General features: G+C 68.1%; 49 protein-coding genes (2 of these 49 cut by a window edge). 31 read left to right on the forward strand and 18 right to left on the reverse strand.

The features are described 5' to 3' along the window. From ACWF4Z_RS27865 to ACWF4Z_RS27895, 7 genes are all read left to right on the forward strand, one after another. On the forward strand, positions 1-144 hold the end of the coding sequence (locus ACWF4Z_RS27865; RefSeq protein ID WP_452246102.1) for a hypothetical protein. 300 nt of this gene lie to the left of the window's left edge; the window shows 144 of its 444 coding nt (coding positions 301-444); its start codon lies off the left edge, out of view; the stop codon is at positions 142-144. Next, positions 141-1,565, forward strand: coding sequence for a M4 family metallopeptidase (locus ACWF4Z_RS27870; RefSeq protein ID WP_452246103.1), 1,425 nt, complete (start codon positions 141-143; stop codon positions 1,563-1,565). Before ACWF4Z_RS27865 ends, ACWF4Z_RS27870 begins: the two co-directional genes overlap by 4 nt. Before the next feature lie 158 nt (positions 1,566-1,723). After that, on the forward strand, positions 1,724-2,590 hold the full coding sequence (locus ACWF4Z_RS27875) for a S41 family peptidase (protein WP_452246104.1): 867 nt from the start codon (positions 1,724-1,726) through the stop codon (positions 2,588-2,590). A gap of 90 nt (positions 2,591-2,680) precedes the next feature. Then, the gene (locus tag ACWF4Z_RS27880; protein ID WP_452246105.1) at positions 2,681-4,129 is read left to right on the forward strand and encodes an amidohydrolase family protein; all 1,449 of its coding nucleotides are present in this window, start codon (positions 2,681-2,683) and stop codon (positions 4,127-4,129) included. An 18-nt stretch (positions 4,130-4,147) separates the two neighbouring features. Then, positions 4,148-5,917, forward strand: coding sequence for a trypsin-like serine peptidase (locus tag ACWF4Z_RS27885; protein ID WP_452246106.1), 1,770 nt, complete (start codon positions 4,148-4,150; stop codon positions 5,915-5,917). Then, positions 5,914-9,003, forward strand: coding sequence for an AAA family ATPase (locus ACWF4Z_RS27890; protein WP_452246107.1), 3,090 nt, complete (start codon positions 5,914-5,916; stop codon positions 9,001-9,003). Before ACWF4Z_RS27885 ends, ACWF4Z_RS27890 begins: the two co-directional genes overlap by 4 nt. A 12-nt stretch (positions 9,004-9,015) precedes the next feature. Next, positions 9,016-11,001, forward strand: coding sequence for a DNA/RNA non-specific endonuclease (locus ACWF4Z_RS27895; protein WP_452246108.1), 1,986 nt, complete (start codon positions 9,016-9,018; stop codon positions 10,999-11,001). Between the two features lie 37 nt (positions 11,002-11,038). Here ACWF4Z_RS27895 and ACWF4Z_RS27900 read toward each other — a convergent pair whose 3' ends face one another. After that, positions 11,039-11,971: a hypothetical protein gene (locus ACWF4Z_RS27900; RefSeq protein WP_452246109.1), complete on the reverse strand. Its 933-nt coding sequence runs from the start codon at positions 11,969-11,971 to the stop codon at positions 11,039-11,041. A gap of 237 nt (positions 11,972-12,208) precedes the next feature. Between ACWF4Z_RS27900 and ACWF4Z_RS27905 the strand changes: the two genes are divergently transcribed. Next, positions 12,209-13,600, forward strand: coding sequence for a M1 family metallopeptidase (locus ACWF4Z_RS27905; RefSeq protein ID WP_452246110.1), 1,392 nt, complete (start codon positions 12,209-12,211; stop codon positions 13,598-13,600). A gap of 52 nt (positions 13,601-13,652) precedes the next feature. Beyond that, on the forward strand, positions 13,653-14,129 hold the full coding sequence (locus tag ACWF4Z_RS27910; protein ID WP_452246111.1) for a ribonuclease H family protein: 477 nt from the start codon (positions 13,653-13,655) through the stop codon (positions 14,127-14,129). Between the two features lie 23 nt (positions 14,130-14,152). On the opposite strand, the gene ACWF4Z_RS27915 is transcribed toward ACWF4Z_RS27910, so the two are convergent. The 6 genes from ACWF4Z_RS27915 to ACWF4Z_RS27940 form a co-directional block, all read right to left on the reverse strand. Further along, positions 14,153-15,082, reverse strand: a complete 930-nt coding sequence (locus ACWF4Z_RS27915) for an alpha/beta hydrolase family esterase (protein ID WP_452246112.1) — start codon at positions 15,080-15,082, stop codon at positions 14,153-14,155. A gap of 10 nt (positions 15,083-15,092) precedes the next feature. Next, the gene (locus ACWF4Z_RS27920) at positions 15,093-16,436 is read right to left on the reverse strand and encodes an MFS transporter (protein WP_452246113.1); all 1,344 of its coding nucleotides are present in this window, start codon (positions 16,434-16,436) and stop codon (positions 15,093-15,095) included. Next, positions 16,433-17,554, reverse strand: a complete 1,122-nt coding sequence (locus tag ACWF4Z_RS27925) for an acyltransferase (RefSeq protein ID WP_452246114.1) — start codon at positions 17,552-17,554, stop codon at positions 16,433-16,435. The genes ACWF4Z_RS27920 and ACWF4Z_RS27925 overlap by 4 nt, the downstream gene beginning before the upstream one ends. Next, positions 17,551-18,990 (reverse strand): AMP-binding protein, encoded by a 1,440-nt coding sequence (locus ACWF4Z_RS27930; RefSeq protein ID WP_452246115.1) that lies wholly within the window; start codon positions 18,988-18,990, stop codon positions 17,551-17,553. Before ACWF4Z_RS27930 ends, ACWF4Z_RS27925 begins: the two co-directional genes overlap by 4 nt. A 198-nt stretch (positions 18,991-19,188) precedes the next feature. Next, positions 19,189-20,031: an alpha/beta fold hydrolase gene (locus ACWF4Z_RS27935; protein WP_452246116.1), complete on the reverse strand. Its 843-nt coding sequence runs from the start codon at positions 20,029-20,031 to the stop codon at positions 19,189-19,191. A gap of 27 nt (positions 20,032-20,058) precedes the next feature. Beyond that, positions 20,059-20,808 (reverse strand): SDR family NAD(P)-dependent oxidoreductase, encoded by a 750-nt coding sequence (locus ACWF4Z_RS27940; protein WP_452246117.1) that lies wholly within the window; start codon positions 20,806-20,808, stop codon positions 20,059-20,061. Positions 20,809-20,930: 122 nt separating this feature from the next. On the opposite strand from ACWF4Z_RS27940, the gene ACWF4Z_RS27945 reads away from it, so the two are divergent. Beyond that, entirely contained in the window at positions 20,931-21,827 is an 897-nt protein-coding gene (locus tag ACWF4Z_RS27945) for a LysR family transcriptional regulator (protein ID WP_452246118.1), read from the forward strand. On the opposite strand, the gene ACWF4Z_RS27950 is transcribed toward ACWF4Z_RS27945, so the two are convergent. Then, positions 21,816-22,289: a MarR family winged helix-turn-helix transcriptional regulator gene (locus ACWF4Z_RS27950; RefSeq protein WP_452246119.1), complete on the reverse strand. Its 474-nt coding sequence runs from the start codon at positions 22,287-22,289 to the stop codon at positions 21,816-21,818. The genes ACWF4Z_RS27945 and ACWF4Z_RS27950 overlap by 12 nt on opposite strands. Before the next feature lie 82 nt (positions 22,290-22,371). On the opposite strand from ACWF4Z_RS27950, the gene ACWF4Z_RS27955 reads away from it, so the two are divergent. Next, positions 22,372-23,043, forward strand: coding sequence for a hypothetical protein (locus ACWF4Z_RS27955; RefSeq protein WP_452246120.1), 672 nt, complete (start codon positions 22,372-22,374; stop codon positions 23,041-23,043). A 30-nt stretch (positions 23,044-23,073) separates the two neighbouring features. Here the strand turns inward: ACWF4Z_RS27955 and ACWF4Z_RS27960 are convergent, their stop codons facing one another. Together ACWF4Z_RS27960 and ACWF4Z_RS27965 are read right to left on the reverse strand one after the other, a co-directional pair. Further along, on the reverse strand, positions 23,074-23,613 hold the full coding sequence (locus ACWF4Z_RS27960; protein ID WP_452246121.1) for a hypothetical protein: 540 nt from the start codon (positions 23,611-23,613) through the stop codon (positions 23,074-23,076). Beyond that, the gene (locus ACWF4Z_RS27965; RefSeq protein ID WP_452246122.1) at positions 23,610-24,833 is read right to left on the reverse strand and encodes an Acg family FMN-binding oxidoreductase; all 1,224 of its coding nucleotides are present in this window, start codon (positions 24,831-24,833) and stop codon (positions 23,610-23,612) included. The genes ACWF4Z_RS27960 and ACWF4Z_RS27965 overlap by 4 nt, the downstream gene beginning before the upstream one ends. 118 nt (positions 24,834-24,951) lie before the next feature. Between ACWF4Z_RS27965 and ACWF4Z_RS27970 the strand changes: the two genes are divergently transcribed. Further along, entirely contained in the window at positions 24,952-25,185 is a 234-nt protein-coding gene (locus tag ACWF4Z_RS27970) for a hypothetical protein (protein WP_452246123.1), read from the forward strand. A 21-nt stretch (positions 25,186-25,206) separates the two neighbouring features. On the opposite strand, the gene ACWF4Z_RS27975 is transcribed toward ACWF4Z_RS27970, so the two are convergent. Then, positions 25,207-27,444 carry a LuxR C-terminal-related transcriptional regulator gene (locus tag ACWF4Z_RS27975; protein WP_452246124.1) on the reverse strand — a complete coding sequence of 746 codons (2,238 nt, stop codon included), beginning with the start codon at positions 27,442-27,444 and terminating at the stop codon, positions 25,207-25,209. Between the two features lie 104 nt (positions 27,445-27,548). Between ACWF4Z_RS27975 and ACWF4Z_RS27980 the strand changes: the two genes are divergently transcribed. Both ACWF4Z_RS27980 and ACWF4Z_RS27985 read left to right on the forward strand, forming a co-directional pair. Further along, positions 27,549-28,328 carry a CPBP family intramembrane glutamic endopeptidase gene (locus ACWF4Z_RS27980; protein WP_452246125.1) on the forward strand — a complete coding sequence of 260 codons (780 nt, stop codon included), beginning with the start codon at positions 27,549-27,551 and terminating at the stop codon, positions 28,326-28,328. Then, positions 28,325-28,942 (forward strand): HXXEE domain-containing protein, encoded by a 618-nt coding sequence (locus tag ACWF4Z_RS27985; RefSeq protein ID WP_452246126.1) that lies wholly within the window; start codon positions 28,325-28,327, stop codon positions 28,940-28,942. Before ACWF4Z_RS27980 ends, ACWF4Z_RS27985 begins: the two co-directional genes overlap by 4 nt. A 3-nt stretch (positions 28,943-28,945) precedes the next feature. On the opposite strand, the gene ACWF4Z_RS27990 is transcribed toward ACWF4Z_RS27985, so the two are convergent. Continuing rightward, a complete protein-coding gene (locus ACWF4Z_RS27990; RefSeq protein ID WP_452246127.1) occupies positions 28,946-29,860 on the reverse strand; it encodes a PrsW family intramembrane metalloprotease in 915 nt (304 codons plus the stop codon). Positions 29,861-30,137: 277 nt separating this feature from the next. Here ACWF4Z_RS27990 and ACWF4Z_RS27995 point away from each other — a divergent pair, with 277 nt between their 5' ends. The 14 genes from ACWF4Z_RS27995 (at position 30,138) to ACWF4Z_RS28060 (ending at position 47,990) form a co-directional block, all read left to right on the forward strand. Beyond that, a complete protein-coding gene (locus ACWF4Z_RS27995; RefSeq protein ID WP_452246128.1) occupies positions 30,138-30,803 on the forward strand; it encodes a response regulator in 666 nt (221 codons plus the stop codon). Beyond that, positions 30,800-32,197 (forward strand): RAD55 family ATPase, encoded by a 1,398-nt coding sequence (locus tag ACWF4Z_RS28000; RefSeq protein WP_452246129.1) that lies wholly within the window; start codon positions 30,800-30,802, stop codon positions 32,195-32,197. Before ACWF4Z_RS27995 ends, ACWF4Z_RS28000 begins: the two co-directional genes overlap by 4 nt. 141 nt (positions 32,198-32,338) lie before the next feature. Next, positions 32,339-33,595, forward strand: coding sequence for a LuxR C-terminal-related transcriptional regulator (locus ACWF4Z_RS28005; protein ID WP_452246130.1), 1,257 nt, complete (start codon positions 32,339-32,341; stop codon positions 33,593-33,595). Between the two features lie 55 nt (positions 33,596-33,650). Further along, positions 33,651-36,425: an ATP-binding protein gene (locus ACWF4Z_RS28010; protein ID WP_452246131.1), complete on the forward strand. Its 2,775-nt coding sequence runs from the start codon at positions 33,651-33,653 to the stop codon at positions 36,423-36,425. Positions 36,426-36,523: 98 nt separating this feature from the next. After that, positions 36,524-38,401 carry a molecular chaperone DnaK gene (dnaK, locus tag ACWF4Z_RS28015; RefSeq protein ID WP_452246132.1) on the forward strand — a complete coding sequence of 626 codons (1,878 nt, stop codon included), beginning with the start codon at positions 36,524-36,526 and terminating at the stop codon, positions 38,399-38,401. 5 nt (positions 38,402-38,406) lie between these two features. Further along, a complete protein-coding gene (locus tag ACWF4Z_RS28020; RefSeq protein ID WP_452246133.1) occupies positions 38,407-38,928 on the forward strand; it encodes a nucleotide exchange factor GrpE in 522 nt (173 codons plus the stop codon). Beyond that, a complete protein-coding gene (locus tag ACWF4Z_RS28025; protein ID WP_452246134.1) occupies positions 38,928-39,884 on the forward strand; it encodes a DnaJ C-terminal domain-containing protein in 957 nt (318 codons plus the stop codon). Before ACWF4Z_RS28020 ends, ACWF4Z_RS28025 begins: the two co-directional genes overlap by 1 nt. Then, a complete protein-coding gene (locus tag ACWF4Z_RS28030; RefSeq protein WP_452246135.1) occupies positions 39,881-40,189 on the forward strand; it encodes a chaperone modulator CbpM in 309 nt (102 codons plus the stop codon). The genes ACWF4Z_RS28025 and ACWF4Z_RS28030 overlap by 4 nt, the downstream gene beginning before the upstream one ends. Continuing rightward, complete coding sequence (gene clpB / locus ACWF4Z_RS28035; protein WP_452246136.1) at positions 40,180-42,807, forward strand: ATP-dependent chaperone ClpB; 2,628 nt, start codon at positions 40,180-40,182, stop codon at positions 42,805-42,807. Before ACWF4Z_RS28030 ends, clpB begins: the two co-directional genes overlap by 10 nt. Then, entirely contained in the window at positions 42,804-43,238 is a 435-nt protein-coding gene (gene trxA, locus ACWF4Z_RS28040; RefSeq protein WP_452246137.1) for a thioredoxin, read from the forward strand. Before clpB ends, trxA begins: the two co-directional genes overlap by 4 nt. Before the next feature lie 13 nt (positions 43,239-43,251). Continuing rightward, positions 43,252-44,928, forward strand: a complete 1,677-nt coding sequence (locus ACWF4Z_RS28045) for an FAD-dependent oxidoreductase (RefSeq protein ID WP_452246138.1) — start codon at positions 43,252-43,254, stop codon at positions 44,926-44,928. After that, positions 44,913-45,203, forward strand: a complete 291-nt coding sequence (locus tag ACWF4Z_RS28050; protein ID WP_452246139.1) for a UBP-type zinc finger domain-containing protein — start codon at positions 44,913-44,915, stop codon at positions 45,201-45,203. Before ACWF4Z_RS28045 ends, ACWF4Z_RS28050 begins: the two co-directional genes overlap by 16 nt. 29 nt (positions 45,204-45,232) lie before the next feature. Further along, positions 45,233-46,174 carry a magnesium/cobalt transporter CorA gene (gene corA / locus ACWF4Z_RS28055; protein WP_452246140.1) on the forward strand — a complete coding sequence of 314 codons (942 nt, stop codon included), beginning with the start codon at positions 45,233-45,235 and terminating at the stop codon, positions 46,172-46,174. Between the two features lie 88 nt (positions 46,175-46,262). Continuing rightward, positions 46,263-47,990 (forward strand): S8 family peptidase, encoded by a 1,728-nt coding sequence (locus tag ACWF4Z_RS28060; RefSeq protein WP_452246141.1) that lies wholly within the window; start codon positions 46,263-46,265, stop codon positions 47,988-47,990. 63 nt (positions 47,991-48,053) lie between these two features. Here the strand turns inward: ACWF4Z_RS28060 and ACWF4Z_RS28065 are convergent, their stop codons facing one another. Both ACWF4Z_RS28065 and ACWF4Z_RS28070 read right to left on the reverse strand, forming a co-directional pair. Next, positions 48,054-49,214: a Dyp-type peroxidase gene (locus ACWF4Z_RS28065; protein WP_452246142.1), complete on the reverse strand. Its 1,161-nt coding sequence runs from the start codon at positions 49,212-49,214 to the stop codon at positions 48,054-48,056. Then, entirely contained in the window at positions 49,207-50,361 is a 1,155-nt protein-coding gene (locus ACWF4Z_RS28070) for an imelysin family protein (protein WP_452246143.1), read from the reverse strand. Before ACWF4Z_RS28070 ends, ACWF4Z_RS28065 begins: the two co-directional genes overlap by 8 nt. A 203-nt stretch (positions 50,362-50,564) precedes the next feature. On the opposite strand from ACWF4Z_RS28070, the gene ACWF4Z_RS28075 reads away from it, so the two are divergent. Beyond that, complete coding sequence (locus ACWF4Z_RS28075) at positions 50,565-52,727, forward strand: alkaline phosphatase family protein (protein ID WP_452246144.1); 2,163 nt, start codon at positions 50,565-50,567, stop codon at positions 52,725-52,727. Positions 52,728-52,785: 58 nt separating this feature from the next. Here ACWF4Z_RS28075 and ACWF4Z_RS28080 read toward each other — a convergent pair whose 3' ends face one another. Next, the gene (locus ACWF4Z_RS28080; RefSeq protein WP_452246145.1) at positions 52,786-53,301 is read right to left on the reverse strand and encodes a hypothetical protein; all 516 of its coding nucleotides are present in this window, start codon (positions 53,299-53,301) and stop codon (positions 52,786-52,788) included. Between the two features lie 468 nt (positions 53,302-53,769). Here ACWF4Z_RS28080 and ACWF4Z_RS28085 point away from each other — a divergent pair, with 468 nt between their 5' ends. Together ACWF4Z_RS28085 and ACWF4Z_RS28090 are read left to right on the forward strand one after the other, a co-directional pair. Next, entirely contained in the window at positions 53,770-54,669 is a 900-nt protein-coding gene (locus tag ACWF4Z_RS28085; protein ID WP_452246146.1) for a LysR family transcriptional regulator, read from the forward strand. Between the two features lie 131 nt (positions 54,670-54,800). After that, positions 54,801-56,033 (forward strand): MFS transporter, encoded by a 1,233-nt coding sequence (locus tag ACWF4Z_RS28090; RefSeq protein WP_452246147.1) that lies wholly within the window; start codon positions 54,801-54,803, stop codon positions 56,031-56,033. Here ACWF4Z_RS28090 and ACWF4Z_RS28095 read toward each other — a convergent pair. From ACWF4Z_RS28095 to ACWF4Z_RS28105, 3 genes are all read right to left on the reverse strand, one after another. After that, entirely contained in the window at positions 56,023-56,661 is a 639-nt protein-coding gene (locus tag ACWF4Z_RS28095; RefSeq protein ID WP_452246148.1) for a TetR/AcrR family transcriptional regulator, read from the reverse strand. The two genes, ACWF4Z_RS28090 and ACWF4Z_RS28095, sit on opposite strands and share 11 nt — an antisense overlap. A 109-nt stretch (positions 56,662-56,770) precedes the next feature. Beyond that, complete coding sequence (locus tag ACWF4Z_RS28100) at positions 56,771-56,956, reverse strand: alpha/beta fold hydrolase (RefSeq protein ID WP_452246149.1); 186 nt, start codon at positions 56,954-56,956, stop codon at positions 56,771-56,773. After that, positions 56,868-57,429, reverse strand: the 3' portion of a protein-coding gene (locus tag ACWF4Z_RS28105) for an alpha/beta fold hydrolase (protein WP_452246150.1). 185 nt of this gene lie beyond the right edge of the window; the window shows 562 of its 747 coding nt (coding positions 186-747); its start codon lies off the right edge, out of view — the gene reads right to left on this strand; it ends in the stop codon at positions 56,868-56,870. The genes ACWF4Z_RS28100 and ACWF4Z_RS28105 overlap by 89 nt, the downstream gene beginning before the upstream one ends.

The following is a 57,429-nucleotide window of genomic DNA, read 5'->3' on the forward strand; positions in this document are numbered from 1 at the left end:
CTCGCCACCCCGGCGGGACCGGACGGCTCCGCGGTCGACAGCGCGCTGGAAGACATGCCCGAACTCGCGACGGCCGGTGCGAGCGCCACCGCACGCAACGGCAAGCGATCGAACAACCGGGCCAAGAAGGGGGCAGACAGATGACCACTCCACGCCGGTCCTGCTCGGCCTGCACGGTGGTGCCTCCGCACATCCTGCGGAACATCGCGCTCAACGCCCCTGATGAGCAACGACAGCTGGCACTGCGGACATTGGCTACCGACACGTCGATTCGCGCGGCCCGGCTCACCGAGATGTTCCTGCGGTCCACAGCGAACGGCACTGTGTCGCAGGGCGCAGCCGCGGCCACACCACGCAAGCAGCGGATCATCTACGACACCGCGCACAGCAGCGTTCTTCCCGGCACGGTGGTCCGCAGCGAGGGTCAGCCGGCCATCGGCGACCCGGCGGCCGACGAGGCGTACGACGGGCTCGGCGCGACGTTCGACCTGTACTGGAACGTGTTCGGACGCAACTCGATCGACAACGCGGGTATGGATCTGCCCGGGACGGTGCACTACCGGCAGGGTTACGACAACGCCTTCTGGAACGGCACGCAGATGGCCTTCGGTGACGGCGACGGCCTGTACTTCAACCGTTTCACCATCGCCGTCGACATCATGGGCCACGAACTCACCCACGGCGTCACCGGCCACCAGGCGAACCTGATCTACGAGAACCAGTCGGGTGCGCTGAACGAGTCGATCTCAGACGTCTTCGGCTCGATGGTGAAGCAGTTCTTCGCATCGCCGCAGCAGACGGCGGCGGCCGCCGACTGGCTGATCGGCGCGGGTCTGTTCACGTCGGCGGTGAACGGTGTCGCCCTGAGGTCGATGAAGGCTCCGGGAACGGCGTACGACGACAAGGTGCTGGGCAAGGACCCGCAGCCGGCCGACATGGCGCACTACGTCACGACGACCAGCGACAGTGGCGGCGTGCACATCAACTCGGGCATCCCGAACCGTGCCTTCTACCTGGCCGCTGTCGCCCTCGGCGGCTACGCGTGGGAGAAGGCCGGCCGGATCTGGTACATGACGCTGTGCGATCCGCGGCTGACGCCGACGGCTCAGTTCCTGGACTTTGCCAGCCTGACGACGGACAACGCCGGGCTGCTGTACGGTCCGCTCGAACAGCAGGCCGTCGCCGACGCCTGGCGGCAGGTAGGCATTCTCGTCGGCCGCCCGGCGATCTCCGGTACGTGGATCCTGCACTACAGCTGGGGTTCGACGACCAACTACGGCCAGACGGCGATCACGTTCAACGGTGACGGTACTTTCACCGGATCCAGCGCCGGTCAGTGGCGGATGCACGACGGCACTCTGCTGCTGAGCTTCAACACCGGCCCTGCCAAGTACGCCGGAACCGTGGACGGCCATGTCGGCAACGGCGAGATGTCAACCTTCACCGGCCTGGACGGCTCCTGGTACGTGACCCGCCAAGGCATCGTCGGAGTCCTCGAAGACGTCTCCGGCGGCGCACTGTCACGCCAGCAACCACTCGACGCAGCCGGGGCCGCCCACCGGTAGAGACTCCAGAACCCGGCCATGGCGAGCGACCAAGTCGGCCGCTCGCCGTAGTCGGGCGCGTGCTAGAACCTGATTCGCTGCGGATCAGGTCTGTCGGTCTGCTGCGGGCATAACGGGTTTGAGTGCTGGACGCGGACCCGCTGATCTACTGTTCGATCATGTCCGACGACCTGGTGGTGCGTGACCTCGTCGGGCGGCTTACGGGTTGGCTGCAGAGGCTGATGCCGGCCGGTGCCCGTCGCGACGCGCTGATCGCCGTACTCGCCGAGAACTTTGCAGCGGCGGATACCCCGGTCACCGCCGCCGACTGCGTGGCGATTGAGCGGGTTGCGTGGACGGTCTCGCATCATCTCGCGCTCACCTTCGAGCCCGGCGGCACCCAACAACCGGACAGCGTGTCGCCGGGCTGGCCGGATCCGGATCCGGACGTGGTCCGGGCTCGGGCCGCCAGCATCTCGCAGGTACGGCGCCTGCCGGACAATACCTGCCTGATCAGCATCGACGACCTTGACGACCTCAGCCTCGCCCAGCCGTATCTCGACGCGGCGTTCGCCCTCGCGCAGGGCTCGGCGCGAATCCTGCTCGACCTGCGCGCCAACGGGGGCGGCGACCCGGCAACGGCGGCACACATCGCCGGCCGGCTCCTCGGCGATACGCCGACCCAGCTGTCCGAAGTCGTCTACCCGGACCGCCGGCGCCAGTGGTGGACCCCCGCCCTATCGACCGGCACAAGCCTGCGCCAACCGGTCGCCGTCCTCGTCGGCCAAGGCACGTTCTCGTCCGGCGAAGCGCTCGCCTATCACCTACAGACACGAGGCCGAGTCACAGTCGTCGGCGAGACCACACCCGGCGCCGCCGATCACATCACCCCGGTCCGCCTGGCCCCGACAGTTCTGGCCTACCTACCTGAGGCGTACGTCGTCGACACGATCACCGGCACCAACTGGGAAGGCGAGGGCGTAGTGCCCGATGTCATAAGCCCTCCGGACAGGATCATCGAGACCGCGGTGGCAGCGTTGCGCTGACGTCCGCCGGCGGCCCAGCCGCTCGGGGATGCCGTCAGGTTGTATCAAAGGGTGGGTCAGATCGCTCCGCTTGATGGGGGAGGGATCGCGATGCCTGTGGTGGATGTGCATTGTCACAACTTCAACGCGGACGACTTGCCGGTTCGGGGGTTCGTCCGGCATGTGGGGCTGCACGACTCGTTGGTCAGTCCCGCGGTTGCGGCGCTGCTCGACACGATTGTTCAGAAGGGGGCGCCGGGGTTCGCCGAGGAGAAGCCTCGGCTTGACGCGTTACTCGGAGGGAGTACCTTCGGGGACGGCCTCGAGGGCCTGGAGCCGGCCGAGCGGGTCGTCGATCCACGCGATCAGCTCCGGCTCGAGGTCGACGCGGAGTTGACGGAGCTCATGCAGCGCACCCCGGATCTGGTGCGCAGAGCCGCCGACGACCTGGCCGACACCGAGGCCGGACTCGACGAGGGCCTGTTCGACATCACCAAGGCGGTACGCCGGGCAGTGACGTGGGCGAAGCTGTTCACGAAGTCACGGCTGGACCTGACCGGGGTGCTGACGTCGACCTATCCGGACGTCGACCTCTTCTGCCCGATGCTTGTCGACCTGGGCACGGCGCTCGGCGACACGGCGAAGACCACGATCCGCGAACAGGTCATCCTGCAGGAGCAGATCAGCCGCCTCAGCATGCTGGGCCGGCTGCCGTGGCCGACGACTGCCCGGATCCACCCGTTCGTCGGCTTCGATCCGCGCCATGAAGTACGGGCGCGACAGGCCGGCGACATCGACACCCCGCTGGCCATCGTCCAGGATGCCGTGACGCGGTTCGGCTTCGTCGGCGTGAAGCTCTACCCGCCGATGGGTTTCCGTCCGCTGAACAACGTTGCCGTCGGCGACGTGACCGCCGACGAAGCCAAGGCACTCAACGAAGTCCTCGACGAGTTCTACACCTGGTGCGAGGCCGAGCAGGTACCGATCACGGCGCACTGCAACAACTCGCAGTACGCCAGCAGGGCTTACGAGACCGCGGGGCTGGCCGGACCGGGCGGCTGGATCGATGTCCTCGGCAGGTACTCCGGTCTGCACGTGAACCTCGGCCACTTCGGTGGCGCCCGCGCCGTCGAGGACCCGGACGGATGGATCTGGCAGATCGCGAACGCGGCCGCGCGGTTCGACTTCCTGTACGCCGATGTCGGCGACCACAAGATCCACGACAGCGCGTTGTCCGGGCCGTACCTGGACCGCCTGCACGAGATGTTCGGCCGTCCGGCCACGACGGTAATGCGGCAACGCCTGATGTACGGAACCGACTGGTTCATGCTCGCCGTCTACCCGGCGTGGGAAAGCTTCCTCACCACGTACCGAGACCTGTACCGGGAGAAGCTCGGAGCGGGTCCGGCCGACGACTTCATGGGCGCCAACGCCCTGCGTTTCCTGGGATTCGGCGATCCCGGGAACAAGAACAACCGCAGACTCTGGGACCGGTACGAGCGGTACGCGCCCGGTCGCACCCCGGACTGGCTGGCCCGGCCTGCGGACGTACCGCAATGATGACAGGGAGGCCCGGCGGTGTGGGACGACGCTGAGCTCATCGAAATCGTTGAGACCTACCCGGCCATCGCCGACGAAGCACTGGCCGCCATCCAGCACGACGTCGACAACCCGCTGAACCTTGCCTCCATCGCGGCAGCGGCAGCCTTCCTCGGCACCGATGCCGCCAAGCAGTGCATCATCCAGTTGCAGGGTCTCGGTCTCCTCGACGCGTTCGGCGAGGCGCTCCGGGCCAGGGGAGTGGAGATCGACGGTACGGCGGCAGGCGCCGGCCGGATCAACATCGAGGGCATGCAGCACTTCCTCGAACGGGCCAAGACGTTCCGGTGCCGGATCGAGGTGGACAACCGGTTCGCGGGTTCCGGCTGCCTGGTCGGTCCTGGGCTGGTACTCACGGCGTGGCACGTGGTCCGCAGCCAGGGGCCGGGAGTCGTGGAGAATCCACCGCCGCGGTTGACCGTGATGTTGGCCGACGGCACCACCCACGAGGCCGCCGTACCGCCGTCGTACGAATCCCCGTGTGGCGCCGACGAGTGGCACAGCATCGCTCCGAGTCAGGATGCCGACGTACTGAACTCCCACGACGTTGCCCTGCTCGCACTGCGCAGACCGGCCGCGCGGCACCTCGGATTCGTCCGGATGCCGTCCACCGCGCCGTCGGCGAAGTCGCGGATGAAGCTGTATCTGCTCGATTTTCCGGCCGGGGTGGACAAGGGGCTGGGCGACGGTACGACCTGGAAGATCCGGGGTGTCAATGTCCGCCTCCGGCACGACGTCGACACCGAGGGCGGCTCCTCCGGCGGCGCGTGTTTCAACGAGCGGTTCGAGTTCTTCGGGCTGCACCAGGGTAGATCGGGCAACGGCAAGTATGGACGGTTCGTGCCGGCGTACCTGTTCCTCGACGCCGTGGCCGGACTGATCCGGAACGACATCTCGCCGACCGAGCTCTGGCATCTGGACGGGCAGAGCGATCGGCTGGTGATCGGCCGGGATCTCTTCGTCCGCAGCGTTGCCGAGGCAAGCAAGGACGCCACGCGGGTCCGCGGGATTCGCGTGAAGCGGAGCAATCTGGTCGACCGAGATGAGACGGGTCTCGGCTTCTCGTACCGGATTCTGGACGAACTGCTGCTTCGGCAGGGCGGAGCACAGTTCGCGATCCGGATTCCTGTCGGCGACTCGGTACCTGACCTGATGGTGGATGTCGCGCAGCGCGTCGAGGCGTCGGGACTCCTGGTCGCCGAGCCGCCGTCGCCCGGTGGGGTCGATCCGGTCCAGGCAGCTCCGGAAGCGGTGGCTCGGGATCGGGCGAGGCGGCTGGCGTTCGCCGTGAACGAGGCGGCCGCGAAGCTCGGGCGGACGGTGTGGTTCTTCTTCGACGGCCCGTCCGCGCGGATGTCCGAGCTGACCAGGCTGCAGCTCGAAGGTTTCGTCGTCGCCTGCCTGGCGCTGCCGCAGGTCCGCCTGGTCGTTGCCGGTCTCGAGACCGTCCAGCTGGGCGGGCTCGAGTTCGCCGCGCCCGACGTCGCCGGCGGCGACGGGCAGGCGGGGCTGGTCGTCGACTACATCGGCGAGTTCACCCGCGCGGATGTGCAGGACTGTCTGACCCGCGCCGCAACCGAGCTCACCGAGACCGTCGATCCGATCGTGATCGACAGCCAGGCCGACCTCGCACTGCAAGGTCTTGAGCAGTTCAACCAGCGCTATGCCACCAAGGATCTCGGCAGGGTCGTCGACAGCTTGCAGCCGTACCTGGCACTCCTGCGTCAGCAGGGAGGCCGCACGCCATGACCGAGTACCAGAATGTGCTGTCGACGCAGCCGGCCGGCGCGCAGTCGCCAATCGTTGCTCAAGGCATCGAGCAGGCGCGGGTGTACGCCGCCCTGTCCGGTCCGTTCGACCCGGTCCAGGCCTTGCGAAGCATCGACGTGGTCGCGACAACCGATCCGATCGAACTGACCGCGATCGCGGCCGGCCTGTCACAGGCCTGCGACACCGTCCTGTCCGCGGTGACCGGCCAGTGGTTGATGCGCGGTGCCGAACGCCGGCGGATCCTCACTGGACTCGCGGCCGACGATCAAATGCACGACGCCGTCGCCTGGCGCAGGGACAAGGAGCCGGATCCACCGACGGTGGACCTGCTGAACGCGATCGAGGCGGACGGCATCTTCGCGGCCGATGCGATCGCGGTGGCGGTGGACCAGGATTCGGACCGGGAGGTGCTGGAGCGGCTCGCGATCGGGCTCGGCCGGGCCGGACCGCTGGCGCCGCAGTACCAGCAGGCACCAAGGGTCAAGGCGGCACTCACCCATCTCGATCTCGTCGCGTCCACCGATCAGGATCGTGGCTTCTTCGGGCGTGATCGGGAGATCGCGCAGATCATTGGCTGGCTCGACGATGCGGTCGCCGGCCGGCCGGCCGAGGCGCTCTACATCGACGGGTTGCCGGGCATCGGGAAGTCGGCGCTGCTCGAGGAGGTCGCCGCGACGCTGCTCGGCCGCGACGATGACTGGGTTGTAGTCCGCCTGGACTTCGACCGAGCCGGCCTCGACGTCCTGGATTCGGTCGGGTTGACGCTGGAGTTCGCCCGGCAGGTGTCGGCTCAGCTTCCTGGTGCGGAGCAGCCGATTCAGCAGGCCCGGGAACGTGCCGCCAGCATGCCCGTGCTGAAAGGCGACGGTCCGGAACAGGTACCAGAGGAATTAGCTCCCGTGCTGGCCAACGCACTCGGCAATCCGCCGCGACGGATCTTCCTGACGCTGGACACGCTGGAGGTACTGCGGGCTCGTGGCGAAACGCATCCTGGCCGGCTCTTCACCTGGCTGAACCAACTCGCGAACGTCCTGAACGTGCCCATCGCTGTCGTCGGCGCCGGACGCGGCGGCGCCTTGGACGGGACGAGCGCCCGCGTCGAAGAGCGGATCTCGCTGCGTGGCCTGGACGAGGACAGTGCCGACCGCCGGCTGGAGCGTCTCGAGGTCCATCCGCAGTCGTGGGGGGAGCTCAGGACGTTCGCGGACGGGAACCCGCTGGCTCTTCGGCTGTCGGCCAAGTTCGCGAACGAGCACGGGACGCGAGACCTGCCGAAGGCCCGCGGGCGAGGCGAGCTGGCGGTGCCGTACCTGTATCGCTTCATCCTGTCCCGGCTGGACAACGATGCGCTGAACAGGCTCGCGGTTCCGGGGCTCGTCGTGCGGCTGATCAACGCTGAGGTGATCCGCGAGGTCGTCGGGCCGCAGGTCGGACTCAAGGGTCTGACTCCGGCGCGGGCGCAGGAACTGTTCGAAGCCTTGGCCAGTCAGCACTGGCTGGTCGAACCCGCCGCAGACGGCTTCGTGCGCCATCGGACGGACATGAGGGCCGTGCTGTTGCCGATGCTGTACGACGCGGAGCCGGCGAAGTCGGCGCGGATCGACCGGGCGGCAGCCAAGTGGTTCCGTGCGCGGCCCGAGCCATGGGCGAAGGCCGAGTCGGCCTATCACCAACTCCAGCTGATGCGCCGCCGGCCGGCAGTGCCACCGATCGATCCCGCGGTGCTCGCACAGTTGGATGCACCAACGATCGCGGAACTGCCCGAGGTCGCACAGGACGTCGTACTGCAGAGCCAGGGGGAGCGGTCGACGAGCTTCCGCGGCGACCGGCCCGTGCCCGGGCGGCAGTTGGATGTGAATGCGGTGGCCGAGCTGCGGGCGATGAACGAGCGCTCGGACTGGCTCGAGGGCAACTACGTCTACGACCGCGCGTACGCCGGTGCCGCCTTCGATCCAACCAGCCCAGAAGCGATCCCAGCCATCACGTTCCTCTGGCGATCCGGCCGCTGGCGCGAGGCCCGCGAGCTCCTCGGCCAGCAGGGCGGCTGGGATCGGGCCGGCTTGCTGCTCACACAAGAGGAGAACGCTTCGTTCCTCGACAGGATCTGCCGGCTGGAGATGGGCGCCGAGTTCAGCTTCGACGCCCTCGTACAAGCCCTCACCGGGGGCAGCAGAGGTGCGATCATGGGGGCGACCGAAACCGGGTTGTCGACTCGGCCATCGGTCTCCAGTGCGGCGCTGCGCTTCGCCTTCTACCGCGCGCGCACGTCGTTCCCGGCGCGCAGTCAGCTCTTCGATGTGGCTGAGGAAGCCGCGACACAGTGGGACCGCAGTGAGCCGACCAGCGTGGTGGACTACTCGCCTGGTTGGGAGCGGATCACTGGGCGGACTGGTCCGCTGGACGGCGGCGAGGTCGATGCGTCCGTGGTGGCGGCGCGGTCGTTTGCGGTGCTTTCGCCGTTCGCCGAACTGGTGGGGACCATGAGCCGGTTCGAGGATCATCAGTACCTCGGTGATTGGGTGACGGCGGTCGCCCGCGGGCTCGACGCGCTGGGTTTCCTGGCACCGCAGGGATTCCAGCCGTGGCACAACTACGGGACCGAGCAGTCGCTGCAGGTGTTGACCGATCTCGGCCTGCTCGCGGAGACGGTCGGCGCGGCTGCCTACCTTCACCAGGACGCCGATCTTCGGCTCGTCGCGCAGGCGGCTGAGCGTTGGCGTCGTACCACCGCCGGCTCGTGGTCCTACGGGTCGACGGCCAAACCCACGACATGGGCGCGTCCCGTCGACGTCTCGATCGCCGATCGGCTGACCGCGCTCCAGGCCGGGCCTGACGACCTGGCCGAAGCGCAGCTCGCAGCGTGGTGCCCGGAGATGACAGTCGGCGACGTACTCGGACTGCTGCGCCAACGAGCGCCGAGGACCTACGACGATGCGAGTCACGCCGCGCGGACGGACATCACGGCCGCGGCGGCGCTGTTGCTTCGACGGAACGTGCCGAGTGCCTTCGTTCCGCCGCTGGCCGTGCTGCTCGGGAGACGCCGCGCAAGGAGATTCAAGCTCTAGGGGGAAATGACCATGACGGATGGAATGCAGGACGAGGCTGTGCGGCGGGCGCGGGTCGAGGAGAGGTTGCAGAACGACGCGTTGCGCAACGTCATCACGGAGGCAATTGCGGCCGGCCTGGTGCCGCCGGTGCTGGTGTCGGAGCGGGACGCGGAACGGCTCGACAAAGGAGACGATCTGGAGAGCGTGCTCCCCGTCGACGAGTTGGAGGCGATAGTACGGCGGTTCGGCCGGCCACCGCTTCTCGTCGAGAACGACGCCGTGGTGATGGAAGCGTTGCCCGAGTTCGCCGCGGGCACGGACGCGTTGATCAAGGGCGTCGAGTCTTACGTGAAGTCCGTCGGGCGCGTGGAGTTCATCAATCACGAGATGGACTGGGGCGGTACCGGCTGGGTGATCGACGAGCCGACCGCAACGAGCCGCGTGGTCGCCACCAACCGGCATGTCGCGAAATTGATCGCCGCGCGGGTGGCCGATGGCAGCGGAGTCTTCCTCCGCTCGCCGGCCGGAATCCTGTACAAGGCTCAACTCGACTTCAAGGAGGAGGTCCACTCCGATCCCGGCGCTGCGACGCCGGTCCAGGTCACCAGCATCAGGTACCTGGCCGACGACGCCTCGCCCGATGTCGCGCTGCTCCGGATCGAGGGCGAACCCGGGCTGCCGTCCGCGCTGCCGCTGGCCGACGAGGAGGCGGAGGCCGAGCAACGCGTCGCGCTGATCGGGTACCCGGCGTACGACTCGCGCAACGACAAGAACGACCAGGCACGCTACTTCCAGGGCCTGTTCGGGGTGAAGCGCTTCGCGCCGGGACTCGTCATGCAGGCACTCGGCGGCGGGCAGGCGCTGAGCCACGACTGCACCAGCCTGGGCGGGAACTCCGGATCGCCGCTGGTCAGCCTGGAGAACCGAAAGGTCGTCGGACTGCATTTCTCCGGGCAGTACGGCGTACAGAACAATGCCGTCGGCGTCGGAACCCTGAAGCGTCTGCTGGCCGGTGAGCGGCCGGTGGTCGGCAGAAACCGAGGCCCGATCGAGAAGCCATCGGACGAGGCGAAGGACGGGACGCACGCGCCCACATTCTTCTCCGGCCGCGAGGGGTACGACCCGAGCTTCCTCGGCAAGAAGCTGGCGGCGCCCTGGCCGGGGCTCGATGTCGACACCGAAGCCGAGTTGGCGCAGCCCAGCGACGGAACTGCCGGAGCGCCGTTCGAACTGCGTTACACACATTTCGGCGTCAAGTACCACCGGGCTCGCCGGCAGCCGTTGATGACCGCGGTAAATATCGACGGCGAACACTCCGTGCGGATCAAGCGCACCCAGGACAAGTGGTTCGCGGACAAGCGGATCCCCGCCGACATCCAGCTCACTCAGGCCGACTACAACGATCCCCAGATCGATCGCGGGCACATGGTACGGCGGGAGGACCCGAACTGGGACGTGGCTGCGACGGGCATCGACGACGCCACGCAGCTGGCTAAGGACGCGAACGCGGACACATTCCACTACACCAATGCGGCCCTCCAGCACTCGCAGCTCAACCAGGGCAAGCAGCTCTGGCAGGGTCTGGAGAACTACATCCTCGACAACGCTCGGACCAAGGGCTTCAAGGCATGCGTGTTCACCGGCCCGGTCCTGCGCGCCGACGATCCCGAGCTCGTCGAGGGCCTGGCCGTTCCGCGCGAGTTCTGGAAGCTGGTGGTGATGCCGGCGAGCGCAGGCAAGAAGCTGCACGCCACGGCGTACCTGCTCAGCCAAGGGGATCTGATCCGCGACCTCCTGGAGAAGCGGTCGCGGGTGGAGGCGGTCGAAGGTTTCGTCCTCGGCCCGTACCGGACCTTCCAGATCGCGATCGCCGATCTCGCCGACGCGACCGGGTACGACCTGACCACCTACATCCCGGCCGACCCGTTCGGCCGGCCGCGGATCGGCGACGAATCAGTCAGCACTCGCGAGCCGGTGTACGCCCCACTGGACTCCTTCGAGCAGATCATCACCTGATCGGGCGATTCAGTGGTGTGCGGGGTTGCGATGCGAGTCAGGTGGGGTCCTCCTGGGCGAGGCGTTCGCGGCGGTCCTGCTCGCGCTTGGAGTAGGCGGCGGCGCGGATCGCCTCGTCCGATTCCAGGCCGGAGCCGAGGCCGCCGCCGACGGTTGCGGCGGATGCGACGAACCAGGCCAGGACGAACAGGTCCCCGTGGCTGATCGGGTTCTTCAGATAGCCGCCCATCACATCGGGATCGACGATGAAGTACGCCCACGCCAGGTTCACCAGGTACAGAGCGGTGTAACAGATGAGGACGCCGACCGTCAGGGTCAGCAGTGTCGAGCCGTTGTAGAGACGCGATCTCTCCCGGGCCTGGCGGGAGTCGTCGTCGGGACGGTCCCACAACTCGCCGTCGATCACGAGCCAGCCCACGACGAGTGCGATCGAGGCGACCGACGCGACGACCAGGCGCCACCACGACATCGAGCTGGCCAGCAACCAGATCGTGGAGTTGACCGTGGCCACGGCTCCGGTTGCCAGCGCGGCCACCAGCGCAGACTTCAGGCCCGGCACCAAGAGCCACGGCCGGTTGGCGAGCACCATGCCCATGAGCAGACGCCAGCGGCCGCGCAGGCGCGGGAGGATCACATGGTCCTCGTCCATCGGGTGTGGGTCTGTCATACCGCTGATCAGGGAGCGCACCGCCCGACGTGTGCGGGCATGCACCCGAAGGCCGCCGAGCGCAGGGAGTGACAGCACCGCGGTCCGTTGCTCTGCGTCGGTCTCGACCAGCAAGTGCCGGCCCTCGTGATCGTGGAGTGGAAGTTCGGTCAGACCGACGACGACGTCCCAGCCCTGCTCGCGAGCTCGATCCTGTAGCCGACCCACCGCGGCGCTGACCTCCTCGGAGCCGGTGGTGAAAGGCTCACTCACGACGGTGATGTCCCAGTCGCCGCTGTCGTCGAGTGGCTGCAGATCGGTCATACTCCGGGCAATCTCAGTCGGTGCGGCTGGATCGGCCACTAGTCCGACGCGGATGGGGTCCATACCTGTCCCGTACCCCAATCGGCGCAGAGCTGACGATCGCAGGCAGTCGGGACGGTAGGGTTGGCCAGATTCACCTGGGGGTCGGTGCAGATCACACCCCCGATGAATCGCCTGATCGGGCAAGTCGTCGAGGGTTGCAAGGGAGCAATTGTGGGACGTCGCCGGGTTTCCCTGATGATCATTGTCGCGGTGGCCCTTGGGCTGGTGGCCGCGACGGACCTGCCGGCGAACGCCGTACCGGGAGGAGCGTCTCGGTTCTCACCCGGCGCACCGGGGGCCGGGGATCCGTACTTCCCCGACATGGGGAACGGCGGCTACGACGTCAGTCACTACGACATCAGGCTGGCGTTCGACCCCACGACCAAGGCGATCAGCGCGACCACGACGATCCTGGCCAGGGCGACGCAGAATCTGTCCCGGTTCGACCTGGACTTCAAGGGGCCGCTGGCGATCAGCAAGCTCTCGGTCAACGGGCGTGCCGCGTCGTTCGTCCGCAGCGGGGCGCAGGAGTTGGTAATCACTCCGCGCCACGGCCTGTGGAAGGGGAGCACGTTCCGGGTCTCGGTGACCTACGCGGGCATCCCGGAGAAGATCGACGACCCGGCGCTCGGCCTGTCCGGCTGGGTCGCCACCAAGGACGGCGCGGTCGCGCTCAACCAGCCCATCGGCGCGGCGACCTACTATCCGGTGAACGACACCACCGACGACAAGGCGACGTACACCCAGACGATCACCGTGCCGACCGGCCTCACCGTGCTGGCCAACGGTGAACCCGGAGCGACCAGCAGCCACGGCGGCCGGACCACCTTCCGTTGGCAGATGAACCAGCCGATGGCCAGCGAGCTGGCCATGCTGGCGATCGGGAAGTACAACGTCACCCGCAGCCTGACGGCCGACGGCCGGCCGAACATCACCGCGATCGGCCAGTCGATCGACACGAAGGCCGGGCAGGGCAAGGTGCTGAACGACACCACGGCGCAGATCGTCCAGTGGGAGTCGTCGCTGTACGGGCGCTATCCCTTCGGGTCGACCGGAGGGATCATCGGCGACGTCGGAGTCCATTACGCCCTGGAGACGCAGGGGCGACCGGTGTACGACCAGCGCAGCAGCAAGGTCAGTGGTGATCTGCTGGCCCACGAGCTCGGTCACCAGTGGTTCGGGGACAGCCTCACTCCGGTGCACTGGTCGGACATCTGGCTGAACGAGGGCTTCGCGACCTATTCGGAGTGGCTCTACCAGGAGAAATTCAACGGCATCCCGGTGCAGCAGAGCTTCGCCGAGGCCTATGCCGACGAGAAGGATTGGAGTGGCAAGGTGGCCGACCCCGGCCGGGATCAGATCTTCGACGATCTGGTCTACAGCCGCGGTGCGATGACGCTGCAGGCGCTCCGGCTGAAGATCGGCGATCGCGCCTTCTTCCAGGTTCTCAAGCAGTGGCCGACCACCCACCGGTACGGCAACGTCTCGACGCAAACCTTCATCCGATTCGTCGAGCGACTCACCCACCGCGACCTCGGTACGTTCTTCGACACCTGGCTCTATCAGCCGGGCAAGCCGACACTCTGACGAGGTCGCCTGGTCGCCGGCTGTGCGTGGTGGCCGAGTAGGGTTCGTTCTCATGCCTGCCACCCGAGCCCGCCGTCCTCGTCCGGCCGATATGACAGTCCCGATCGGCGCGCGCACGGTGTTCACCGACGGTGCGTGCTCGCGCAACCCCGGGCCCGGAGGCTGGGCCTGGGCGCTGTCGAAGACCGAGTACGCCGCCGGCCACGAGGCCGTCTCCACCAACCAGCGGATGGAGATCCGCGCCGCCCTCGAGGCCGTCCGCGCGAACGACGGCCCACTCCTGGTCGTCTCGGATTCGACGTACGTCGTCAACTGCTTCCGCGACCGGTGGCACACAGGTTGGCTGGAGCGAGGCTGGCTGACCTCAGCCAAGAAGCCAGTCGCCAACCGCGACCTCTGGGAGCCTTTAGTAACCCTGGTAACGGCCCGCGGCGACGTGGCCTTCCAATGGGTCAAAGGCCACTCCGGCCACGAAATGAACGACTACGTAGACGCCCTAGCCGTAGCCGCCTGCTTCCCGGAGCACTGACCTGCAGCACGCTTGTCAGCGGCTCAGTTGGTGTCGGTCAGGAAGCTCCACATGAGGGTGCCGGCGGTTGCGTCGGAGGGTACGGCGTCGGTGCCGGGCCAGTGGTGGGTGAGGCCGTCCCAGCGGGCTAGGGCGACTCGGCCGTGGTCCTGGCAGGATGTCCACTCGGTGATGGTCGCTGGTCCGACTGCGGTCGTTGACGATGCGTCGGTGCAGCCTTCGACTGAGCGCCAGTCGGCTGCGGTGACGGGCGCGGTGATGCCGTGTCCGGGCACGTGTCCGGGTGCGGCGTGCGGGTCGGCGCTCCCGTAGCCAATGAACACCGGTGGCGGGGTCCGGCCGGTCGCGCACCGCGCCGGCTCGGCCGTCCCGTACGTCGCCACGCCGGCGATGCCGGGCACTGCGCACGCGGCGGTGAGCGCCAGTCGGCCGCCGTTGCTGTAGCCGACAAGGTAAGTCCGGGTGGGATCGACTGGTAGGTGTTTGTCAATCGCAGTGAGCAATGCCCGCAGGAACCCGACGTCGTTCACGTGCTGCTTGGCCGCCGTCGCACAGCAGCCCGTGGTCGCGTTCCACGACCGGCCGATCCCGGCCGGGTACGCGAGAACGGCGGACCCGTTCGCGGCCAGGCCGGCAAGGCCGGTGCGGACCAGTTCCTGAGTGGGCGTGCTGTTCCGGCCGTGCAGCACCACCACCAGCGGCACGGGCCGGTCGGCCTGCGGGGCGAGCACGATGGCTGTCCGAGACCGACCGTCAGAAGACAGCCGGACCGTCTCCGCGCGTGCCCCCGCCGAGACCGCTGAAGCCGGCAGCGTGGCAGGTCCCCAGACCGGCTCTCCGCCGGCCCGAACGCCGATGCCCGGACCGGACCCGATGGCCAGCGCGGTCGGTACGGCGGCCGCAAGGGCCAGCAACACGAGTACGGCGAGGCCGCGGCGGAACCGGATCGTCACGATCGGCCGACTAGCTGGAGACTGCCGATGGCAATGATCCGGGGTCCATCGGCCGCGGGTCCACCCGCAATGCGAGCAGGGTGCCGACCGCCAGCAGACCCACCGACAGCCCGAACGGCAGCTGCCAGTTCCCGGTCCGGTCGATCAGGAACCCGAAGACGATCGGGGAGACGATGCCCGCCACACCGAAGCCCGTGTTCATCAGCCCGCTGGCCACGCCCGCGTGGTCGGGCGCGATGTCCATCGGGATGGTCCACAGCACCGAGTTGGTCAGCTCCAGGAAGAAGAACGACACCGCCAGGCTGATCGTCACCAGGACCAGGTTGTGCACCAGCAGCGAGGGAATGAGCGCCAGCATCGAGCCGGCCAAACCGATCACCAGGTTGACCCGCCGGGCCGTGCGGAGACTGCGGGTGCGGGCCAGCAACCGATCCGACACCATCCCGCCCAGGGTGTCCGACACCACCCCGGCCGACAGCACCAGGGTCGTGAACAGCGCGAACCCGGCCAGCGCCAGGCCGTACTGGTCCTTGAAGAAGGACGGCAGCCAGGTGAGATAGACCCACAACATCCATCCGTAGCAGAAGTCGACGAGCGTGACGGGCGCGATCCGAGCCACCAGCCGTCGCCACGGTACCTTCCGCCGTTCAGCCGTGGATCTCGTTCCGGGCACCTCATCGGCGTACTGGGAGTGCAGCTCACCCAGTTCGGCCGCGGAGACGCGCTCGTCGTCCTGCGGGCGGTTGCGGAATCGGCGCAGCCAGGCGACCGACCAGAGCGCGGAGAGTACGCCGAGAGCGACGAAACCGGCCCGCCAGCCCACTGTCGCGATCAGCCCGGCCATCGCGAGCGGTGCGATCGCAGCGCCGACGCGGGCGGCTGAATGCACGACGCCCTGGCCGTAGCCACGGCGGTCGCCGGGTAGCCAGGACGACATCGCCCGAGTCGCGGTCGGGAACGCGGAGCCTTCGCTCAGCCCGAGCAACAGGCGCGCCGCGCCCAGCGCGAGCAGCCCGGTGGCGAGGCCGGTCCAGATGCTCGCGATGCCCCAGGCGACGGCAAGGATGCCGAGCACCTTGCGCGGGCCGTAGCGGTCGCCGATCCAGCCTCCGAAGATCTGCAGCAGCGCATAGGGAAGCGAGTACGCCGCCAACGCGAATCCGAACTGGGTCTCGCTCAGGTGCAAATCGGCGCCGATGGCCGGCGCCGCCGTCGAGATCGCAGTGCGGTCGACGTACGAGATCGCGTAGAGGCCGCAGAGCAGGAGCAGCACGCGCCCACGGACACGGTGGCGCAGCGGGGAGCGGGTGGTCGGCGCGGCCGCGGGTCCGACGGATTCGGTACTCAGGCTCATGTCACACCTTCCAGACGATGGGCGGGTTCGATCCGCCGGGCTGCTGCCTTCGCCGGCCGCCGGCGTGGTCTGCCAGTCAGCGGAAGACTCACCGGTGTCCGCCGGGCCAGCTCGGCGACCACGAGTGAGCCGCCCAGTGCGAGCGCAGTGGCTGCGACGGCGGTCACTGCCGCCGGAGGCCAGGTCATCCACGGAATGGCGAACAGCCCGAGCAGCAGGAGTGGATGAACCAGGTAGACACCGAACGACAAGTCCGAGGCGCGATCCACCCAGCTCACGTGCGGCGCTCCGGCGGCCGTCCACCCGGTCGCCGCAGCGCCGAGCCCGGCGACCAGGATGACCGCCCAGATCTGCATGACCGGCTGGACGGGATCGGCCGCGGCGTCTGCGTGCGTGCCGGTCGCGACCAGTACGGCGTACAGGAGCTCCATGGCGACCGCGCCGGCCAGGGTTCCGGCGAGTACCGCCCGCCGGTGGTCGGCCAGCCAGTCCCGGACCGCGTCCAGGTGCAGCGCGGCAACACCGCCGGCGACGAACAAGAACGTGTACGTCGGTAGCAGTTGACCCTCGTACGCACGGTACGTCGCGAGCGGACCCGGCGCCCACTGCGAGTAGTGCAGCCAACCGGTGAACACGACCGCGAAGGCCAGGCCGCCGCCGAGCTGCGCCCAGGGGTGCCGGCGAGTGCGCCGCAACAGCCAGAGGAATGCCGGGAGCACTACATAGAACTGCATCGTGACGAGCAGGAAATACAGGTGGTACCAGGCGGTGCCGGTCAGCAAGGCGAGCCCGGCGCCGTCCCACGGCGTCTTTCGGTCACCGACAGCCCAGGACACCGTGAGGTAGATGGCCGACCACACCAGGTACGGCACGCCAACGAGCGTCAGCCGCCGACGCAGCTTGCCGGTGCGACCGGACCGCTCCGCCGACCGGACCAGCACGATCGCCATCAACACGAAGAAGGCCGAGCGGGTGTAGTGCAGCAGCATCAGCGCCGCGTTCCCGCCGATGGCGAGCGGGGCGAACGAGAGGCTCACCGCGTGGACGCCGATGACCGCGCCGAACGTCACCACCCGGACCAGATCGATCTCCCGCATCCGATCGCCCCGCCGCATCATGCCGCCGAATACTTGGCGCGAACCATCGCAGCGACCTCGGCCCTCCGGATCTTGCCGCTGCCGGTGATCGGCAACCGCTCGACGACGGTGAGCTCGGCCGGCTGCCGGTCGCGGGGGAGCGCCGCCCGGCACCGCTCGGCCAACCGGGCGGCGAGACCGCCGACCACACCAGGGTCGTTGCTGCTGGCAACGACGTACGCGACGGGGACCTCGCCGAGAACGGGATCCGGCCGTCCGACCACCACCGCGTCGCGGACGTCGGGGTCCTCCCGCAGCACGTCCTCGATCTCCCGCGGCAGGATCTTCTCCCCGCTGCGGTTGATCAGTTCGCTCGCCCGGCCCACCAGCCAGACGTAGCCGTCCTTGTCGCGCTGTCCCAGGTCGCCGGTGTCCAGCCACCCCTCGGCGTCGAACCGCTCGGTGCCGACGTCGGTGGCGTACGCGCGGATGACGCCGGGGCCGCGGATCAGAACAGTGCCTGATTCCCCGGCCGGCAGCTCATGTCGGTCGGCGCCGACGATCTTCAGCTCGCCGCCGACCGGCAAACCTACCGAGCCGGGCCGGCGCTCACCGGCCAGCGGATTCACGGTGATCTGGCTGGCCGCCTCGGTCATCCCGTACGACTCCAGGATGCGGATGTGGTGCAGGTCCTCGAACCGGCGCAGTACCGGGACCGGCAGTGGCGCAGACGCGCTGCGGACGAACCGGATCCGGGCCGGATTCGTGGTCGTCGTACCGCCGTCCTCGGCCAGCAGTACGACCATCGCGGGCACCGCGTTGACCCAGGTCGCCTCATGCGCGTCCACCGTGGCCCAGAATCGGCTGCGGGAGAACCGGTGGTCCAGCACGAGTCTTCCGCCGGCCCGTAGCGTCGCCAGCAGCCCGACGACCTCGGCGTTGACGTGGTAGAGCGGAAGCGGGCAGAAGCCGATGTCGGCCGGGCCGAGCTGGTGCGAGTCGACGACGGCTGTGGCGACGTACGCAAGTTGAGCGGCGCTGAGCAGGATCTGCTTCGGCTCGCCCGTGCTGCCCGAGCTGGACAGCAGTACTCCCGCCGGTCGCCGGGTCGGCACTCGATCAGCGAGCAACTCGAGACCCTCGCCAGTGAGAATGGCGAGGGTGTCCGGTTGCGCCCGAAGCCGGGCCAGCGCCCGCGGAGCATCCGGATCGAAGGGCGCCGCGACCCGCCCGGTCGCGATGAGACCGAGCAGCGCCAGCCCGGCGTCCAGCGGGTCGGTCACGGCAGTAGCAACGGTCGCACCAGACGGGACGCCCGCGTCGGTCAGGCGCTGGTCCCAGTCGGCCACGGCCGCGGCCAGGTCGCCGTACGTGACCTGGCGCGGGCCGCGCGCGTCGGCAAGGTACACCGCGTTGCCACGCACCGCCGCCGCCTCCTGGATCCATTGGCCGATCTGGCTGACCTCATCCACGGGCATACCTCGACGCTAGGCAGGCAATCTGGGCGGCCGCTGCGGGCCGGCTGCAGATCGGCTGGGAATGGATCGACGTCACTGTGCGCACAGTGCAACGATCTCTGCCTTCCGCGGCTCTGTCAGCGCGGCCAGCCACCGCCCGGACCCCATGCCACCTGCAGTCGGCCACCTCCCGCTAGCCGGTAGTGACCGGAACGGGGACTAGCCGTCGAGGAAGTTGGTCACGGCGTTGATGAAGGATGCGGCGTACTGGAAGTGCGATCCGTGGTTGGAGTCGGGGTAGAGGATGAGCTCGGCGTTGGGGAGATTCTGCTGCAGGATGTACGAGTTGACGGTGGCGACGACGATGTCATTGTTGCCGTTGACAACAAGCGATGGATGCGTGATCTGCTTGAGGTAGTCGTAGTCGCCGCTGGCGGTCGCTCCCCAGGCGCGTGCGGCGACGAGATGGGCCGCGACGGTGGCGGCCGAGACGGGAGCGTCTCGATCCTCGGTCCGGGCGCGGATGCGTTCCAGGAAACGGCGGCCGGCGGCCTGGCTCGAGTCCGACGGCGAGAAGAAGATCGGGAGCCACATCAGATCCTGCGGGTCGTAGACCTTCCCGAACAGCGGTGCGACGTCCGGCGCGAGGCCGCCCATACCCTCTCCGCCGCTCGGCCCGGTGCCTACCAGAATCAATCGACGGACGAGCTCGGGTCGGTCGACCGTGAGCTGCTGGGCGACATAGCCTCCCATCGAGAAACCGAAGAGGTCCACCCGCTCGAGGTCGAGAGCGTCGACGAACGAGGCGATGTCCTTCGCCATTCCGGCCACGGTGTCAGGCGCCGTACCGGTGCTCAGTCCGACCCCGGCGTTGTCGGTCAGGATCACCTCGCGGCCGGCGGCGAGTGCGTCGGTGATCGCGGGGTCGTAGTTGTCGAGGTTGCCCATGAAGTGCTGGAGCAACACGATCGGCGTACCGGCGGGGTTGCCGAAGCGCCGGTAGGCGAAGCGGACGCCGTTGCCGTCGACGAACCGCGTCGGCGCAGTGTCGTGCGTGTACATAGCGGGATTCCTTTGCTGGAAGCGAGATCAGTTCGCGGAGTGGCCGCCGTCGACGTTCAGGATGTGGCCGGTGATGTACGACGCTCGCTCCGACGCGATGTAGACGATCGCGTCGGCGACCTCGTCCGGCAGGCCGAGACGGCGCATCGGAACCTCGGTCACGAGAGCGGCCTTGTTCTCCGGGGTGCCGGTGAAGCGGGTCAGCATGCCGGTATCGGTGGGTCCGGGTGCCACGCCGTTCACGCGGATTCCCGATCCGGCGACCTCCAGTGCGACCGACTTGGTGATGCCTTCGACCGCGTGCTTGCTGGCGACGTAGACGGCGGCGCCGGCCGCTCCCTCGTGCCCGTAGGTCGAGGAGATGTTGACGATGCTCCCGGAGCCTTGCATCTGCATGACGCGGACCTCGTGCTTCACGCTCAGGAGCACGCCGAGGACGTTCGTGTCGCACGTGTCGGCGTACGTCTGCGCGGTCTGATCCGTGATCGGGCTTGGATTGCCTTCGGTGCCGGCGTTGTTCACCGCGACATCGACACGGCCGAACAGTTCGACCGTCCGGTCGACCAGCGCGCGAACGTCGTCCTCACGACGTACATCGGTGGTGACAAACTCGGCTTCGGCGCCGAGTGAGCGGAGTTCCTCGGCGAGCGTCTTGCCGGCCGCCTCGCGCCGACCGGCCACGACCACGTTCGCACCCGCGGTGGCGAAGGCGATGGCACTGGCTCTGCCGATACCGGTGAGGCCGCCGGTGATCAGAACTACCTGCTTGTCGGACATAGCGTGCACTCCTGTGAGGTATGACGTACGAAGTATGGAAGACCTCCTCAAACTAGGCGCATCTAGTTGAAATGAAAAAGACTTTGTAGAGTGGGGGCATACCCGGCGAGCATGGGAGTGCGATGGAGCTGCGACACCTTCGGTACCTCGTTGCGGTCGCCGAGGCCGGAAGCCTGACCGAGGCGGCCCAGCGCCGGCTGCATACCTCCCAGCCATCACTCAGCCGGCAGATCCGGGACCTGGAGAAGGAGGTCGGGGTCGAGCTGCTCGCGCGCAGTGTGCACGGTGTCGAGCTGACCGCCGCGGGCCAAGAGTTCTTGGAGCACGCGCGCCTTGCGCTGATGCAGGTCGATGCCGCCGTCGAGGCGGCGCGCCGGGCCGCCCAGCCCGCACGCAAGACGCTGGCCATCGGCTTCCAGACCGGGCACGAGATGAATTGGTTGCCGCGCGCAATGAAGGTGTTGCACGATCAGCTGCCGAACCTCGACGTGACGGTCTCCAGCGACTACTCGCCGGACCTCGCCGAAGCGGTGGCCCGCGGCCGGGTGGATGTCGCCTTCTTGCGCCGGGAGCCGGGCTACGACCTCGAGTACGTCGTGGTCGACCGGGAGCCGCTCGTCGCGCTGCTGCCGAGCGATCATCGACTGGCCGCGCGTGATTCCGTCCGCCCGCAGGATTTCGCCGGCCAGACCTTCATCGGAGGTTCGAACAAGGCCACCGTGCTGCGCGCCGCCACCGAGCAGTACTTCCGGCGTGCGGGCGTCGACGTTCGCTGGGATCACGGCGTCGACAACTTGGCGATGGCGATGTCCTTGGTCGCATCCACCCGCGGTCTGTCACTGATGCCGGCGTACGCCGAGAACCTCCTGCCGACCTCCGTCGTCAGCCGTCCGCTGGAGGGCGAGGCGCCGACGATCGAGATCGCGGTCGGCTACAGCAAGTCCAACACCTCACCGGCCCTGGCGCTCTTCCTGTCCCGCCTCGACGACCTGGCACGGCCGCCGGATTCAGCGGTCTGATGGCTGGGCTTCGGTTGCGAGGAGCTTTGTCAGCAGCGTGATGAACTGGCGGCGTTGCGTGGCTGTCAGGGGTTGCAGAACTTGCTCTTGGACTCGGTCGACGATCGTGTCCAGTTCCAGGAGTTCTTCGAGCCCGGCCGGGGTGATCGTGACGATGTTGCGGCGCTTGTGGGCGGGGTCGACCGACCGTTCGACGAGTCGGCGTGACTCCAGCTCGGACAGGGCGGCCGTGACGTCGCTGCGGTCGATCCCGGTCCCGCGGCCAAGGTCGGCCTGACTTGCGGGTCCCCATTCGTCGAGTCCGGCCAAGAGCCGGTAGTGGTAACTGCGAAGCCCGCGGCCGGCCGACTCGAAGCCGGCGGCGAGGAGGGCCGACGAGCGCGCGAAGTTCCGGCTGATCAGCCAGGTCGGGCGGTCCTTGACCCGTGCGGTGGTACGGGTCGGCGAGTGATGGATCGGCATGGTCAGACGGTACCAGTTGTTGGCGCGGCCAACATCGGCTATGTTGGCCACACCAATACTCGTGCAGTGAGGAGATCGTCCCATGGACCAACCATCCAGCCGTGAACCCGAACGGATCCTGATCATCGGCAGAAGTCCGAGCGTGATCCTCGACGCGGCCGACATCCTTCGTGCCAAGGGATTTCGAGCCGATGCGACGAATCAGTTCGACGAAGTGCTGACGGCGTACGACACCACTGCTGTCGACGTCGTTCTCTTCGGTGGCATGGTTCCGGCTGACACCAAGCGGCACCTCACGGACGAGATCTCCAAGGTCAACAACCGTGTCACCTTCGTGCAGGGTCTGGCCGGAATCGCAGGCCTCATCGCTGCCCAGGTCGAAGGCGCCGTGTCGCCGGTCGCGGACGGCGTGACTTATGACCCGGCGAACAGGACGTTGCACCTCACCCTGAAAGAACCAGCCGCGGTGGTCGTCGAGGCCTTCTGGGGCACCTCGTTCACGCCACCCGAACCGAAGAGCACGTCCATGCGGCTGATCGATGCGACTTCGGACGCCGGCGAGCACGTGATTCCACTCCCCGCCGAGATCCCGACGGTGGCGTCGTTCGTCACTGTCTCCGTCGGACCGTCCGTGCACGCGTTCACCGTCGGCCCGATGCCCGAGGCGGTAACCCGCCTGGTGCCGACCCGCGACCGCACACAGCCTTCACCACTCCCTCCTGTCCAAGCGATCTCAACCCACACCGACCACTGACCCGTCAACCTCGTGGTTCCTGGTCAGGGGTCAGCCGGTGTGCCCGGCTGCATGGTCGTGTCGTCGTGGGGCCGATCGCCACCAGGCGGCCGTGGCCAATGCGATTCCACCCAATGCCCCGACCAACGTCAGCAGCACGGGGCCGGCGGCAACCATGAGGACCTGGCACGCTGCCAGCGCGGTCAGTAGCACCCGCGGCCATTTGTCCCACAGTGCGGCCGCTGTTGCTCGCCATCGTTCGACGGTCAGCAGTCCGGCAGCGGTCAGGAGGATCGCCGGCAGGTACCAGAGCCGGCCGACCGTGGTGAGGCAGAGCAGGCCGGGGCCGATCAACCACACGGCGCAGAAGGCCCGGGACAGAACGGAAAGGCCAGGATCGCGCTGGCGTACGGCGGCCAGCCCGGCCAGCACCGAAAGCCCCACGGTGAGCAGGCCGAGTGGGCCGGTGGCGAGTTTGTTGCCGCTCCATTCCGGGATGCTGTCCCCGGCCAGCGTCTGGACCAACCCGGCGGCGATGCCGAGGGCCGCTCCGGACAGACCGAGCCTGGTCGCGAGCCGCCGGCGGTTCATCGGGTCACCGACCGAGCGGAACGCCGCGGAGTCGGTCGCGCATCGCGGACCGGGTAACCGACCCGGAAAGTCAGCAGTGGCCGCTCCCCGTCCGGCAGTAGCTCCGCGAACCTCGGGGCGAACGTGGCTGCAGCGCCGGTCGTCGCCTCCCGGTCGATCCGCTCGGTGATCTGGTTCATGTGCTGCAGTGCGATTCCGCGGCTGGTGGCGGAGAGGTGAACGCGTTGCAGCAGCCGCCCGGCCTCCAGTTGGGTACGCCGATCGTCCGGAGAGGCCGAGGTGATGACGCCGTACGCCGCGGCGGTGGCGGTGTGCACGGTCCGCGTCTGTGTCACCCAAAACTCGTCGCCGTCGGTGCGTGAGGATGCGGGCAGCAGTTTCGCGATGCTGAGGACCAGTGGGCTGAGTCCTTGGCCGTCGAGTACCAGTCCGTCGCGGTGCCGTTGGATCTCGTCCTGGCTGTTGCGGAACCAGACGAACCCGTCACGGGACTGCTGTTGGTCGTGGGTGAGTGCCTCCGCCGCGTCGACGAGCAGCCCGGACAGTGCGGCCTTCGGTGCCGGGTCGAGGATCCATTGCACCGTCGGTCCGTCAAGTCCGGTGGGGTCGACCAGCTCAGCCAGCGTCTGGGCGGGGACAGCCTGCGAGGTGTAGGGACCCCGATTCGTGTGCCGCCGGCCGATCGCGTCGTACAGGGGATTCGCCTGCGGCTGCGCAGACCCGAGCTCGACGTGTGCCACCCGACCGGCCTCGGCGCCGTCGGGTAGCCACGTGACCTCCGGCGCCAGACCGCGGGCCGCGGCACCGAGTACCAGGTTCTCGACCGCACAGCCGAGGCCGACGTACTGCTCGCGGCGGAGTGGGTCGACCGCCCCGGTCCCGCGGGCCTCGTCGACGAAGACGTCGATGCTGCGCGGGCCGAGTGCGAAGGACCACGGCTGGGTGTTGTGCGGGCTGGCGGCGAGTACGGCGGCGGCCACTGCGCCGAGGGGACCCGGCAGCTGACGCCACTGGGACCACGGGTCGAAGGCCGGCCCGCTCCCCGGGTTGAGAGCCGCGGTGTCGTAAACGCGGTAGCTGAGGGCTCCGGTACCGGCTACCACCACGGTGGCACCGCCCAAGCCGATGGTGCGGAGCAGGCTGCGGCGCGACCGGCGCGGCGGCTCGTCTGGACGTTCGGTCGCAACAGGGACCGATTCCTGGTCGTGTGTCGTTGTCATACCCCGGAGGCTCGTCCCGTCTCGGGTAGCTCCGCACCACCCTGCGGCGCAAAGCACCCAGGGTGGATCTGTACGTCGGGTGGTGTCCGCCTACCCTCCGACAGACCACCTTGGCTGCATGAATCAAGAACTCCCGGAACCAACGCTCAGCGGGCTCGAGGTCACGCTGTTCGGTCCTCTTGCGGCGTCGGTGCTCAACCTCCTCAACCAACGCTACGACCAGGTGACCGCCGACAGCGCCGGCATTGTCGTCACCATCGCTGACATCGACCAAGCCGGCGAGCGGGCCGTGCTCACCCTTCTGTGGGACACCGGTCACCAGGTGCGCTCGGTCCGGCGGCGATCGCGATAACTGCGGGCCGGACTGACCGGCTCAGATGATGCCGAGTCGCCGGGCTGCTCGGACGGCGTCCGCGCGGCTGGCGACGTCGAGCTTGCGGTACAGGCTCTTGTTGTAGGCCTTGACGGTGTTGATCGACAGGAACAGGGCGGCGCCGATCTCGCGTTGTGTCGCCGTCCCGGGCAGCATCCGCAGGATCGACAGTTCGCGGTCGGTCAGCTCCTCGAACAGGACCCCGGTTGCCGCCTTCACCGCCTGGCGACCGATCCTGGTCTCGGCCTCCTGCAGCCAGGTCCGGACGAACGGTGGCACTGCATCGTTGTCGGCCACCTCCCGGGCGCGGACCAGCGCGGCGTTCGCAGCGCTGCGGTGGCCGGCCCCGACCTCCACGTCGGCCAGGAAGACGAGCCCGAGCACCAAGAGCATGGGCCGGGCCGTGATCTCGGCCAGCTCCTGGCCGCGGACCAGCTGTTCCCGCGCACCAGCCAGGTCGCCACGCTGGTACGTGCGCCGGGCCTGAACGATACGTACCAGCGTGACCACATGCGCGCCGGCCGCCGGTCCCCAGTCACGTTCAGCCTGATCGGCGATGGCGCCGGCCTCTGCGAGGAGGCGGTCGAGCTCCTGCTCACGTCCCAGGCCGAGGAGGCAGAGGCTCAGCTGGCCGGCCACCTGCAGGATCCGCTCGGTCGACCACGGGAACTGGTCCCGTCGGCGCCAGCAGTCGGCCAGGAGCCGGGCTCCTTCGTCGAATCGGGCGTCGAGTCCGTATGCGCGACCCAGCGCCGCCTGTGCGTCGGGGTTCTCGGCGTTCCCGGCAGCCGTCTCCAGTGCGACCGCCTCTTCGCACAAACTCACCGCCAGCGCCGGCTGGGATTCCGGCGTACCGAGAACTCCGCGTAGGGCAAGGATTCCGGCGCGGGGGCTGCGCCAGTACGTGATGACGGTGTCTGCGCCGAGCCGGCGCTCGGCAAGGTCCAACCAGTGCACGACTCGGTCTCGGCGTCCGGTGAGGTCGGCCGCGTAGCCGAGGTAGACCGCGAGCTGCGATCGGACCGCGTGGTCCGGTAGTTGCTCTCCGAGTGCGAGGTAGGTGGCGTGCCAGCCACGCTGCAGAAACCACACCACCTCCGCCGCCAGCAGTCGCTCGGCAGCCGCAGCATCCCCGGCACTGAGCAGGTGCCGTACGGCGTCGTCGATGCGGCCGTGCTGCTCGAACCACGAGGCGGCCCGGCGTAAGACCTCGCTCTCGTCCGGTTGCGTCTGCGGAGTGCGGAGCAATGCGTCACGCAGCAGCCGGTGACAGCGGTACCACTCGCGGGTGCGGTCCAGCGCGACTACGAACAGGTCGGCCGCCTCCAGCTCGGCCAGCACCTGGGCCGAGTCCTGGATCCCCAGAGCGGCATCGCACAACGATCCTGACAGCAGTTCCAGCGGCGCGGCGCGCATCAGGAGTTCGCGCTGTCGCGGAGCCAGGGCCGGGAACACCTCATCGGCGAAGTAGTCGAACAGGTGCCGGTCGTCGCCGAGTACTGGATCGGCCGTGCCGTGACCCCGGAAGGTCAGGGCAGCCAGTTGGAGGCCGGCGGCCCACCCCTCTGTCCGCTCCCAGACCGCCGTAGCCGTGCCGGCATCCAGCTCCGTCTCCGAGACCGTGGACACCAGCGCTGCCGACTCGTCGAGGGAGAACCTGAGATCGTCGGCTCGTAGTTCGTTGAGCTCGCCGCGCACGCGCATCCGGGCCAATGGCAGCGGCGGATCCATCCGGCTCGAGATCACGATCCGCAAGGTGGGTGGGAGGTACGACAGCAGGAACTCCACGCTCTCGTGGACGTCCTGGTGCGAGATCACGTGGTAGTCGTCCAGCACCAGGACGTGTTTGGTCGATGTCGCCGCCAGTTCGTTGAGGAGCACGGGCAATGCGTGCGCCATCGGACCGTCATTGGACGCCGGCAGCGCGTCCAGTGCCGTGGAGGTGATCTGGTCGCTGACTCCGCGCAGTGCGGTCAGCGCGTAGCTCCAGAACCGGACCGGCTCGTTGTCGCTCTCGTCGAGCGACACCCAGGCGACGCGGGTGTCATGATCCGCAGCCGACGCCCAGCGGCTCAGCAGGCTGGTCTTGCCCCACCCGGCCGGCGCCACGACCAGTGTCAGCTTCGTTGCCGAGTCGAGCCGTTTCTCCAGCCTGCTTCGCGAAACTGCTCCGTCCCGCAGTGGCGGGACGGTCTGCTTCACGCTCAGCAGCGGCCTCGCCGACTGATCCGCGACCATGGCAACCCCTCCCGGTCCATGCGCTCAATGGCAGTCTGGCACCCCGGGTGTTTTTGGCCCATGGGTGCTGCGCGGTCACCCGGGACGGCGCGACCTTGGGCCGCATGAAAGCTCTTCGACCGGTCATCCGGTTCCTCATCGGTTTCAGTGTCTTGTACGTCGTTCTCGCGGCGCTCGCCGAGTTCGATTCGAGCGGCCGCTACGGAGTGGTGATCCTCGCCGTCGTCCTGCTCACTGCGGTCGTCGTCGAGAGAGTGCTCGGGGGAGCGGGGCCAGGCGGCGTACTCCAGAGAGTCGGGCTCGGCCGGCCCGACGCCAAGACCATGGCGCTGGCGTCTGGTGTCGCTGTGCTGCTTCTGGTGGTCTACCCGATTGTCACGGCAGCCACCGGCGCCGCATTCGCACTCAAGCCCGGATGGCTGTGGCTGCTGGTCGGCGTCTTCGCGTTTCACGGCCTCGCCGAGGAGTTGGTGTGGCGCGGCTATGCCTTCCGCCGGCTGCGCGACGGCCGGTCCTTCCGGGCAGCCGTGCTCGCGACCATGCCATTGGTGGCCGCGACCCACATCCCCGTGATCGTCTCCTCGGGGGTCACGGTCGGCGTCGCGGCGATGCTTGTCGCGGCCGTCACCTCGCTTCCCCTCGCCCACCTGTACGAGCTGGGTCGGGGCACCGTGTGGGCGGCTGCCCTGGTCCACACCGCGATCGACAGCTTCAAGATCGTGGCCATCCCCGACGACGCGCGGCTGACCTTCTCGCTCGTCCTGGCAGGCGTCAGCATCGTCGTCCCGCTGCTGGCGCTCGTCGTCCGCAGACCCAGCAACCCATCCGGCCGCCAGGAGTTGGCGGCGGCGTACCCCATCGCACCCTTCAGGAGGAGATCATGACCGACGTCCAGCCCACCACCCACCACGAGACGCCTCCGCAGCCCACGGCCAGACCCGAGCGGGTCTCGGCTGTGGTCGTCGGCCTGCTGGCGGCGGGCTTCTCCGTGTGGGTCCTGACGACCCTGCCGATTCCGGCCGCGCTCATCCTGACCGTCGCGTCCGCAGTCGCCTGGATCGCCTGGCTGCGCACCACCTACGCCTACCCGGTCAGGACCCGCAAGGTGATCGCCGTCTATTTGTGCGCGATCGCCTTTCAGTTCATCCACATGTCCGAGGAGTACACCGGCGGGTTCCCGCACGAGATCGTCGAACTCTTCCATTCCTCGCGGGACTGGACCGAGAAGTCGTTCCTGCTCACGTTCGTGTTCGGCTTCGGCGCCATCTGGGTGCTGGCCGCGGCCGGGGCGCTGTACCAGATCCGTATCGCCAACTACCTGCTGTGGTTCTACGCGCTCGGCGCCGGCCTGATCAACGCGATCTCGCACTTCGTCTTCCCGATCCTCAAAGGCGGCTACTTCCCGGGTGTCTACACCGCGAGCGGCCACCTCGTGATGAGCGCGCTCCTCATCTACCTGCTGATCAAGGAATCCAGGCGCCTCCGCGATTGTCGCTGACGGTCAGGTCGAGCCGTGCGCCATGTCGGGCCGGGTTCTTCGCCAGCTGACCAGCAGGGTGGTGACGCCGACCGCTGCCACCGCGGCGAGCAAACCGATGGACAGCAGCGTGAACACGTGTACCTGCTCGGGGGTGGGCGTCGGCAGGTAACCCAAAGAGAGGAGGCGGTACTGCCACGACGTACCGGTGAGCACGATCGTGAGCGCGAGCGCGATGGCGTGGCTGGAGTCCCATATGGCGTGCAGCAGCGAGACCCAGATGAACATGAACAGAACCGCGCGATCGAAGCGGAATCGCCCTCCACGCGCTTCACGGAACAGCACGCCACCGAGGATCGCCGTCCAGAGCCCGTGCCCGAACGGCGCCAGCAAGCCCCGCAGCAGTTCCGTCTCGACGAGAGCTGTCAACGACAAGCCTTTGACGGTCAGCAACGCGTTGAACGCGTACCCGGCGGATTCGAAGGCTGCGAACCCGAAACCGACCGCGGCGCCGAGCACAAACCCGTCCCGCCCATGACGTCGGATGAGGTGGCGGGTGACGAAGACGAGAGCGCCGAGCTTGGCCGCTTCCTCGATCATTCCGACGCCGACGAACAACAAGGGGGACGGCTGCAGCAGGTAGGTCTCCAGCAAGGCTGCTGCCAGCACACCCAACAGTCCACCGATCACAAAGGCTTTGACGATGAGCTCGGCGGTGACGTGTGCGTCCCGCCACCTTTCGAACGACCAGGCAACGAACGTCACGGGGACGAGGAAGCTGCCGAGCAGGATCAGAGTCGGTACCAGGTTGGCGTTGCCGGTCAGCAGCGTGACGACGAGGCAGGCAAGCCACAGGAGGAACCCAACCAGAAAGATCCGTATCCACTGACCGTAGCCGCGCCGGTGTCCTGATCTGACGGCTGTGACTGCTGAGAACACCCGGCTCACCTCCTGCGACGGACCCGATCGCGGACATCGTCCAGCCTCGGTCACGGGTCTGGCCTCGTCATCCCGGAAACCTGTAGTCCATCGCCCTCGCTTCTGCGGGAACCGGCGGGCAGCCCCGGGGGGATGGGGTAACCTGGCAACGATGTCTTAGCCATCGTGCCTAGTGATGAGACGCTCCAGATACTGGTCCAGCCACAAGGAGCCTCCCCGGCGGTTGTTCGCCCCGAGAACGCGTGTGTCGAACTGACCAGGAGATGCGTTCTTCCTTATGCCTGATCACCCGGTGTACAGCATCGGAGCCCTTGTTCGGATGCTCGGCGTCCCGGCGGCGACGATTCGGACCTGGGAGGAGCGGTACGGCGTCGTGGTGCCCGAGCGGAGTCCGGGCGGGCACCGGCTGTACTCGCGGCTGCAGGTGGCGCAACTGCGCTTCGTCGGCGATCGGTTGTCGGACGGGATGTCGGTCGGTGACGCGTACCGGCTGCTGGCGGACCGCCTGGTCAGCGGCGTACCGCTGGAGGCCGTGAAGATGCCCGCTGGGGGCGGGTTGCTCATCCTGCTGGCCGAGCAGGATCCCTTTGCCGCCGACTTCTCCGACTACTTCCTGCGGACGGAGGGGTACGGCGTCACGGTCATCTCGACCGCCGAGCAGGCCGTGGCCGAAGCCGTACGGAAGACCCCGGACCTTGTCCTGATCGATCTCATGATCTCGGGCGCGCAGGGTCTGCGGCTGTGCGCCCAGTTGCGACAGCAGTTCGATGTGCCGGTACTGGCGTTCTCCACCCTCGATCTCCGCGACGAGGCGTTGGAGGCCGGCGCCGCCGCGTTTCTGAAGAAACCACTCGAGCCGCTGCGACTGGTGTCGATTGTCCGGGACCTGCTGGGACAAAGCGCCTACCGGCGCCCGGGATCCGTCGTGGAAGTCGAGCCATGAACGACCGGATGACGTCTGGATCGGCTCCGCTCGATCTCGTCCTGGGCGGCGGGCTGCCCCGCAACGCGATCATCCTGGTGATGGGTGCGCCTGGCGCCGGCAAGACGATCATCGCGCAGCAGTGGGTGTTCGCCAACGCCACCCCGGAGCATCCGGCCTTGTACCTTTCCACCGTCTCCGAGCCACTGGAGAAACTTCTCCGGTACGGCCAGACGCTGTCGTTCTTCGACCCGGCGGCGGTCGGGCGGAGTGTCTGGTACGAGGACCTCGGCGGAACTCTCCGTGACCAAGGCCTGCAGGGAGTCCTCGTCCGTGTGCTCGAGCTCATCCGGGTCAGGCGGCCGGCGATGATCGTGATCGACAGCTTCAAGGCGATGCATCCCTACGCCGGGCGGAACGGCGGCTTTCGCCCGTTCCTGCACGATCTCGCCGGCATGCTGAGCGCCTTTCCGGCGACCTCGGTGTGGGTCGGGGAGTACCAGGAAGACGAGATCCAGCGCTCTCCCGAGTTCGCTGTGGCCGATGCGATCATCGCGCTGAAAAACGTTCGTTCCGCCGACCGCACGTCCCGGGCCCTTCAGGTACACAAGCTCCGGGGCGGTGCCTTCCTGGCCGGTCCACATGCCTATCGCTTGTCGGAGGAAGGCATCACCGTCTATCCCCGGCTCGCCGATCCCGCCGATCCGAGGGACTACGAACTGCGCGGTGGGCCGGTCCCGTCGGGCATCCAGGCCCTCGACGACATGATGGCGGACGGCCTCCGGTCGGGTTCGTCCACCTTGGTGGCGGGACCGACCGGGATCGGGAAGACGGTGATGGGACTGCATTTCGCGTTCTCTGCCGTCAACCATGGCGAACCCGCCATCATCGCGACGATGCAGGAGCATCCGTCGCAGCTGGAGCGCACGGCCGCGCAATTCGGCTGGTCCGTGCCGGCCGACAACCTGACCCTCATGTACCGCAGCCCTGTCGACCTCAATGTCGACCAATGGGTGTACGAGCTCCTGGAGCTGATCGAGACCACCGGCGCTCGCAGGGTGTTCCTGGACAGCCTCGCCGACCTGCAGGCCGCGGCACCGGACGAGATGCGTTTCAGGGAGTATCTCTACGCGCTGCTCCACAAATCCTTGCGGCATGGAACCAGCCTGATGATGACGTACGAGCTCCCTGAGCTGTTCCGGGTGTCCAGACTCTCGGACGTCGCGGCATCGCATCTGTCCGACAACGTCGTACTGCTGCAGTACAAAGATGCCGCCGGGGTCATGTCGCGCACGATCACAGTGCTGAAGACACAGGCCACTGACCACGAGTCGAGGGTGCGGGAATTCCGCATAGCCGCCGACGGGATCGCGCTCGTTCCCGCGTCCGAACCGTCCGAACCGTCCGGGCCGTGAGGGACTTCGGGGCTGGCCAGGGTGCTGGAGCGGTGTAGTTGCCCTCGGCACTTCCTCGACACCCCTGGCGGTTCACCCGCCATCCGGGAGAGGCTTCAGATGTACAACGCTGCACACTCTGAGTGAGAGGCAGGGTCTCCCATGTACACGCCACGGCCTTCGACAGGTCGGTTACGCGGTCGGGTGGGAGAGTTCAAGTCTGTCCTCGATCTCCTCGACACCGCGGCGGCCGGTCACAGTGCGATCCTGGTGGTGGACGGTGCGCCGGGCATCGGGAAGACCCGGCTTCTCGCCGCGGCCGAGGACCAGGCGACGCACGACGGCTTCAGCCTCGCGAGGGCCGATGCCGACGAGGTGCTGCCAAGGCATCGGCTCGCGCGCCTCACAAAGTTGGGGGTTCACGCCGAGAGGCTCGCCGCACGAGGCCCGGTCTGCATCACCGTGGACGACGCCCAGTTGGCCGACTCCACGACCGTAACGGCGTTGCGAGCGTTGCCATTGCGGCTGGCCGAGTATGCGATCGTCTGGGTGCTGGTACGTCGGATGGCGGGGCACGACCCCCCGATCGACTGGTTGCTCGGAGAGCGGGGGCACACGGACGCCGCTCGGATTGCACTCGGGCCCCTGACGGACGATGCCGTCACGGACATGATCGCTGACGTGCTCAGCGCGCGCCCGGACAGCGACCTGCTGGCCATGGCGCGCGGAGCGGCCGGCAATCCGCTCCTTGTCCGAGCACTCCTGGACGGCTTGCGGGCCGAGGGCGGTGTCGCCGTAGCCGGTGGCCGCGCACAACTGCTGTCCGGACAGCCGCCGACGCAGGTGCGCGAAGTCGTCCACGGCTGGGTCATGCAGCTCAGCCCCGCGGCGCGCCATCTCCTCGACGTCGCTGCGTCGTTGGATGGATCATTCGCCGTGGACGAGCTCGGCGACCTGCTCGGGTGGCCGGACGAGCAAGTGCGGCAACCTCTGCACGAGGCCGCCGCGGCAGACCTGCTCGTCCCGGTCGAGGAAGACGTCCTGGCGTTCCACCACGATCTCGTCCGGCAGTCGGTAGCCGATCGCGTCCCGGCCGCCGTGCGTACCGCACTGCGCCGTCAGGCAGCTGGGACGCGCCGTTGCTCCACAGCCCCGGCTGCCGCCCAGGCGATCGACCGGCAGCCCGCGGCCGACGACTGGGACGGCCTGACCGGTGGCGAGCGGACAGTGGCCGAGCTCGTGGCTCAAGGATTGACCAACCGCGAGGTCGCAGCGCGAATGTTCCTCTCGCCGCACACTGTCTCGTTCCATCTGCGAAAGGTGTACCGAAAGCTTGGCATCCGGAGCCGCGTAGAGCTCACGCGAGCGTTTGTGCACCGCGGACAGGGTCGGCTCGCCGATGAACCCTCAACGCGCTGACGTGACGGGGCCGGCTGACGCTGTTCGACCCTCGTCAGTACGGCGAGGTGCAGCCATGCCGCGCAGCTCCTTGCACGGCCGGGCGACCGAGGTACGCCGACTCGGCGAATCCGTCATGGCTGTGGCGGCCGGTCATGGGTGCGTCGTCGTGGTGGAGGGCACGGCCGGCCTCGGTAAGAGCAGCCTGGTGCTGGAGGCGGTGACGTCCGCCCGGCCGCTCGGGATCGCCGTTGCGTCCGGTGTCGCCGACGAGTTCCATCGGGCGTCGCCACTGACGCCATTGCTGGCCGCCTTGAGTGACTGCAGTCCGCCGATTCTCGGCGCTGCGGAGTTCGACCCCGTGCACCTGCTGGACTACGACGCCTCCGAGCTGATCGATCAGCTCGAAGGGGTGCTCAGGAGGACTGCGGTTCGGCGACCCGTTCTGGTCGCACTGGACGACCTGCAGTGGGCCGACCCGCTGACGGTGATCGCGCTCAGAGTCCTGACTGAACGCCTGGCTGCCAGCCCGATCATGTGGCTGCTGAGCCGGCGTCCCTGGCCGTCCACGGCGACGGGGGACGCGTTGTTCTCCGACCTGGTTGCAGCCGGTGCGATCCGGTTCGGATTGGCGCCCCTGGAGCCGGTCGCGGTAGCGCGGGTGGCGGGTGATCTCCTGGGCGCCGCACCGGACGGTGCGCTGCTAGGACTGGTTGAGAAGTGCGCCGGCAACCCGGGAGTCGTCGTGGACCTGCTGACGACGCTCGCCGAACATGACGAGCTCATCATCGACGCGGCATGCTCTCGGCTTCTGCCCAGCTCTCTGCAGCAACGGCTCCGCGGATGGCTCACCGAGGTTGAGCCACCGACCCGGCAACTGCTGGACGTTGCATCGATCTTCGGACGAACCTTCGACCTGCCGTCAGTGGCCAAGGTTCTGGATCGCAGGGTGGCCGAGTTGCTGCCGGCGGTCCAGGAGGCGCTCGGTGCAGGTTTGCTGGTGGAGGCAGGCACACAGTTGGAGTTCCAGCATGATCTGATCCGCGAGGCGGTCTACGGTGCGCTTCCGCTGGCCGTGCGAAGGGACCTGCACCGCGACGCGGCTGACGCAGTGCTCGCCACCGGCGGATCGATCTCCGATGCGGCGGCCCACACCATCAGCGGCGCCGTCCCTGGCGACGCCCTGGCCGTCGCGCTGCTGGTCCGTGCTTCCGACGAGGTCGCGGGCGCTGCTCCGGGCGCTGCGGGGGACTTGAGGCTAAGCGCCGTCGACCTGATGCTGTCCGCCGACGTCGGCCGGCCTGGGCGGGTGATGGAGACGATGAGCCTGCTCCTTCGCGCGGGGCGCAACGCGGAGGCCCAAGCACTCGCCGAGGTCACCTTGCGGGCCGACCTACCAGCGGAGGTCGAGGCGAGGCTTCGCTTCGAGCTGGCCGACTCCCTCGGGATCGCTGGTTGCTCGGCCTCCGCACTACACCACTCCAAGACTGCGCTCGGCCTCGAGGGGATCGACGACTCGACGCGGGCCCTGCTGTTGGCAGCGGAGTCGAACGCGCATCTGATGGCCGGTCACCCCGGCGCAGCGCTGCGAGCGGGCGAGCTGGCTCTCGCTACCGGGAGGAGGCCGGCTCGGACCGGCCAGGCTCTCCTCACGATGGGGGCGGCCGAAAGAGTGCGCGGTCGCCTCACGAGATCGCTCGAACTCGTCGATGCAGCCGTTGACGTGCTGGCGCCCGATACGCCGCAGGAGCGACGCCGCGAGGTCTACTGGACTCGGGGACACACGCTGATGGCGCTCGATCGCTTCGACGAGGCGGCGGCCGCCTTCGATGCCGCCGGCCGGCCCGGAACGGAGTGGAAAGACGTGTTCGGGTACGCGTGCCGTGCGACGCTGCTGCTGCACCGAGGCGACCTGGACGATGCCGTTGCCGAAGGCAACGCAGGCCTGATCCGTGCCGAGGAGCTGGGGTCCTGGAAGGACGTGCCGGAGTTGTGCGCCGTACTCGCGGAAGCGAACGCATACCGGGGCGAGTTCGGGTTGGCCCGCCGCCACCTGCGGTATGGCGCTAGCAAGGTGTATGAGCAAAGCAGTGTCGGAGCGCAGCGGTTGGCGTGGGCGGGCGCAGTGGTCGACGAGACGGCTGGTGAGGAACCCGCACGCGTGTTCGCGCACCTCGCCTCGCTCTATCGGAAACTGCCGGACGGTCTGCAGGTGCTGGCGTTCGATCCGATGGTGGGACCGCGCCTGGTGGGGTTGGCCAGGCGAGCGAATGATGCCGGCCGCGCCGGCCTGGCGGCCGAGGCGGCGGACACTCTCCATCGCATCAACCCTGAGGTGATCTCGTTCGACGCTGCAGGCATGCAGGCCGGTGGCCTGCTCGACGACGACGTCGACCGCCTGGTGGCGGCTGTGCATGCGTTCGACGCGAGTCCCCGTCCGCTGGCGCGCGCCCGTGCCGCCGAGGATGCCGCAGGCGGCTTGTTCGAGCGGAGCCGGGACACGGCAGCCGTCCTGCAGCTCGAGCCTGCGCTGGCCGAGTACGATCGCGCCGGCGCAGTCGTGCTCGCCCGGCGCGTCCGGCAGCGACTCGCTGAAAATGCCAGGCCGGGAACAGGACAATCACCGGCCGAACGGCCGAGCTTCGGCTGGTCGAGCCTGACGGCAGCCGAGCTCCGGGTAGCGCGACTGACAGCGACCGGACTCACCAACCGCGCGATCGCCGACGAACTCGAGCTGTCTCCGCACACCGTCGAGTCGCACCTGCGCCACGCCTATCGCAAACTCGATGTCCGGTCCCGAGTCGAGCTGACCCAGGTGGTCCTAACCCGCGAACCGTCCGCCGACGCCTGAACCACACGTTCTGGGGATGTCTTCCCCGTGCGAGTGGACCAGGTTGGTGTGTGTCCGTGACAAGCCGCACAGAGGCCGGCACACACAGGAGGTAGACCATGGCGAAGGCCGTCGGTATCGACCTGGGCACGACGAACTCGGTGATCGCCGCGATGGAGGGTGGCCAGCCAACGGTCGTCCCGAACGCCGAAGGCGCCCGAACGACTCCCTCCGTGGTGGCGTTCACGGACTCCGGTGAGCGGCTGGTCGGCCAGTTGGCCCGTCGTCAGTCCGTACTCAACCCGAAGGGCACCATCACCTCGGCGAAACGGTTCATCGGCCGGAGGTTCGACGAGGTCTCCTCCGAGCTCTCCGCCGTCTCGTACGACGTCGTCGCCGGGCCGGACGGAGCCGTGCGATTCAAGATCCGGGACAGGCTGCACGCACCGGAGGAGATCTCCGCGCTGATCCTGCGCAAACTCGTCGAAGACGCCGGGAAGTTCCTCGGCGAGAAGGTCACCGAGGCCGTCATCACCGTGCCCGCGTACTTCAACGATGCCCAACGTCAAGCCACCAAGGACGCCGGGCGCATCGCGGGCCTCGAGGTGCTGCGGATCATCAACGAGCCGACAGCCGCGGCACTGGCCTACGGGATGGACAAGCTGGAGAACGAGACGATCCTGGTCTTCGATCTCGGCGGGGGCACCTTCGACGTCAGCGTGCTCACGGTCGGCGACGGAGTCGTCGAAGTCCGGGCCACTGCCGGTGACCCGCACCTGGGCGGCGACGACTTCGACCGCCGGGTGGTCGACAAGCTGGCCGACGACTTCCAGCGTGAGGTCGGGGTCGACCTGCGCCAGGACCCGCAGGCCTTGCAGCGGCTGTTCGAGGCCGCCGAGAAGGCCAAGGTCGAGCTCTCGTCGGTCACCCAGACGACGATCAGCCTGCCGTTCGTCACCGCGAACGCCCAAGGCCCGCAACATCTCAACACCACGCTGATGCGGTCCACCTTCGACCAGTTGACCGCCGATCTCGTCGATCGGTGCCTGGGGCCGGTGGAGCAGGCGATGACCGACGCCAAGATGACGGCGAACGACATCGACGAGGTGATCCTGGTCGGCGGTTCGACCCGGATTCCGGCGGTCCAGGCGCTGGTTCGCCGGCTCACCGGCGGCAAGGACCCGAACATGACGGTGAATCCGGACGAGGTGGTCGCTATCGGCGCCGCCGTACAGGCCGCGATCATCAAGGGCGAGGTCAAGGACGTGCTGCTGCTCGACGTCACCCCGCTGTCGCTGGGGCTGGAGACGATGGGCGGCGTGATGACGAAGGTCATCGAGCGCAACACGACCATCCCGGCCCGCCGGAGCGAGGTCTTCAGTACCGCCGAGGACAATCAGACCGCTGTGGATGTGGTGGTCCTGCAGGGTGAGCGGGAGCTGGCCGCGGACAACCGGGTGCTCGCCCGTTTCCGCCTGGAGAACATCCGCCCGGCGCCGCGCGGCGTACCGCAGATCGAGGTCACCTTCGACATCGACGCGAACGGCATCCTGCACGTGGCCGCCAAGGACAAGGACACCGGCGCGGAGCAGCAGGTCACCATCAGCGAGACCTCCAACCTCGACCAGTCCGAGGTCGAACGGATGGTCGCGGACGCCGAGGCGCACCGCAGCGACGACAGCCGGCTGCGTGAGCTGGTCGATGCGCGCAACGCGCTGGACTCGGCCGCGTACCAGGTGGACAAGGCGCTCGCCGACCGAGGCGATGGGGTGGCCGAGCACGAACGAGCCCGGGCCGAGATGCTGGTCGGTGACGCCCGCGAGGCGCTCAAGGACCAGGAAACGCCACTGGAGCGGCTGCGTTCGCTGACAGGTGAGCTGCAACAACTCGCCCAGGCTCTGAACTCGAGCACGCCGCCGCAGAGCTCCGGTGGTACGCCGCCGGCAGACGGCGGCGGCGACGATGACGTCATCGATGCCGAGTTCTCGACGAGCTGATCGCAATGGCCGATGAGGAGACCGACACCGCTGCGGCGCCGGCACGAGTCGAGGAGGCCCCCGAAGAGGGCCCGGAGAAGGCCCTGCAGGAGGCGCGCGAGAAGGCCGCCGAGATGGAAGACAGATGGCGGCGTACGGCGGCCGAGCTGGACAACTTCCGGAAGCGGGTCGCGCGGGAATCCGGACAGCAGCGGGACACCGAACGCGCCCTGGTCGCCGCCAGTTGGCTGCCGGTCGTCGACAATCTGGAGCTGGCGCTGCAGCACGCGGGCGCCGACGACGGGGCGATCGTCGACGGCGTCCGGGCCGTGCGGGACCAGGCCCTGGCAGTACTGTCCGGACTCGGCTACGCCCAGGTCGACGACCGCGGGCAACGCTTCGACCCGGAGTTGCACGAGGCGGTCGGTACGACGCCCAGCCCTGAGGTACCGGCCGGCACGATCGTGCACGTCGTCCGGCCCCGGTACGGCGACGGGACCCGGGTTCTTCGTCCGGCCGGGGTGGTAGTCGCCGCGGAGGCAGGCTGATGCCCAGCCGGGACTTCTACGCGATCCTCGGGCTCTCGCGGGACGCCGGCGCCGACGAGATCCAGAGAGCCTACCGACGGCTCGCTCGCCAGTACCACCCGGACGTCAACAAGGATCCCGACGCGGAGGAACGGTTCAAGGAGGTCTCCGAGGCGTACGACGTACTGTCCGATCCCCAGCAGCGCAAGCGGTACGACGCGTTCGGTGCGGACTTCCGCCGGGTGCCGCCGGACGTCGACCCGGAAACCTATGCCCGGTCCCGCGCCGGTGCCGGCCGGGCCGGTGGCGGCGGCCGGAGCCGGGAGGGTCCCTCCTGGGATACCGGAGGGGGGCAGTTCGATGTCGAGGGCATCGATCTGGACGACCTGCTCGGCGGGATGTTCGGCGGCGGGACCCGGCGCGGTTGGGGCCGGATCCCGGGCTCGGACCAAGAGATCGAGCTGGAGCTCACCGTCGAGGAGGCCTACCGGGGCGGCAACCGGAAACTGACCGTGCGTGGTCCGACCGGCGCGGACCGGACCATCGACGTCAAGATCCCGGCCGGCGTGGTGAACGGTCAGCGGATCCGCCTCGGCGCGCAGGGCGGTCAGGGTACCGGTGGCGCACCCGCCGGAGACCTGTACCTGGTGGTCCGGATCGCGGATCATCCGCGCTACCGGGTCTCTGGTCGCGACCTCACCGTCGACCTTCCGCTCGCCGTGTGGGAGGGAGCGCTGGGCGCGTCGGTGTCGATCGAGACTCCTGGCGGTGAGGCGACGGTGAAGGTACCGAAGGGCAGCTCGAGCGGTCGCAGGCTCCGGCTCAGGGGCCGAGGTCTGCCGAATCCCCGCGGGACGGCGGGGGATCTGTATGCCGAGGTCAGATTGATGGTCCCGCCGAAGCTCACCCGCGAGGAGAAGCGGCTGTTCGAGGAGTTGGCCGGGACGTCGAAGTTCGATCCGAGGAGGCGTTCATGAGCCACCAGTTGACCAGGCCGACCCGGTTCGCGCTGGCGGACTTCGCGCGGCTGACCGGAGCACATCCCGAACTGCTGCGGCGGTTCGTCGCCCTGGGGTTGCTCGAGGCAACGACCGACGGCGCCGGTGGGTTGTGGTTCGGGCCGTCGCAGCTGAGCCGGGTGGCCCGGATCCAGCGACTGCGGGCCGGGCTCGACCTGAACTATGCGGCGCTGGGTCTGGTGATGGACCTGCTGGACCGCATCGCCGTACTGGAAGCAGAGCGCACACGTTTCGTCGGACGAGGAGCCCGGACATGGATATGAACCGCCTCACGCAGAAGTCGCAGGAGGCTCTGCACGACGCTCAGACCAAAGCCCTGCGGTTCGGGCACAGTCAGATCGACGGTGAGCATCTGCTGCTGGCGCTGTTGGAGCAACCCGACGGTCTGGCCCCGAGGCTCCTGGCCCAGGCCGGTGCGGATCCGGACGGCCTGCGGGACCGATTGGAACAGGAGCTGAACCGGCGTCCCAAGGTCAGCGGTCCGGGCGCGGAGCCCGGCCAGGTACTTGTCACCCAGAGGTTGTCGCGGCTACTCGACGCCGCGGACCGGGAGGCCAGGCGGCTCAAGGACGAGTACGTCTCGATCGAGCACCTGGTGATCGCTCTGCTGGACGAGGGTCGGCAGAGCACGTCCGGGCGGCTGCTCGCCGAGCAGGGACTGACCCGGGACGGCTTCCTCGCGGCGCTGACCGCCGTCCGCGGGAACCAGCGGGTCACCTCGGCGATGCCGGAAGCGTCGTACGAGGCGTTGGAGAAGTACGGCCGGGATCTGGTCAAGGATGCGTCGCAGGGCCGGCTGGATCCGGTCATCGGCCGGGACAACGAGATCCGGCGGGTCGTGCAGATCCTGTCCCGCAAGACCAAGAACAACCCGGTGCTGATCGGCGATCCGGGCGTCGGCAAGACCGCGATCGTCGAGGGACTCGCGCAACGGATCGCCAACGGCGACGTACCGGACGGCCTGCGGGACCGGACCGTGTTCGCGCTCGACCTGGCCTCGCTGGTTGCCGGGGCCAAGTACCGCGGCGAGTTCGAGGAACGCTTCAAGGCCGTGCTGAACGAGGTGAAGGCGGCCGAGGGCCGGATCCTGTTGTTCGTCGACGAGTTGCACACCGTGGTGGGCGCGGGTGCAACCGAAGGTGCGATGGACGCGGGCAACATGTTGAAGCCGATGCTGGCTCGCGGTGAGCTGCACATGATCGGCGCCACCACCCTGGACGAGTACCGGATGCACATCGAGAAGGACGCGGCCCTGGAACGCCGGTTCCAGCCGGTGGTCGTCGACGAGCCGACGGTCGAGGATGCGATCTCGATCCTGCGCGGGCTGCGGGAGCGGTTGGAAGTCTTCCACGGCGTGAAGATCCAGGACGCCGCGATGGTCGCTGCCGTGGTGCTCAGCCACCGGTACATCTCGGACCGCTTCCTGCCGGACAAGGCGATCGACCTGGTGGACGAGGCGTGCGCGATGCTGCGGACCGAGATCGACTCGATGCCGGCCGAGCTGGACGAGCTGACCCGGCGGGTGCGCCGGCTGGAGATCGAGGACGCCGCACTGGCCAAGGAGGAGGACACTGCCAGCCGACAGCGGCTGGACGAACTGCGCAAGGAGCTGGCCGACCTCCGGGCCGAGGCCGACGCGATGCATGCGCAGTGGGAGTCGGAGCGGCAGGCGTTGCGTACGGTCCAGGCGCTGCGGCAGGAGATGGAGCAGGTCCGGCAGGAGGCCGAGCAGGCCGAGCGGGACTACGACCTCAACCAGGCAGCCGAGCTGCGGCACGGCCGGCTACCGGAGCTCGAACGCCAGCTCGCGGCGGAGGAGGAGCGATTGGCCACCAAGCAGCATGGACACCGGCTGCTGCGCGAGGTCGTGACCGAGGAGGAGATCGCCTCGATCGTGTCCCGCTGGACCGGCATCCCGGTCACCCGTCTGCAGGAGGGCGAACGGGAGAAGCTGCTGCGGCTGGACGAGGTGCTGCACGAGCGCCTGATCGGTCAGGACGAGGCCGTGCAACTGGTCGCGGATGCGATCGTCCGGGCCCGCTCGGGGATCAAGGACCCGCGCCGGCCGATCGGCTCGTTCATCTTCCTCGGTCCGACCGGGGTAGGAAAGACCGAGCTGGCGAAGACCCTTGCGGCGACCCTGTTCGACACCGAGGACAACATCGTCCGGATCGACATGAGCGAATATCAGGAGCGGCACACGGTCAGCCGGCTGGTCGGAGCGCCACCCGGGTACGTCGGCTACGAGGAAGGTGGCCAGCTGACCGAGGCGGTGCGGCGCAAGCCGTACTCCGTGGTGCTGTTCGACGAGATCGAGAAGGCACATCCGGATGTCTTCAACACGCTGCTGCAGATCCTCGACGACGGCAGGCTGACCGACGCGCAGGGCCGGACGGTGGACCTGCGCAACACCGTGGTCATCATGACGTCGAACATCGGCTCGGCGTACCTGCTGGACGGCGTGACCGCGGACGGGCAGGTCAAGGAGGACGCGCGGGACGCCGTGATGGCGGAACTGCGGCAGCAGTTCCGGCCCGAGTTCCTCAACCGCGTCGACGAGATCGTGCTGTTCAAGCCGCTCACGATGGCCGAGATCGAGCGCATCGTCGATCTGATGTTCGACGACCTGCGGACGCGGCTGGCGGATCGCGGGATGTCGCTCGAGGTCGAACCGGAGGCGGCCCGGTACATCGCTGCGCAGGGCTTCGATCCGGTGTACGGCGCCCGGCCGTTGCGACGGTTCATCGCCCGCGAAGTCGAGACCCGCATCGGTCGCGCACTCCTCGGCGGCAACGTGCTGGACGGAGCGGTGATCCGGGTGACCGTCCAGGACGGCGACATCAGCGTCACGCACGAGAACCCGGCGGAGGTGGCGGCATGAAGGTCGTGACCTGTCCGAACTGTCAACGCCGCAACCGGGTGCCCGCCGCGGCGGAAGGTACGCCCCGGTGCGGTCATTGCCAGCGACCACTGCCGTGGATCGTCGATGCCGGCGACAACGACTTCGCCGAGGTGGTGGAGCAGGCAAGCCTGCCGGTGCTGGTCGATCTCTGGGCTCCGTGGTGCGGACCGTGCCGGCGGGTCAGTCCCGTGCTGGAACAGCTCGCCACCGAGAAGGCAGGCCAGGTGAAGCTGGTCAAGATCAACGCCGACGAAGCGCCCAAGCTGTCGCAGCGGTTTGACATCCGATCCATTCCAACCCTGCTGGTACTGCGCAGTGGAGAGGTTGTCGCAACGCAGATCGGCGCCGCATCGGCACCGGCGCTGCGGCCCTGGCTCGAAGAGGCATTGGCCAAGGAGGCAACCTCGTGACCGGACGGCGCCGATGAAGGAAACGCCAGACCTGTACGGCGCTTATCCGCGGCTGGATGAGGTCCAACTGGCCGAGCTGCAGTCGCTCGGCGAGCGCCGTACGACGAGTTCCGGCGAGGTGCTGCAGCAGGCCGGAGAGCCGGCGGACGAGTTCATCGTCGTCCTTGACGGCACGGTCGCCGTGATGCAGGACGTGGCCTACCAGGAGCGTGTGCTTGCCGTCCACGGTCCGCGTCGCTTCCTCGGCGAGGTCGGCACGCTGACCGGGCAGGCGCTGTTCCTCTCCGCCGTGGCGCAGGAGCCGGGCGAGGTGCTCGTCGTACCGCGCGACCAACTGAAGGACCTGGTCTCGCGGGATCCGCGACTGGCCGACCTGATTCTGCGAGCGTTCCTGATCCGTCGGTCGCTCCAGCTCACCCTCGGCGCGGGCTTCGCGATCATCGGGTCACGGTTCTCCGCCGAGACCCGCCGGTTGCGCGACTTCGCCGCGCGTAACCGGCTGCCACATCACTGGATCGACCTGGAGACCGACGCTGAGGCCGAGCGCATGCTTCGCGAACTCGGCATCGAACGGGACGAGACGCCAGTGGTGATCTGGCGCGGTGAGGTGCTGCGGAACCCGAACAACGAGCGCCTGGCCGCCGCGGTGGGACTCCGCCGTACGCCGCCGGCCCGGTCGGTGTGCGATCTGATCGTGGTCGGCGCCGGTCCGGCCGGTCTCGCTGCCGCGGTGTACGGCGCGTCGGAAGGTCTCGCGACAGTCGTCCTGGACTCCGTGGCCACCGGAGGCCAGGCGGGCACATCGTCGAGGATCGAGAACTACCTGGGCTTCCCCGCGGGTATCAGCGGCGCTGAACTCGCCGACCTCGCCGAGATCCAGGCCAGGCGCTTCGGCGCCGAACTCATGGTGCCGGCAACCGCCGCGTCGCTGGGGGAGCGGGACGGACACCACGTCGTGGTGCTGCAGGACGACGCACGGATCAGCGGTCGGGCGGTGCTGATCGCCTCGGGCGTCCGCTACCGAAAACTTGACGTGCCCGGATTGGACGCCGTGACGTCGACGAGCGTGTACTACGCGGCGACCGAACTGGAGGCGAACCTGTGCCGGGCAGACCCGGTGGTGATCGTCGGCGGCGGCAACTCGGCCGGACAGGCCGCGGTCTTCCTCGCCCAGCACGCTGCCAAGGTGCTGCTCGTTGTCCGGAGCAACGAACTCGGGCAGGACATGTCGCGCTACTTGGCTGACCGGATCGAGCGCACCGACGGGATTCACGTCCAACCGCACAGCGAAGTGCGCGAGGTCCAAGGTGACCGGGCGCTGGAGGCCGTCGTGGTCGAAGACTCGAAGACCGGCGAGCGCCACGTCGAACCGGCGAAGGCCCTGTTCGTCTTCATCGGCGGCCTCCCGCACGTCCACTGGCTGGGCGACCAGATCCTCCTGGACGATCGGGGCTTCGTCCGGACGGGCAGTCAGCTACCAGGCGAGCGGCAGTTGCTCGAGACGAGCAGGGCGGGAGTGTTCGCCGTCGGCGACGTCCGCAGCGGGTCGGTGAAACGGGTGGCCGCCGCCGTGGGCGACGGTGCCCTCGCCGTACGCATGGTGCACGAACATCTCGGCCACACTCGACGATTCGTTGCCAGCAGCAACAACCGACAGACAGCGGGAGGCCACTCATGGCCAAGGCAGTAGACATCAACCAGAGCACGACGAGCGTGGATCCGCATCTGTACCTGGTCAGGCCGGTGCGGCCACGTACACCCGAAGGATGCGAGGAGTGCCTCGAGCTGAACTCGCCCTGGGTGCATCTACGCGTGTGCCTCAGCTGCGGCCACGTCGGCTGCTGCGACTCGTCCCCGCTGAAGCACGCCCGCGCGCACGCGGCGTACTACCGACACCCGATCGTGCAGTCCTTCGAACCGGGTGAGAACTGGCGCTGGTGCTACGTCGACGAGGCATTCGTTTGACCGACAAGACTCCCACCGGCGGACCTGCCGTGACGCAGGAACCGGAGTCGCGCCTCAACCGGGCAGATGCCGAGCGGCTGCTTGCCGGTGGCAACTTCTTCTGGATCGACCTGCAGCGGCCGACGGCCGAGGAGTTCACGATTCTGCGCGACGTCTTCCGGTTTCACCCGCTGGCGCTGGAGGACAGCGAACAGTTCGATCAGCGGCCGAAGATCGAAGAGTACGACGACTTCGTCTTCCTGGTCCTGTACGGGGCGGTACCGGACGACGGCCGCCTCGTCGAGGTGCATTGCTTCTACTCCGAGCACTTCCTCGTCACCATTCGCCGTGACACGGTTCCGGCCCTGTCCGACGTACGGCGCAGGTACGAGGCCGGGACCAAGGCTGTCGAGGACCCCATCTGGCTCGCGCACCGATGCTTCGATGCCCTGGTCGACAGCTTCCTCGCCATCCTCGCGGGTTTCGACGACCGCATCGACGACCTCGAGGACCGGGCCTTCCGCGACGTCACCGACGAACGACAACTCCAGGAGATCTCCACCCTGAAGCGTGCGCTGGTCAGGATGCGCAAGGTAGTCGAGTCGCAGCGGGACGTGTTCGCGAGCCTGGTCGGCGGCGTGACCGAGTTGCCCGGCATGACGCACGAGGCCGAGCGGTACTTTCGCGACACGCACGACCACCTGATCCGGATCAGCGGCCTGATCGACACCTATCGCGATCTGCTGACTGCCTCGACCGACGTCTTCCTGTCGACGGTGTCCAACCGCCAGAACGCCGTGATGAAGCAGTTGACGGTCATCTCGACCGTCTTCTTGCCGCTCAGCTTCATCAGCGGCTTCTTCGGACAGAACTTCGATTGGATGATCACCCACGTCGGTGGCTGGCCCGCCTTCGCTGCCCTCGGCATCGGTCTGGAACTCGTCGCCGTTGCCTTGATGGTCGTCTTCTTCAAGCGCCGCCATTGGTTCTGAACACTCGCGTTCCGGCGCATTCTGCGGTTTGATCCAGTCTGCTAGGGGGTTTCTTCAGCTGTAGTTCGATCTTCGAGGGAGGGGTCCAATGCGCAAGTACGCCACGCGCGCAGCCATCGCGGCAGTGAGCGTCGCCGGGCTGTTGTGGGTCGCAGCCGGAACGGGCACGGCGACAGCCGGCCAGGAGCGGCAGTACGTCGTTCTCTACGCCCAGGGCGGATCTGCCGCGGCCGCGCACGCCGCGATTGCGGCTACCGGCGGCACGGTACTCGACGAGAACACGGCGATCGGGGTCGCCACCATCACCACCAAGAGCGACGCTTTCCTGGCCGCGGCCCGTAGCTCGGCCGCGATCGAGGGCGTCGCACGGAGTACGGTCATCGGCCACGCGCCCGACGACAGCCTTGCCAACGGCAAGGTGAACTTCCCGCGCGACGCTGCGCAGGCTGACCTGCTGGGTGCGACCGCGGGTCGTACGACGTCTGCGGGCGCCGACAAGAATCAGGAGCCGCTGGCCGGGCTGCAGTGGGACATGCAGCAGATCGGCGCCACCGCCGACGGCTCACAGCGCTATGAGCAGGGCAAAGGCGTGCGCGTCGGCATCATCGACACCGGCGTCGACGGCAGCCATCCCGACATCGCCGGCAACTTCGACAAGGCTCTGAGCCGGAACTTCACCACCGACATCCCGGTCGACGCCAACGGCGCAACGGTCGACGGACCGTGCGAGCACCCGAGTTGCGTCGACCCTGCCGACGAGGACGACAACGGTCACGGTACGCACGTCGCCTCCGAGATCGCGTCGCCGGTCAACAAGCTCGGGATCGCCGGCGTCGCGCCCAAGGCGACGATCGTCAACCTGCGGGCCGGCCAGGATTCGGGCTTCTTCTTCCTGCAGCCCACGGTCGATGCGCTGACCTACGCGGGCGATCACGGCATCGACGTCGTGAACATGAGCTTCTACGTCGATCCGTGGCTGTTCAACTGCACCGACAATCCGGCCGACACGCCGGAGGACCGGGCTGAGCAGGCAACTGTCATCCAGGCGATGCAGCGGGCGCTCGACTACGCCTATGGCCATGGCGTGACGCTGGTGTCAGCGGCGGGCAACGGCGCGACCGACTACACCAAGACGATCGTGGACTCGTCGAGCCCGGACTTCCCCAGCGTCCCCGGTGAGGCGCCGTACACGCGGACGATCCCGACTTCGTGTATCTCGATGCCGTCCGAGGGAAACCATGTCCTCTCGGTGACCAGCACCGGTATCTCCACGCGCAAGGCCTACTACTCGGACTACGGCAACGGCTACGCCGACCTGTCCGCGCCCGGCGGGGACGTGTACGACACCGCGGACCAGAAGCGTGACCTCACCAAGGCCGTGCTTGCGGCGTACCCGAAGCACCTCGCCGAGGAGCGCGGCCAGCTCAATCCCGATGGGACGCCGAACACACCGAGCGTCGTTCAGAGCTGTTACAAGAGCGTCTGCGGTTACTACCAGTACCTGCAGGGCACGTCGATGGCGTCACCGCACGCGACCGGCGTCGCTGCACTGGCGGTCGGCCGGCTAGGCGTTCCGGACCGAGTCAACGGCGGCAAGAAGGCTTGGCCGGCGCTCGTCGAGCTGCTCTTGCGCGGAACGGCGACGAACCACGCGTGCCCGACACCGCCGCTGTTCACCTACACCCGTCAGGTCCTGCAACCCAACGGGACCTACCTGACCGTGACAACCAACCACCTGTGCGAAGGCACCCCGACAAACAACGGCTTCTACGGCGACGGCATCGTCAACGCCAAGAGGGTCGCAAGAGGCTTCTGACCACGACCTGACCCGGCGACGAGGCGCGTCCCCAACCGGGCGCGCCTCGTTCCGCCGGTGACGTCAGGCGAGCATGCTCCGGCCCAGCCAGTCGTCGGCGTCCTGGACGCCGGGCAGGGCGAAGAAATAGCCACCGCCGAAGGGGGAGATGTAGTCGACCAGGGGTTCGTCGATCAGGAGAGTCTGTACGGCGACGAACTGACGGTCGAGGTCGGCGTTGAAGCAGATGAAGATCATGCCCAGGTCGAGCTGGCCGTTGGGCTCGACTCCGGCGCTGTAGTTGAAGCCGCGGCGCAGCATCCGCCGGTCGTCGGCGGTGCCGTCGTGCGGGTTGGCGAGGCGGGTGTGAGCTGTCAGCGGCACCGTATTGCCGTGCGCGTCTCGGTAGTAGCTGGGGAGCTGGAGCTCCTCCTGTCCGGCTACACGTTCGCCCGGACGGCCGGACAGCGGTGCGCCGGTGTCGCGGTCGCGGCCGAAGATTCGTTGCTGCTCGTTGATCGAGATCCGGTCCCAGAACTCCACGAACATCCGGATCAGCCGGACCACGTGGTAGGACCCGCCGGTCACCCAGTCCGGTTCGTCGCCGCCGGCCTTGGTCCACACCAGCCGGTCGAGGAGGTCGGGACGGTGCAGGATCTCCTGGTTGGCCGTGCCGTCCTTGAAGCCGAACAGGTTGCGCGGCGTCCCGGTCGGCCGCGGCGGGCTGGTGAAACCCTCCAGCTGCCACAGCACCTGCAGGTCGGCGCGGGTCGCGCGCATCAGGATGCGGAGCGCGTGCAGCACGGTGTCGAGGTGATCGGCGCAGATCTGCAGCAGCAGGTCCCCGTCGTAGCGGTCGGGGTCGAGTGCGTCGTTCGGGAACTCGTCCATCGCGCGCAGCCGGGCTGGTTTGACGTCGGTGAGGCCGTACCTGTCGTCGAACAGGCCGGCCCCGACGCTGACCGTGACTGTGAGACCGTCGGGCACCGTGCCCGGGCCGAGCACGCCGTTCTCGTACGGCGTCGACACGAGACCGTCGTGGCTGCCGCGCCCGGCCGGCGCGTCGCCGCCGGTGACCAGGTAGCGGATGGTCGCCGTGAGAGTCTGAAACAGCCGCTCCAGCGCCGAGCGGTCGGGCGCGGTCACGAGAAACGCGACGACCATCGCCGCCTGCTGCGCGGGGTCGAGAATGCCGGCCTGATGGGCGCCCTCGAACCGCAGAGCGGCGGGAGAGTTGTCAGTCATGGGTGATCGGGCCTCGGTCGCTGGTGGCGTTGCGTGGGTCGATGACGGCCGCCGCGTGGGAGAGCAGTTCGACGCTGTGCTGCACCGCCGCGTTGACCGCCGCCCGCTGCCGGGCTGACAGCGCGGCCAGTCCGACCCAGCCGTCGTCGTGGTGGTGGCTGCGGACCACCTGCTGGGTGAGCCGGAGCTGCTCATCGGTCTGGTTCAGGTACGGGTCCTGCTTGCGCAGGATCGGCCGCAGCGGGTCCAGCGCCTGCCAGACCCCGGTGATGTTCGCGTCCACGGTCGCCAACTCCGTCTGGCTGCCGGCGTCGCCGATCCCGTTCAGGTCCCACTGCAGCGCATCCTCGAGAATCTCGTGAGCCCGCCGACCGATGTCGATCGGCGTGATCGCGTTCGGCAACGCCAGTTCGTCGGTGAGCCGCCCGATCGCCTCGAGCAGCGCGTCGACGTGCGGCACGATCGTCGCCGTCGGGCGGTTGTGCCACAGCATCGCCTCGACCTTGCGGAAGCCTGCGAAATCCGCGTCCGCGAGCCGGTCATTGGCGACGCGCGGCGGGTCGGCGTTGATGTCGTCACCGGTTTCGTCGTACGCGCGGTAGGCGCCGCCGAGCGTCTCGTAGGTGAGGTGAGCGGTCAGCCAGTTGAGTCGGGCTTCGGCCGCGTCGCCGACATGCAGCGCGCTCCTCAACTGTTCGACCTGGTGGATCAGGCTCGGCAGCTGGCCGGTGATCCAGCCGACGTAGGAGTTGATCGGGATCCGCAGGTCGAGCCCGGTCACGGGGACGATCCCGTGCACGTCGTACGGCAGCGGGTCTCCGGTGACGACGACCGGCCGGCTGTACTTGATCGTGTAGTCGGTGATGCAGACCCATCGGTACGTTCCGGGCGGGATCGATGCCGTGACCGCACGGCTGACACCGCGGCCGAAGTGCTCGACCTCGAGGTAGATCCGCTCGGTCGCGGGATCCTCGAGGTAGACCTCCGCGCCGGCGCCCTCGTTGTTGACGAACACGAAGTCGTAGCGACCGGCCGGTCCGCCGAGCCAGTCGTCGATGCCGTACGGCGAGCCGACGGCGAGCTCGATCGGCTCCGGCCGGCTCGACGGCAGTGATGCTGCGGCCGCCGGGACCGTCGTACTACTCACCGAGCCCAGGCTGGGTGGCGTTCGTGAACGGATCGGGTGATGTCTCTGACGCAGCGGTGAACAGCGAGTGGCCCGCCCGGCCGGTCCAGGTCACAGGGTTCCTGACTTTTCAGGGAATGTTCACGAGGCGATGCTCGCGAGGTCCGGACCATTGCCAGTTGACTGTGGGGGACTTCCGCCACGAGAGGCTAGGTAGCAAACCCATGTCTGACAACGATTCGGCATCCGCGGACGGCACCAAGGCGGCCACGGAGCGCACCCGGATCAGCCGACGCCGGCTGATGCAGACCGCGGGCGCCGCCGGCGCCGTGGTCGCCGCCGGAGGGCTGTCCACCGCCCCCGCCGACGCCGCACCGGACGCGACCGGAACGATCGGTACGGCCGGCAGCAAGCCCGGCTCGACGGCGCAGCACTCGCGCCGTACCGGCACGATCAAGGACCTGAAGCACGTCGTGATCGTGATGCAGGAGAACCGGTCGTTCGACCACTACTTCGGCACCCTCGACCTGGCCGGCGCGCGCGGCTTCGGCGACAAGCAGGTGCTGACCTGGCAGAACGGCCAGACGATCTACTACGACCCCAACAGCCGCGCCGAGGGGTACCTGCTTCCGTACCACGCTGACAGCCTGAAGTACAACGCGCAGAACACCAGCGCGCGCAACCGCTACTTCATGGAAGCCGACGTGCCGTGGCACCACGCGATCGCCAAGGCCTACACCATCGGTGACCACTACTTCTGCTCGCTGGACACCAGCACCAGCCCGAACCGGATCATGATGTGGGCCGGCACCAACGACGCGGCCGGCACCCAGGGCGGTCCGGTCATCAACAACAACGGCGACTACGGCTACGCCTACAAGTTCACGACGTACCCGGAGACGCTGCAGGACGCCGGTGTTAGCTGGCAGATCTACGTCAACAACGACACCGACGACGACTTCCTCGGCGACTACACGGACAACACCGTGCGTTCGTTCGCGGCGTTCGACCCGAAGAACGCGAACCCGGAGAACACGCTGCCCCGCAAGGGACTGCTTGCCCGAGGCAACGTGGTGTACGCCCACACCACGCAGCCCGCCGGCATCAAGAACGACACCTCGAACGTCGACTACGTGCTGCGGGACTTCATCGCCGACTGTGCGTCGGGCGACATCCCCGAGGTGTCCTGGGTCGTCGCGCCCGCGGCGTGGACCGAGCATCCGACGTACGCCCCGAACAACGGCGCGGTCTACACCGACCGGGTGATCCAGGCGGTGCACGACAACCCCGAACTGTGGGAGTCGACGCTGGTCATCCTGAACTACGACGAGCCCGACCACGCGAACCGGATCGGTGAAGGCGGCTTCTTCGACCACGTCGTACCGCCGATCCCCGAGGTCGGCACCGTCGGCGAGCGCGCGCCCGGGCTCAAGCCGGGCTTCGGCGGCCGGGTGCCGTTCGTGCTGGTCTCGCCGTGGACCCGCGGTGGCTTCGTCAACTCCGAGGTCTTCGACCACACCTCGACGATCCAGCTGATCGAGGAGTGGACCAAGAGCCTCGGCAGGCCGGCCATCTGCACGAACATCAACGACTGGCGGCGCGGCGTTTCCGGCAACCTGCTCTCGGCGATCGACTTCGGCAACTTCGACACGTCGTTCCCGAAGCTGCCGAAGCCGGCCGACCTGCTCAAGTCGGTCGTCGTCGACGCGAGCCTGCCGCCCGTGCCCCAGCCGGCCGTCGGTGCGCAGGTCCTGCCGACTCAGCCGATCACCGGCAGGGCGAAGCGGAGCCCGCTGTCGTTCCAGCCCAACGGCGTCCTCGTCGAGAACCCCGTGACCGGGGCGGTGACGGCAACCTTCACCGTCGAAGGCGGCCCCAACGGCAAGGCGGTCAGCCTGGTCGGGTTGGCCGACAAGTACGTGCCCGCCCTCGTCGGCGCCGAGCCGCTCGGCATCGGCCAGGACGCGCTGCCCCTCACCGCCGGCAACCACCGGCCGAAGTCGTACACCTGGGACACCAAGACGACGAACGGCAGGTACGCGTTCACGTTCTACGGCCCCGACCACTTCATCCGATCCTTCGCCGGCAGCGTCGTCCTCGCCACCGACCAAGCCTCGGCCAAGCCGCAGGTCGACGTCCAACTGGTCAAGCCGCACGGCCGATCGGCCGCAACCGTCAAGCTCACCCTGTCCGCCGCCGGCCGGCCGGTGATCTACACCCTCACCCCGAACGACTTCGCCGGCCGGACAACCACCATCCAGGTCCCCGCCGGCAAACACCGCACCATCACCTGGCCAACCGAAGACGGCTACTACGACGTAATCATCACCGCAAAGGAGTCCCCAGACTTCACCCAGCGGTACGCCGGCCGCACCGCGCAGAAGTAATCCTTCTACGCCCACCGAGTCGCAGCTGTGCCCGCCTTCCTCCCGGATCGCGGGCACATCAGCGCGTCGTCCCATCCATGGTGGTCGCTCGCGTAGCCAGCCGAATGCGATGGCGCCGTTGGGGTCCATCGCGCCGGGGAAGGTGACGTCCCGTCCGCTCGGGTCTTGCACCCGGAGTACGAGGAACTGGTCGGCGTCTTTGGTGCTGGAGGCAACGGTCAGGTGGGCCGAGGCCGGTCCGGGTCAGCGGCCACTCGATCTCGGCGCGCTGCGCGAACGTGCCGTCCACCCGGCGTAGGTTGAGGAACACCGGTGGCTGGTCGTGCCACCCGGTGTCCTCGTCCTTGAGGAAGTGGCCGAAGAACCTTTTCTGCAGCCGCAGGCCGTAGTCGGTGTAGAACTCGACCCAATGCTGCTGCCCGTGGACCTCGAGCCACTTCTGGTCGGCCGGGATCGCGTTGTAGCCCTCGAATCCGCCGCGAGTGTGCAGGTGGTGCCCCCAGTTCGTGGCAGACAGGGCGGGCACGGTGATCCAGGTGAGGTCGGCCGATCGGTCGCGGTAGTACTTGTCCAACAGTCGCGGTAGTACTTGTCCAACAACGGGTGGGCGACCACGTCTGCTCGGCTCTTTTCGAGCACGTCCGGATCGAGCGTTTCCGGGCCGGCCACTGGTACTCCGGTGACTGGATTGCGTGCGCCGCGGTCGCCGACGCCGTGCTGCATCGCCTCCACCTGCGGTGGGAACCACTGGCTGAGGAAGTCGCTGGGGATACCGCCGTGGTGGGTGAACTCGCGGTACTAGTCGGTCGCACCTTCCCACGGCCAGATCGCCGCGAGATGCGGTGGACGAACCGGCGAGAGCGTCGGGATGCTCGGCCTCCAGGTTCGACCACGCGAACCGGAACGCCTCCTGGAACGACAGACCTTTGGCATACGGACCGTGGGTCATGATCACCGGACCGCGGCCGGCGCGGCCCCACCAGGGGGACAGCGGCAGCGGCGGCGGATACTCTCGATCCGCTGAGCAGATGGAGGTTCGGGCATGGAGCTGCGGCAGCTACGCCATTTCGTCGCGCTCGCGGAGGAGCGCAGCGTGACCGCCGCGGCCCGCCGCGAACTGATCGTGCAATCCGGCCTGTCGAACTCCCTGCTGTCCCTGGAACGCGAGCTGGGCACCGAGCTGTACCTGCGCGGTACCCGCCCGGTGCGGCTCACCGCCACTGGAGAGGCCCTGGTGGCACCGGCGCGCGAGGCGTTGCGTGCCGCGGAGACCGCCCGTCGCGCGGTACAGGAGACCCGGGACGTGCTCGTCGGCCGGCTCCGTCTCGGCATCGCCCTCTCGGCGCAGTACCTCGTTCCGTTCGCGGGCTATCTGGGCGCGTTCCTGCGCGACCACCCCGGCGTCGACGTGCGGATGCGCGGAACTGCCGCGCTGGACATGCTGGACATGGTGGAGAACGGCGAGCTCGACTGCGCCATCGGGCCGGCGCTGGAGCAACGCGGCCGGTTGCGTCTGACCTCGCTGGCCAGCGAGCCGTTGGCGCTCACCTGTCGCAGCGACCACGCGCTCGCCGGCCGTGACCGCGTGACGATCGCTGACCTCGACGGCGAGCGGTTCGTCGACGTACCCCCGGGCTGGACCGCGCGACTGATGTGCGACGCCCTGTTCGCCGGAGCCGGACTGACCCGACGCATCGTTGCGGAGGTCGGCGACTGGGAGGTCCTGCTGGAGCTGATCGCCGCCGGCGCCGGCATCGGGTTCACCCCGGTGGGCCTGCAGTACGAGGTCCTGACCGATCCCGACGGCCCGCTGCGGCACCTTCGAGTCGACGGTGTGCAGATGGATCGCCACCTCTACCTGATCCTGCCGCCACGCGCCGAGACGAGTCCGGTGGCCGCCGCGTTCGCAGCCGGCATGTTGGCCCAGCACCGCGCCGACTGAAGGGTTCCGGCCTCGGGATCTCCAGGAGAGATGGAAGGCATCTCATCCAGGCCCGCGAAGTCCGGCATCGGCTTTCGCAGGCCGGAGGTTCTCAACGAGTGGAAGCACCATTCGCTCGTGAGAGGTTGGAAATGAATACAGCTACAGACTCGTCCCCGGTCGCGGTTGCCGGCGCCGGGCGGCATCTGGCGGGTTTCTGGTTCGTGGGCGCCGCGTTCCTGACGTTGATGGCGTTCGGCACCGTCCCAACTCCGCTATGGCCGATCTACCAGGTCCGGGATCACTTCGGGCCGACGACGGTGACGATCGCCTTTGCCGTGCTGGTCATCGGCACCGGCGCCAGTTTCCGGCTGCTGGGCCACCTTTCCGATCGGCTGGGCCGCCGACGGGTGATCGTCCCTGGCCTACTGGTCGCGATCTTGGCCGACGCGGTGCTTGCCTTCTGGCCCGACCTGCCCGGGCTCATCGTCGGCCGGGTCCTGACCGGTGTCGCGATCGGACTGATGGCATCGACCGCGACTGCCTATCTCAGCGATCTGTACCACGCGGCGCGGCCAGGACGGGACGGATCACCCGTTCCCGCAGTGGTCGCAACCGCTGTCAATCTGGGTGGTCTGGCACTCGGCCCGCTGGCAGCAGGCGTGCTGGCCCAATGGGCGCCGTCACCCTTGCATACGCCGTACGTCGTCTTCGGAGTGTTGATGGCGGGGCTGCTCGTGCTGGTGCTGGCCAGCCCCGAGACCATCGACACCGAGGCGGCGGCTCAAGACCGGCCGGTGCGGTTCGCTCTGCGTCCAGGACAGCGCGCAGCGTTCGGGGCAGCAGCAGCCGTCGGGTTCTTCGCGTTCGCGGTGATGGGATTGTTCTCGTCGCTCGGCGCCATCATCGTGCGCGGTGAGTTGGGCATCACCTCGTACTTCGTCGCCGGGCTCGCGCCGTTCGCTGCCTTCGCCGCGTCGGCCGTCGCGCAGCTCGCGCTCGGTAAGCTCGCCCACTCGACGGTGCTGCTGATCGGCGGGCTGCTGTTCCCGATCGGGCTGGCGCTGACCGCGGTGTCGCTGTACCAGCCGACGCTCTGGCTGGCGCTCACGTCTGCGGCTCTCGCCGGGGCCGGCGCGGGGCTCCTGATCAAGAGCGGTGTGACTCAGGCTGCGATCGCCGCGGTGCCGGCTTCGCGGGCCGGTGTCCTCGCCATGTTCTTCATCATCGCGTACCTCGGCATGGGGCTGCCGTCGATCGCGTTCAGCCTGGTCATCCAGCACGTCGCGCTCCGGCCGTCGATGATCGGTTTCGCCAGTGTGCTGTCGGTCGGCGCCTTCGCCGCCATAGTCACCGCTCGCCGATCGACCGCCGTCACTCGATAGCCCTGCCGGCGGCGGCCGAAGACTCGAGGCCATCACCCACGGGCCGGCCCGTTTCGTCCCGGATCGAGTCCAGGGCTGTGGTGAGGACGGCGTCGAGTATCGCCTTGGCCTGGTCGCCTGCAGGGAGGGCTCGCGCGATCGTGATGGCGCCCACGATCGAGGCGACGAGGGTCCAGGCCTGTTGCGCCTGTTCCTCCTCGTCGCCGGGCAGGGCGGGGGCGATGGTGGCGATCACCTCGACCATCCGGCGGCGGTAGGTCTCACGGACCGAGTCGCTCGCCCGTGCCACGTCCGCGCTGAGCGACGGCATCACGCAACCGTCTGCCGGGTTCTCGCGGTGCAGGTCGCTGAGGTAGACGCGGAGAACCTCGCCGAGCATGCGCCGTCGTACCGCCGGTTCCTGGTCGGCGAGATCGGCGAACTCGATGCCCAGTTGGGTGGCAACGACCTCTTCGAGGACGGCTTCCTTGTTGGCGAAGTTGGAGTAGAGGGCCCCTGAGGTGACCTGGGCAGACGCGGCCAAGCCATCGACCCCGACGCCGTGGAAGCCGCTCTCCTTGAGCGTACGGCCCGCTTCCTGCACGATCGCGGCCTTGGCCTGAGCCCTGTGCTCCTTCGTGTACCTCATCGTTCACGTCCTCCCGATGCGTTGGACATTAGCGTAGCGCTCGTTATGTAACGAGCGCTCCGCCAGGACCCGGTTGAGGCCGACCGGGCGTTGTTGATTTTCCGGATGTTCAGTGATGCAGGAATTCCAAGGTCTGCTGCACGAACAGGGCGTGGTGCTGGAAGATGCCGCCGTGCCCGGAATCGGGGTAGATGCTGAGTCGGGCGTCAGGGAGCAGCTGTGCCAACGCGAAGGAATTGATGGTCGGCAGCATGATGTCCTCGTCGCCGTTGACGACCAGGGCAGGCTGCGTCACGGTCGCCAGTCCGGCCGGTGAGGTGCCCTGCTCCCACTTGGCGAGCGCGGTGATCTGGGCGCCGATCGACTCGTTCGTCACCGGCGTATCGCGGTCCTCCAGGGTGCGCTCGTCGAGCCCGGCTCAGAAAGGCGTCCGCGGCTGCCTGACTGGTCGGTGTCGGCGAGAAGAACAGGATGTGCTTGGGGTGCTTTCCCCGGTCCGACGCTTGCTGGATTGCACTCTGCAACAGCGGGCCGGCGTTCGCACCTCCCTTTCCACCGGCGGGCGCGGTTCCGGCCAGAACGAGGCGCCGGACGAGGTCCGGACGCTTCTGGGCCACGACCTGGGCGACCATGCCGCCCAGGGAGAAACCCACCAGGTCGACCGTTCGCAGTCCGAGAGCCTCGATGAAAGCCACGGCGTCCTCGGCCATGGCCTCGACGTTGTCGGGGGTCGCACCTCCGGATCGCCCAACGCCGCGGTTGTCGAAG

The sequence above is a fragment of the Kribbella sp. NPDC055071 genome (assembly GCF_053608045.1).

Bases quoted from the DNA above. Each gene is read 5' to 3' on its own strand.
- ACWF4Z_RS27870 (WP_452246103.1), top strand. From the start codon at position 141: ATGACCACTCCACGCCGGTCCTGCTCGGCCTGCACGGTGGTGCCTCCG.
- ACWF4Z_RS27875 (WP_452246104.1), top strand. From the start codon at position 1,724: ATGTCCGACGACCTGGTGGTGCGTGACCTCGTCGGGCGGCTTACGGGT.
- ACWF4Z_RS27880 (WP_452246105.1), top strand. From the start codon at position 2,681: ATGCCTGTGGTGGATGTGCATTGTCACAACTTCAACGCGGACGACTTG.
- ACWF4Z_RS27890 (WP_452246107.1), top strand. From the start codon at position 5,914: ATGACCGAGTACCAGAATGTGCTGTCGACGCAGCCGGCCGGCGCGCAG.
- ACWF4Z_RS27895 (WP_452246108.1), top strand. From the start codon at position 9,016: ATGACGGATGGAATGCAGGACGAGGCTGTGCGGCGGGCGCGGGTCGAG.
- ACWF4Z_RS27900 (WP_452246109.1), bottom strand. From the start codon at position 11,971: ATGACCGATCTGCAGCCACTCGACGACAGCGGCGACTGGGACATCACC.
- ACWF4Z_RS27905 (WP_452246110.1), top strand. From the start codon at position 12,209: ATGATCATTGTCGCGGTGGCCCTTGGGCTGGTGGCCGCGACGGACCTG.
- ACWF4Z_RS27910 (WP_452246111.1), top strand. From the start codon at position 13,653: ATGCCTGCCACCCGAGCCCGCCGTCCTCGTCCGGCCGATATGACAGTC.
- ACWF4Z_RS27920 (WP_452246113.1), bottom strand. From the start codon at position 16,436: ATGAGCCTGAGTACCGAATCCGTCGGACCCGCGGCCGCGCCGACCACC.
- ACWF4Z_RS27925 (WP_452246114.1), bottom strand. From the start codon at position 17,554: ATGATGCGGCGGGGCGATCGGATGCGGGAGATCGATCTGGTCCGGGTG.
- ACWF4Z_RS27930 (WP_452246115.1), bottom strand. From the start codon at position 18,990: ATGCCCGTGGATGAGGTCAGCCAGATCGGCCAATGGATCCAGGAGGCG.
- ACWF4Z_RS27935 (WP_452246116.1), bottom strand. From the start codon at position 20,031: ATGTACACGCACGACACTGCGCCGACGCGGTTCGTCGACGGCAACGGC.
- ACWF4Z_RS27940 (WP_452246117.1), bottom strand. From the start codon at position 20,808: ATGTCCGACAAGCAGGTAGTTCTGATCACCGGCGGCCTCACCGGTATC.
- ACWF4Z_RS27945 (WP_452246118.1), top strand. From the start codon at position 20,931: ATGGAGCTGCGACACCTTCGGTACCTCGTTGCGGTCGCCGAGGCCGGA.
- ACWF4Z_RS27950 (WP_452246119.1), bottom strand. From the start codon at position 22,289: ATGCCGATCCATCACTCGCCGACCCGTACCACCGCACGGGTCAAGGAC.
- ACWF4Z_RS27955 (WP_452246120.1), top strand. From the start codon at position 22,372: ATGGACCAACCATCCAGCCGTGAACCCGAACGGATCCTGATCATCGGC.
- ACWF4Z_RS27960 (WP_452246121.1), bottom strand. From the start codon at position 23,613: ATGAACCGCCGGCGGCTCGCGACCAGGCTCGGTCTGTCCGGAGCGGCC.
- ACWF4Z_RS27965 (WP_452246122.1), bottom strand. From the start codon at position 24,833: ATGACAACGACACACGACCAGGAATCGGTCCCTGTTGCGACCGAACGT.
- ACWF4Z_RS27970 (WP_452246123.1), top strand. From the start codon at position 24,952: ATGAATCAAGAACTCCCGGAACCAACGCTCAGCGGGCTCGAGGTCACG.
- ACWF4Z_RS27975 (WP_452246124.1), bottom strand. From the start codon at position 27,444: ATGGTCGCGGATCAGTCGGCGAGGCCGCTGCTGAGCGTGAAGCAGACC.
- ACWF4Z_RS27980 (WP_452246125.1), top strand. From the start codon at position 27,549: ATGAAAGCTCTTCGACCGGTCATCCGGTTCCTCATCGGTTTCAGTGTC.
- ACWF4Z_RS27985 (WP_452246126.1), top strand. From the start codon at position 28,325: ATGACCGACGTCCAGCCCACCACCCACCACGAGACGCCTCCGCAGCCC.
- ACWF4Z_RS27995 (WP_452246128.1), top strand. From the start codon at position 30,138: ATGCCTGATCACCCGGTGTACAGCATCGGAGCCCTTGTTCGGATGCTC.
- ACWF4Z_RS28000 (WP_452246129.1), top strand. From the start codon at position 30,800: ATGAACGACCGGATGACGTCTGGATCGGCTCCGCTCGATCTCGTCCTG.
- ACWF4Z_RS28005 (WP_452246130.1), top strand. From the start codon at position 32,339: ATGTACACGCCACGGCCTTCGACAGGTCGGTTACGCGGTCGGGTGGGA.
- ACWF4Z_RS28010 (WP_452246131.1), top strand. From the start codon at position 33,651: ATGCCGCGCAGCTCCTTGCACGGCCGGGCGACCGAGGTACGCCGACTC.
- dnaK (WP_452246132.1), top strand. From the start codon at position 36,524: ATGGCGAAGGCCGTCGGTATCGACCTGGGCACGACGAACTCGGTGATC.
- ACWF4Z_RS28020 (WP_452246133.1), top strand. From the start codon at position 38,407: ATGGCCGATGAGGAGACCGACACCGCTGCGGCGCCGGCACGAGTCGAG.
- ACWF4Z_RS28025 (WP_452246134.1), top strand. From the start codon at position 38,928: ATGCCCAGCCGGGACTTCTACGCGATCCTCGGGCTCTCGCGGGACGCC.
- ACWF4Z_RS28030 (WP_452246135.1), top strand. From the start codon at position 39,881: ATGAGCCACCAGTTGACCAGGCCGACCCGGTTCGCGCTGGCGGACTTC.
- clpB (WP_452246136.1), top strand. From the start codon at position 40,180: ATGGATATGAACCGCCTCACGCAGAAGTCGCAGGAGGCTCTGCACGAC.
- trxA (WP_452246137.1), top strand. From the start codon at position 42,804: ATGAAGGTCGTGACCTGTCCGAACTGTCAACGCCGCAACCGGGTGCCC.
- ACWF4Z_RS28045 (WP_452246138.1), top strand. From the start codon at position 43,252: ATGAAGGAAACGCCAGACCTGTACGGCGCTTATCCGCGGCTGGATGAG.
- ACWF4Z_RS28050 (WP_452246139.1), top strand. From the start codon at position 44,913: ATGGCCAAGGCAGTAGACATCAACCAGAGCACGACGAGCGTGGATCCG.
- ACWF4Z_RS28060 (WP_452246141.1), top strand. From the start codon at position 46,263: ATGCGCAAGTACGCCACGCGCGCAGCCATCGCGGCAGTGAGCGTCGCC.
- ACWF4Z_RS28065 (WP_452246142.1), bottom strand. From the start codon at position 49,214: ATGACTGACAACTCTCCCGCCGCTCTGCGGTTCGAGGGCGCCCATCAG.
- ACWF4Z_RS28075 (WP_452246144.1), top strand. From the start codon at position 50,565: ATGTCTGACAACGATTCGGCATCCGCGGACGGCACCAAGGCGGCCACG.
- ACWF4Z_RS28085 (WP_452246146.1), top strand. From the start codon at position 53,770: ATGGAGCTGCGGCAGCTACGCCATTTCGTCGCGCTCGCGGAGGAGCGC.
- ACWF4Z_RS28090 (WP_452246147.1), top strand. From the start codon at position 54,801: ATGAATACAGCTACAGACTCGTCCCCGGTCGCGGTTGCCGGCGCCGGG.
- ACWF4Z_RS28095 (WP_452246148.1), bottom strand. From the start codon at position 56,661: ATGAGGTACACGAAGGAGCACAGGGCTCAGGCCAAGGCCGCGATCGTG.